The organism is Streptomyces sp. NPDC034670 (assembly GCF_055574875.1).
Window position 1 is genome coordinate 1 of record NZ_JBVITR010000013.1, and the last position, 57671, is coordinate 57671.

42 protein-coding genes and 2 pseudogenes (1 of these 44 running past the window's edge) are annotated in these 57671 nt (G+C 71.3%); 24 read left to right on the forward strand and 20 right to left on the reverse strand.

Features of this window, described 5'->3' with window-relative positions:
• The 4 genes and pseudogenes from ACZ56B_RS12095 to ACZ56B_RS12110 form a co-directional block, all read right to left on the reverse strand.
• Positions 1-479, reverse strand: a pseudogene (locus tag ACZ56B_RS12095) (hypothetical protein); the annotation flags it as partial.
• A gap of 3 nt (positions 480-482) precedes the next feature.
• Complete coding sequence (locus ACZ56B_RS12100) at positions 483-2042, reverse strand: ABC transporter substrate-binding protein (RefSeq protein ID WP_468788928.1); 1560 nt, start codon at positions 2040-2042, stop codon at positions 483-485.
• Positions 2043-2133: 91 nt separating this feature from the next.
• A complete protein-coding gene (locus tag ACZ56B_RS12105; protein ID WP_468788930.1) occupies positions 2134-2715 on the reverse strand; it encodes a GNAT family N-acetyltransferase in 582 nt (193 codons plus the stop codon).
• Between the two features lie 467 nt (positions 2716-3182).
• Positions 3183-3725, reverse strand: coding sequence for a hypothetical protein (locus ACZ56B_RS12110; protein WP_468788932.1), 543 nt, complete (start codon positions 3723-3725; stop codon positions 3183-3185).
• A gap of 202 nt (positions 3726-3927) precedes the next feature.
• On the opposite strand from ACZ56B_RS12110, the gene ACZ56B_RS12115 reads away from it, so the two are divergent.
• Positions 3928-4530 carry an HD domain-containing protein gene (locus ACZ56B_RS12115; protein ID WP_468788934.1) on the forward strand — a complete coding sequence of 201 codons (603 nt, stop codon included), beginning with the start codon at positions 3928-3930 and terminating at the stop codon, positions 4528-4530.
• A 144-nt stretch (positions 4531-4674) separates the two neighbouring features.
• Here ACZ56B_RS12115 and ACZ56B_RS12120 read toward each other — a convergent pair whose 3' ends face one another.
• Positions 4675-5115, reverse strand: a complete 441-nt coding sequence (locus tag ACZ56B_RS12120; protein ID WP_468788936.1) for a hypothetical protein — start codon at positions 5113-5115, stop codon at positions 4675-4677.
• A 204-nt stretch (positions 5116-5319) separates the two neighbouring features.
• Here ACZ56B_RS12120 and ACZ56B_RS12125 point away from each other — a divergent pair, with 204 nt between their 5' ends.
• Entirely contained in the window at positions 5320-5652 is a 333-nt protein-coding gene (locus tag ACZ56B_RS12125; protein WP_468788938.1) for a hypothetical protein, read from the forward strand.
• Positions 5649-5870 carry a hypothetical protein gene (locus ACZ56B_RS12130; RefSeq protein WP_468788939.1) on the forward strand — a complete coding sequence of 74 codons (222 nt, stop codon included), beginning with the start codon at positions 5649-5651 and terminating at the stop codon, positions 5868-5870. Before ACZ56B_RS12125 ends, ACZ56B_RS12130 begins: the two co-directional genes overlap by 4 nt.
• Positions 5871-5973: 103 nt before the next feature.
• On the opposite strand, the gene ACZ56B_RS12135 is transcribed toward ACZ56B_RS12130, so the two are convergent.
• Positions 5974-6381 (reverse strand): hypothetical protein, encoded by a 408-nt coding sequence (locus ACZ56B_RS12135; protein WP_468788940.1) that lies wholly within the window; start codon positions 6379-6381, stop codon positions 5974-5976.
• 494 nt (positions 6382-6875) lie between these two features.
• Here ACZ56B_RS12135 and betT point away from each other — a divergent pair, with 494 nt between their 5' ends.
• From betT to ACZ56B_RS12165, 6 genes are all read left to right on the forward strand, one after another.
• Positions 6876-9152: a choline BCCT transporter BetT gene (gene betT, locus ACZ56B_RS12140; RefSeq protein WP_468788942.1), complete on the forward strand. Its 2277-nt coding sequence runs from the start codon at positions 6876-6878 to the stop codon at positions 9150-9152.
• Positions 9153-9609: 457 nt separating this feature from the next.
• Complete coding sequence (locus ACZ56B_RS12145; protein WP_468788944.1) at positions 9610-10224, forward strand: hypothetical protein; 615 nt, start codon at positions 9610-9612, stop codon at positions 10222-10224.
• Positions 10225-10760: 536 nt separating this feature from the next.
• Positions 10761-11183: a hypothetical protein gene (locus tag ACZ56B_RS12150; RefSeq protein ID WP_468788946.1), complete on the forward strand. Its 423-nt coding sequence runs from the start codon at positions 10761-10763 to the stop codon at positions 11181-11183.
• Positions 11173-11838: a hypothetical protein gene (locus ACZ56B_RS12155; protein WP_468788948.1), complete on the forward strand. Its 666-nt coding sequence runs from the start codon at positions 11173-11175 to the stop codon at positions 11836-11838. Before ACZ56B_RS12150 ends, ACZ56B_RS12155 begins: the two co-directional genes overlap by 11 nt.
• A 2-nt stretch (positions 11839-11840) precedes the next feature.
• Positions 11841-16547 (forward strand): putative T7SS-secreted protein, encoded by a 4707-nt coding sequence (locus ACZ56B_RS12160; RefSeq protein ID WP_468788950.1) that lies wholly within the window; start codon positions 11841-11843, stop codon positions 16545-16547.
• Between the two features lie 11 nt (positions 16548-16558).
• Entirely contained in the window at positions 16559-17044 is a 486-nt protein-coding gene (locus ACZ56B_RS12165) for a hypothetical protein (RefSeq protein ID WP_468788952.1), read from the forward strand.
• A 357-nt stretch (positions 17045-17401) separates the two neighbouring features.
• Here ACZ56B_RS12165 and ACZ56B_RS12170 read toward each other — a convergent pair whose 3' ends face one another.
• The 3 genes from ACZ56B_RS12170 to ACZ56B_RS12180 all read right to left on the reverse strand — a co-directional run bounded on the left by ACZ56B_RS12170 (position 17402) and on the right by ACZ56B_RS12180 (position 19932).
• On the reverse strand, positions 17402-17800 hold the full coding sequence (locus ACZ56B_RS12170) for a hypothetical protein (protein ID WP_468788953.1): 399 nt from the start codon (positions 17798-17800) through the stop codon (positions 17402-17404).
• A gap of 441 nt (positions 17801-18241) precedes the next feature.
• Positions 18242-19291 (reverse strand): alpha/beta hydrolase, encoded by a 1050-nt coding sequence (locus ACZ56B_RS12175; RefSeq protein ID WP_468788955.1) that lies wholly within the window; start codon positions 19289-19291, stop codon positions 18242-18244.
• Positions 19288-19932 carry a hypothetical protein gene (locus ACZ56B_RS12180; protein WP_468788957.1) on the reverse strand — a complete coding sequence of 215 codons (645 nt, stop codon included), beginning with the start codon at positions 19930-19932 and terminating at the stop codon, positions 19288-19290. The genes ACZ56B_RS12175 and ACZ56B_RS12180 overlap by 4 nt, the downstream gene beginning before the upstream one ends.
• A 50-nt stretch (positions 19933-19982) precedes the next feature.
• Here ACZ56B_RS12180 and ACZ56B_RS12185 point away from each other — a divergent pair, with 50 nt between their 5' ends.
• From ACZ56B_RS12185 to ACZ56B_RS12225, 9 genes and pseudogenes are all read left to right on the forward strand, one after another.
• Positions 19983-20504: a hypothetical protein gene (locus ACZ56B_RS12185; protein ID WP_468789098.1), complete on the forward strand. Its 522-nt coding sequence runs from the start codon at positions 19983-19985 to the stop codon at positions 20502-20504.
• On the forward strand, positions 20474-21901 hold the full coding sequence (locus ACZ56B_RS12190) for a hypothetical protein (RefSeq protein WP_468788959.1): 1428 nt from the start codon (positions 20474-20476) through the stop codon (positions 21899-21901). Before ACZ56B_RS12185 ends, ACZ56B_RS12190 begins: the two co-directional genes overlap by 31 nt.
• Positions 21898-23322, forward strand: coding sequence for a vWA domain-containing protein (locus ACZ56B_RS12195; RefSeq protein WP_468788961.1), 1425 nt, complete (start codon positions 21898-21900; stop codon positions 23320-23322). Before ACZ56B_RS12190 ends, ACZ56B_RS12195 begins: the two co-directional genes overlap by 4 nt.
• 144 nt (positions 23323-23466) lie before the next feature.
• Positions 23467-24588, forward strand: a complete 1122-nt coding sequence (locus ACZ56B_RS12200) for an ATP-binding protein (protein WP_468788963.1) — start codon at positions 23467-23469, stop codon at positions 24586-24588.
• A gap of 14 nt (positions 24589-24602) precedes the next feature.
• Positions 24603-27545, forward strand: a complete 2943-nt coding sequence (locus ACZ56B_RS12205; protein ID WP_468789099.1) for a DUF5682 family protein — start codon at positions 24603-24605, stop codon at positions 27543-27545.
• Positions 27546-28310: 765 nt separating this feature from the next.
• Positions 28311-28775, forward strand: a complete 465-nt coding sequence (locus ACZ56B_RS12210) for a hypothetical protein (protein ID WP_468788965.1) — start codon at positions 28311-28313, stop codon at positions 28773-28775.
• Between the two features lie 8 nt (positions 28776-28783).
• Positions 28784-30600: pseudogene (locus ACZ56B_RS12215) on the forward strand (alpha/beta hydrolase).
• The gene (locus tag ACZ56B_RS12220; RefSeq protein WP_468788967.1) at positions 30597-31196 is read left to right on the forward strand and encodes a hypothetical protein; all 600 of its coding nucleotides are present in this window, start codon (positions 30597-30599) and stop codon (positions 31194-31196) included. Before ACZ56B_RS12215 ends, ACZ56B_RS12220 begins: the two are co-directional and overlap by 4 nt.
• A 278-nt stretch (positions 31197-31474) precedes the next feature.
• Positions 31475-33232 carry an NlpC/P60 family protein gene (locus ACZ56B_RS12225; RefSeq protein ID WP_468788969.1) on the forward strand — a complete coding sequence of 586 codons (1758 nt, stop codon included), beginning with the start codon at positions 31475-31477 and terminating at the stop codon, positions 33230-33232.
• 182 nt (positions 33233-33414) lie between these two features.
• Here the strand turns inward: ACZ56B_RS12225 and ACZ56B_RS12230 are convergent, their stop codons facing one another.
• From ACZ56B_RS12230 to brxD, 3 genes are all read right to left on the reverse strand, one after another.
• Positions 33415-35016, reverse strand: a complete 1602-nt coding sequence (locus tag ACZ56B_RS12230) for a competence protein CoiA family protein (RefSeq protein WP_468788971.1) — start codon at positions 35014-35016, stop codon at positions 33415-33417.
• Positions 35017-35090: 74 nt separating this feature from the next.
• On the reverse strand, positions 35091-37298 hold the full coding sequence (locus ACZ56B_RS12235) for a DEAD/DEAH box helicase (protein ID WP_468788973.1): 2208 nt from the start codon (positions 37296-37298) through the stop codon (positions 35091-35093).
• Positions 37298-38647 carry a BREX system ATP-binding protein BrxD gene (gene brxD, locus ACZ56B_RS12240; RefSeq protein WP_468788975.1) on the reverse strand — a complete coding sequence of 450 codons (1350 nt, stop codon included), beginning with the start codon at positions 38645-38647 and terminating at the stop codon, positions 37298-37300. Before brxD ends, ACZ56B_RS12235 begins: the two co-directional genes overlap by 1 nt.
• A gap of 196 nt (positions 38648-38843) precedes the next feature.
• Between brxD and ACZ56B_RS12245 the strand changes: the two genes are divergently transcribed.
• The 3 genes from ACZ56B_RS12245 to ACZ56B_RS12255 all read left to right on the forward strand — a co-directional run bounded on the left by ACZ56B_RS12245 (position 38844) and on the right by ACZ56B_RS12255 (position 42586).
• A complete protein-coding gene (locus tag ACZ56B_RS12245; protein WP_468788976.1) occupies positions 38844-39572 on the forward strand; it encodes a DUF4839 domain-containing protein in 729 nt (242 codons plus the stop codon).
• A 147-nt stretch (positions 39573-39719) separates the two neighbouring features.
• Positions 39720-41537 carry a GmrSD restriction endonuclease domain-containing protein gene (locus ACZ56B_RS12250; protein WP_468788978.1) on the forward strand — a complete coding sequence of 606 codons (1818 nt, stop codon included), beginning with the start codon at positions 39720-39722 and terminating at the stop codon, positions 41535-41537.
• Positions 41534-42586: a CBS domain-containing protein gene (locus tag ACZ56B_RS12255; protein WP_468788980.1), complete on the forward strand. Its 1053-nt coding sequence runs from the start codon at positions 41534-41536 to the stop codon at positions 42584-42586. Before ACZ56B_RS12250 ends, ACZ56B_RS12255 begins: the two co-directional genes overlap by 4 nt.
• A gap of 240 nt (positions 42587-42826) precedes the next feature.
• On the opposite strand, the gene pglZ is transcribed toward ACZ56B_RS12255, so the two are convergent.
• The 4 genes from pglZ to ACZ56B_RS12275 all read right to left on the reverse strand — a co-directional run bounded on the left by pglZ (position 42827) and on the right by ACZ56B_RS12275 (position 52553).
• Complete coding sequence (pglZ, locus tag ACZ56B_RS12260; protein WP_468788982.1) at positions 42827-45748, reverse strand: BREX-2 system phosphatase PglZ; 2922 nt, start codon at positions 45746-45748, stop codon at positions 42827-42829.
• Positions 45745-49629: a BREX-2 system ATPase PglY gene (gene pglY / locus ACZ56B_RS12265; RefSeq protein ID WP_468788984.1), complete on the reverse strand. Its 3885-nt coding sequence runs from the start codon at positions 49627-49629 to the stop codon at positions 45745-45747. Before pglY ends, pglZ begins: the two co-directional genes overlap by 4 nt.
• 381 nt (positions 49630-50010) lie before the next feature.
• A complete protein-coding gene (locus ACZ56B_RS12270) occupies positions 50011-52146 on the reverse strand; it encodes a tetratricopeptide repeat protein (RefSeq protein WP_468788986.1) in 2136 nt (711 codons plus the stop codon).
• Positions 52143-52553, reverse strand: a complete 411-nt coding sequence (locus ACZ56B_RS12275) for a hypothetical protein (RefSeq protein ID WP_468788988.1) — start codon at positions 52551-52553, stop codon at positions 52143-52145. The genes ACZ56B_RS12270 and ACZ56B_RS12275 overlap by 4 nt, the downstream gene beginning before the upstream one ends.
• Before the next feature lie 229 nt (positions 52554-52782).
• On the opposite strand from ACZ56B_RS12275, the gene ACZ56B_RS12280 reads away from it, so the two are divergent.
• Together ACZ56B_RS12280 and ACZ56B_RS12285 are read left to right on the forward strand one after the other, a co-directional pair.
• Positions 52783-53052, forward strand: a complete 270-nt coding sequence (locus ACZ56B_RS12280) for a hypothetical protein (RefSeq protein ID WP_039986430.1) — start codon at positions 52783-52785, stop codon at positions 53050-53052.
• Complete coding sequence (locus ACZ56B_RS12285; protein WP_468788990.1) at positions 53045-53683, forward strand: DUF6879 family protein; 639 nt, start codon at positions 53045-53047, stop codon at positions 53681-53683. Before ACZ56B_RS12280 ends, ACZ56B_RS12285 begins: the two co-directional genes overlap by 8 nt.
• A 71-nt stretch (positions 53684-53754) precedes the next feature.
• Here the strand turns inward: ACZ56B_RS12285 and ACZ56B_RS12290 are convergent, their stop codons facing one another.
• The 3 genes from ACZ56B_RS12290 to ACZ56B_RS12300 all read right to left on the reverse strand — a co-directional run bounded on the left by ACZ56B_RS12290 (position 53755) and on the right by ACZ56B_RS12300 (position 55904).
• Entirely contained in the window at positions 53755-54630 is an 876-nt protein-coding gene (locus ACZ56B_RS12290; protein WP_468788992.1) for a hypothetical protein, read from the reverse strand.
• Between the two features lie 243 nt (positions 54631-54873).
• Positions 54874-55077, reverse strand: coding sequence for a DUF397 domain-containing protein (locus ACZ56B_RS12295; protein WP_468788994.1), 204 nt, complete (start codon positions 55075-55077; stop codon positions 54874-54876).
• The gene (locus ACZ56B_RS12300) at positions 55074-55904 is read right to left on the reverse strand and encodes a helix-turn-helix domain-containing protein (RefSeq protein ID WP_468788996.1); all 831 of its coding nucleotides are present in this window, start codon (positions 55902-55904) and stop codon (positions 55074-55076) included. Before ACZ56B_RS12300 ends, ACZ56B_RS12295 begins: the two co-directional genes overlap by 4 nt.
• Before the next feature lie 190 nt (positions 55905-56094).
• On the opposite strand from ACZ56B_RS12300, the gene ACZ56B_RS12305 reads away from it, so the two are divergent.
• Entirely contained in the window at positions 56095-56658 is a 564-nt protein-coding gene (locus ACZ56B_RS12305) for an ATP-binding protein (RefSeq protein WP_468788998.1), read from the forward strand.
• Here ACZ56B_RS12305 and pglX read toward each other — a convergent pair.
• On the reverse strand, positions 56585-57671 hold the end of the coding sequence (gene pglX / locus ACZ56B_RS12310; protein ID WP_468789000.1) for a BREX-2 system adenine-specific DNA-methyltransferase PglX. The gene runs 2525 nt beyond the window's last position; the window shows 1087 of its 3612 coding nt (coding positions 2526-3612); its start codon lies off the right edge, out of view — the gene reads right to left on this strand; the stop codon is at positions 56585-56587. The genes ACZ56B_RS12305 and pglX overlap by 74 nt on opposite strands.

Here is a 57671-nt window from a genome sequence, read left to right on the forward strand (position 1 = left end):
CCCCCCCCCCCCCCCCCCCCCCCCCCCCCCCCCCCCCCCCCCCCCCCCCCCCCCCCCCCCCCCCCCCCCCCCCCCCCCCCCCCCCCCCGCCGCGGCCCGAGGCGGAGCGTCCGGGCGCAGACGAGCGCGGCGGTGACGGCGGCGACCAGGAGCGCCGCCGTCATCAGCAGCAGGGAGACGCCCAGGGCGCGCAGCACCTCGGGCATGACCTCGCCGCCGGAGATCCACGACCGCCCGGCGTCCCCGCGCCACAGCCCGCCCAGCCACTGTCCGAGCAGGGACAACGGGCCTGCGTCCAGCCCCAGTTCCGCGCGGATGTCCGCCAGCACCTCGGGCGAGGGGTCGCGCTCGGCCGACCGCGCCTTGAGCACGGTCAGCGCCGGGTCGGTGTGCGAGAGCCGGGGCAGCAGGCCGATGCCGCACACGAGGGCGACCGCGAGCACGGTGCGCCACAGGAGGACGGCCGGGTTCCGGCGCACGGGTCAGCGCCGCGTTCCCGTGCCGACGAGGGTGCGCTCGTAGGGATCGAGCAGCACGCCCCGCACCGAGGCGCCGGTACCGGTGATGATCCGCTGGTGCACCAGCGGCACCACGGCGTCGCTGCCGAGGACGGCGGCCTCGGCGGCCATGACCGCGTCCTGCCGCTTGCCGGGGTCGGAGATCCGCTCGGCCTCGGCGACCGCCCGGTCGACGTCCTCGTCGCACAGCTGGGCGATGTTGTAGCCGCCGTCGCAGGTGTGGTCGCCGGCGAGCACGGAGACGGGGTCCCCGGTGTCCAGGAGGGTGTTGCGGGCCAGCACGAACGCGTCGAACTTCCCGGCCAGCGCGTCGGACTCGATCCGGGCGTACTCGCGCACCTCGAGCCTCACCGCGAACCCGGCCTTCTCCAGCTGCTGCTTCACCACCTGGGCGACCTCGGGGAGTTCGGGCCGGTTGTCGTAGGTGGCGAGGGTGAGCGAAGTGCCCTTCGGGCGGCCGGCCCGCGCCCGGCCGACCGGGTCGGTCCGCTTGCCCTCGGCCCAGGTCACGGCGGGCCCGTAGAGGCCGGCGCCCGGGTCGGCGTACCCCTCGTACACCCCCTCGGCGAGCGCGGAGGTGTCGACGGCCGCGCGGGCGGCGGCGCGCAGGGCCGGGTCCTCGAAGGGGCCGGAGGCGGTGTTGAGCAGGAGGCTGGTGGTGCGGGTGGTGGCGGTGTCGTGCCGGGTCTTCGGGTCGAGGGCGGCCGCCTGGGCGACGGGCACCGCCTCGGCGATGTCGACCTCGCCGGTGCGCAGCGCGTTGGCGCGGGCGGTGCCGTCGGCGACGAACCGGGCGTCCACGCTGGAGGCCTGGGCACGGCCGCCCCAGTAGTCGTCGAAGCGGTCGAGGGCGGCGGACGAGGCCCCGTCGACCCCGGTGAGCTCGAAGGGCCCGGTGGCGGTGCCGACGGGGTCGACGCGGCCGTCCGCGCCGTAGGCCTTGGCGGAGAACACGGCGAGGTTCGGGCTGGACAGCCGCAGCGGCAGCACGGGGTCGGGCTCGGCGGTGCGGAGGGTGACCTCGCGGTCGGCGCCGGCCTCGGCGGTCAGGTCGACGCCGGAGAGGGCGGCGGGTTCGGGCTCGGCCTCGGTGGCACGGGTGAGCGCGTCGGCGACGGCGGACGCCGTGACGTCCGTGCCGTCCTGGAACCGGGCCTCGCGCAGCGTGAACACCCAGGTTCTCGCGTCCTTCTGACGCCACGACCGGGCGAGCGCGGGCGCGGCGTTGCCGTTGGCGTCCAGGGCGGTCAGGCCTTCGGTGACGCCGAGCCGGCTGAGGAGCGTGGCGTCGGCACCGTACGGCGAGAGGCGCTCGGCGGGCGGGAAGGCGAGCGCGACCCGCAGCCGGGACCCGTTCCCGCCGTCGCCGTCCTTCCCGGACGCACCGTCCCCGGAGGCGAAGCAGCCGGCGAGGAGCGGTATCAGCAGCGCGGCGGCGGCGAGGCGGGGCCGGTGCGGAGGGCGTGCGAGGCGTGGAAGGCGTGCGAGGCGTGGGGGACGGTGGCTGTGGGGTCGGGAGCTCATGGTCCTCGTTCCGTCGGAGCAGGGCAGGACAAGACAGGACAGGGCGGGGCGCGACGGCCGGGCGACAGCCTATATGAAAACGATTTTCAGGTCACGGCCGGTTTCCGCGCCCCGGCGCTGCCGCGCGCGCCGCCTCCCGCACCCCTCCCCAGGGCACCTCGAAGTGCACGATGCCCTGCCCGCCGGGGTCCTCGCGCTCGTCGTGCACGACCTTCCCGACGGACCGCCAGAACGCCTCCGCCCCGGGCACGGTGGGGTCGGTGTGCAGATAGACGGACCGGTACCCGCCGTCGGCGGCGGCGAAGTCGAGCAGCGCCCCGACGAGCCGCCGGGCGATGCCGCGCCGACGGTGCCCGGGCCGCACGTAGATCCGCCGCAGCTGCGCGGTCTCCCCCGACGGGAACCGCTCGGCGACGTCCCGCGGGTTCGGCGGGTGCGCGGGCCCCCGCGAGTCCAGGGCCCCGGTCCCCACGACGCTCCCGTCCCGCTCGTCGACGGCGACGAGCAGCGTGTGCCGGGGCGAGACCAGGTAGGCGGCGGCCGGATCGATGATGTCGCCGTGCCAGCGGGGCACGTAGCCACTGGCGAAGTCGCGGTAGACGGTGTCGAGCATCACGGCCCGAGCGCCGTCGAGGTCTTCCGGGGTCGCCGACTTGATGCTGTAGGAATGCACCTGCACAGGATATGCAAGAAGGATCCAGGGCCGGCCGCCCCCTCGTCTCACCCCTCCTCCGCCTCCTCCCTCCTCCGCGGCCGACGGACGAAGGCGGAGAAAGCCGTCCACGGCCGACGGGTGAGGAAGGGGAAGGACCTCGCGCACGCCGGAGACGGACCCCCGGACCCGGCAACCGCCATCGCGTCGCGGTGTCCCGGCTTGGAACGGAGACGAAGACGGAGGCGAAGACAGGGGCGGGGGCGGGAAGACCTACGGCGGCCCCCTTCGGCATGGGCGGAGTTGACGAACCAGTCACCGGAACCCGGGTCCGAGTCCGGGTCCGGGTCCGGGTCCGGGTCCGGGTCCGGGTCCGGGTCCAAGGACTGCCGAGCACCCCGGACGTCCGGCGGCGCGCCACCGCCGCACCGACTGGACGTGCCACCACCGCACCACCGCACCACCTCACCACCGCACCACCGCACCGGCTATTCGACACCCGCCGCGTCGAGCAGCCGGACCACCTCCTTGCGCCCGTACCCGAGCAGACGGGCCCGGTGAGCCGCCGTCAGCACCAGGTGCGCGACGATCGCCGCCGCGTACCCGTCCTTGGTGTCGGCGTCGGACCATTCCCCGGTCTTCTCGACCCCCAGGCTGTTCATCACCAGTCCGTGCTCGCGGCGGATCTCCGCGACGGTGCCCGCGACCGCGTCCAGGAGCGTCTTCCCCGGCCGCTCGCACTCCAGGACGAAACACCCCCGGTCGACCGGCACACAGCCTTCCGGTGGACGCGCCCGCAGGCCCGCGTACCGCTCGTCCTCGCATCCGGCGGCCCGGAACTCGTCGTGCACCAGCGAGAACCGGTGGAAGCCGGGCGGCACCGGAGGCGGCGGAGGCGTGTACTCCCACCCCGCGTCCTCGTACAGCAGCCTCTTCGCCTCCTCCGCGTCGGCGTGCGTCACGGTGAAGCCGTTGGCCTCGTTGCGCCCGGTCGTCGTGCCGTCGGGGTTGCGGTGGAAATGCAGACCCATGCGTCCTCCCCTGCCGTGATGGGAACGGGCCGAAAGGCCCCGTCGACGGATCGAACGGGCGGCGTCTCCGGCGCGTGCCCGTCCCCCGGTTCTTCACCCGATCGTGTGTTCCCCCTGCGGAACACGCCGCGGCGCCCGCCCCGGCGGACAACCGTGCGGGTGGGCCGCCGGCGCCCGGAACGGCGGTTGTTACCCTCCCCGGGTGAGGATTCCGGGACCCGAAGAGATCCGTGCGCTGCACGAGAAGTACGCGCCCACCGCCGAGGCGTTCGCGCTCGTCCACACGCACTGCGAGATCGTCTGGAGCATCGCCGAGCAGCTCCTCGCCGCGCCGCGCCTCGGTCACCTCGACGCCGGACTGGTCCGCGCCGGCTGCCTCCTCCACGACATCGGCGTCTACCGCCTCTACGGGTCCGACGGGCGGCTGGACCACGAGAACTACATCCGGCACGGGCTGCTCGGCCAGGAGATCCTCGAGCAGGAGGGCTTCCCCGAGACCGTGTGCCGGTTCTGCTCCCACCACACCGGAGTGGGGCTCACCCGGCACGACATCACGAGCCAGAACCTCCCGCTGCCTCCCGGCGACTACCTGGCGGTGACGGCGGAGGAGCGGCTGGTGATGTACGCGGACAAGTTCCACTCCAAGTCCCGGCCGGCGGCCTTCCTCTCCCCCGACGAGTACGCCGCCCACGTCCGCCGCTTCGGCGAGGAGAAGGTGACCGCCTTCCAGTCCCTGCGCGCCGAGTTCGGCGACCCCGACCTCACCCGTCCGGTGCCGGACGGGGGTGTGTCCGCCCGCCGGTGACTCCCGGTGACCGTCGCGCGGCGCCGGCCGCGCCGGGGTCAGGGCCCCTGCCCCGCCGTCACGGCCGGAGACGACCGGTGCCTCGACGGCGCGGACCCGCACGCACGGGCACGGACGGGCGGGAGGCACCCGAGCGGCCGCGGTTCACGCATAGGGATCGGGGATCACCTCGGCCGCCGACTCGACGACCTCGTCCACCCGCAGGATCGCGCAGCGAACGGACCCGGACTGCGCGATCAGCACATCGGGAAAGTGGGCCTCGTAGAAGCGGAGGTACCCGATGGTGCCCGCGGTCGTCGTACGCGCGCCGAGCCACAGCACGATCCGGCGCAGGTCATCGAACTCGTCGGGATGCGCCTCCTGCCGCACGGTCAGCGCCCACCCCCAGTCGTCGGAGCGCAGTTCCCCGACCAGAACGCCCCCGATCCGCCGCGCCGGTCCCCGGGCGTCCCACAGGGGGTACTCGTATCCGTCGTCCTGCCGGCCGCCCTCCTCCCCCAAGTGCCAGCGCAGCAGGGCGAGGTCCTGGGGCGGGAGCGAGTCCGGCAGGTCGAGCGTGAGCTGGAGTTCGTAGACGTCGGCCATGACCGGAAGGCTATGGGCCCTGTCCCGGTCGTTCTCCGGCGGGCGCCCGGTGTCCCGGTGAGCCGGCCGGCGCCTCCTCGTTCCCCGTTGCTTCCACCACCGGTGGCCACCCTGCGGTGCACCGGCCGGGCACGCCGCAGGACGACCACCGGCAAACACTGCGAAGTGCCCAGCTCGTCACGCTTGTTGACCTACGGTGACGTCATGACGACGAAGCCCCTTCCCCACCTGACTCCGACCGGCACCTGTTGGTGCGGCTGCGCCAAGAAGGTCGGCCCGGGATCCTTCTTCGCTCCCGGTCACGACAAGGTGGCGGAGGCGGCCCTGCTCGCGGTCGAGTACGGCTCCTCGGTCGCCCAGCTGCTGCACGGACACGGGTACGGTCCCGGGCACTCGGTGAGCGCACGCGCCGTTTCCGAGGGCGTGTGGCAGCAGTGCCCGGCCTGCGACTACGTCGGCGCACCGGCGAGCATCACCAACCACACGAGGCGAACCCACACCACCACCGCCGAGCGGGCCCGAGGAGCGGCACGATGACCGGGCCGACCTCCAGCCAGCGCGCCGATCTCGAGAAGGCGGTGCGTGCGTACGGCGGCTACTGGGACACCGAACGCGGCCTGCGCGCACTGCGCGACACGGGGCACGAGCCGCAGGAGAAGAACACCCGCCACATCCTCCGCGATCTCGCGAGCGAGGGGCTCTTGGTGAAGGTGGAGGACCGGCCCGTCCGCTATCGCGCAGCGCAGACGGACTGAAGCGGTGTCGACGGCGTGTCCGCCCCAGCTCCCTCCTCGCGGTGCCACACAGGCCCGGGGAGCGAGGACCCGCCTGCCTCTGGTGTGAACGGAACGGCACACCTCAGCCGACCCTCTTCCACTCCCGGCACCCGTGGGCCTTGGAGTGCTCCCCGCTGTTGAGCGTCACGCGCCCCGGTCCGTCGAGGTTGTCGTTGGTGATGGCGGAGAGCCACGTCGACGAAATACTGAGCTCGACCACCGCCGAGTGGTGCGCCGACGCCGTACGGCACGGACGCGTCCCCGGCCGGGACTTCCACGTCCGGCTGGCCGCCGAGGTGGACAACGGACGGCGGCTGTGCGTGGAGGTCTCCGGCACCCGCGCCGAACGCCGGCCCGCCGTCACCGCCTCCACGGGCCTCGAAGCGGAGTCCGAGTCCGGCCGCGGCCTCCTCCTCGCCACCGCCCTGGCCGACGACCGGTCGTGTTCGAGCTCCTCGAGAAAGCGGTCACGGTTCACGAGCCAGGTCACCGAGGGATCCTCCCGTGCCCGACCTCGAGCGCGGCCTGAACCGCCCCGGCCCGGGAAGCCGGACGCGCGGGTGCCGCATGTCGCCGGATGCGGCAGAAGCGAGGGCTCGGCTCGGCGACCCTCCGGAAGAGTGACGGCTCCACGGCCGCCCGCGAGGCCTGGAGCACCGGTTGCCCCTCCCCCGCGACGACGACCGGTCGGTACGGCCATACCCAACTCAAAGGTGATATCAGGCACATTCCGCTCACCGGACACGGCATCGCCGATCACCGTCCGAGCATCACGAAAGCCCAGGTCACAGGCATTGCCCGAGGGTCCCGCCACCCCGGAGTGACTCACGGGGATCACTTCGTTAGGAGTACTAACATCACCAGATGGGCCCCACGGCAGGGTGCCCCCTGTGCACGGCCTCCCCCGTTCCTTCGGATCGAGGCCGCGGACGTCCGCCCGCGGCGGCGTCCGCCCGAACCCGTCGTCGACAGGAGGAGGACTGCGTGACCGAAGCCGTAGACACGCCCCGCCCCGGGAACGAGCCGCCGAAGCCCCCGATCGAACGCCGCCACCTCGGCGGCACCGAACGGCGACGCCACGGCCAGGAGGCCGAGAACCGTCCTCCCGTCTCCAGCCGGGAGCTCAGCAAGGCCCCCGCGGAACTCATCGAGGAGCCCGGCCCCCGGGTCAATTGGCGTGTCTTCATCATCGCCTCGGCCGTCGTCGTCGCCTTCTCCCTGTGGGCCATGTTCGCGCCCGGGCACGCCGCCGGCACCATGCGGGGCATGGTGGCCTGGATCGCGGAGAACCTCGGCTGGTTCTACGTCCTGACCGTCACCGTGGTGATCGTGTTCGTCCTCTGGGTCGCGCTGTCCAAGGAGGGCTCCGTCCGGCTCGGCCCCGACCACTCCCGGCCGCAGTACAAGCTCTTCACCTGGGTGGCCATGCTGTTCGCCGCCGGGGTGGGCATCGATATGCTCTTCTACTCCGTCACCGGGCCCATCAGCCAGTACATGGCCCCGCCGGCGGGCGAGGGCCGGACGGGCGCGGCCGCCCAGGACGCCGTGGTCTGGACCATGTTCCACTACGGTGTGGCCGGCTGGGCCATGTACTCGCTGCTCGGCATGGCCATGGGCTACTTCGCCTACCGCTGGGGCATGCCGCTGTCCATCCGGGCCGCCCTGTACCCGCTGCTCGGCAAGCGCGTCCGCGGCGGGCTCGGCGACACCATCGACATCGTCACCCTGGTCGGCACCGTCTTCGGCGTCGCCACCTCCATGGGCATCGGCGTCGTGCTGCTGAACGTCGGCTTCGCCTGGCTGTTCGGCCTCCCGCAGGGCCTGGCCCTGCAGATCGCGCTGGTGGCCGTGGCCGTGGTCATGACCATCGCCGCCTGCACCTCGGGCGTGGACAAGGGGATCCGGCTGATCTCCGAGCTGAACGTCTGGAGCGCGGCGGCCATGCTGCTCTACATCCTGGTGACCGGGGAGTCGGCGTTCCTGCTCAACGCGCTGGTGGAGAACATCGGCCGGTTCGTCTTCTCGCTGCCGGAGCGGACCCTGCAGACCTTCGCCTATGAGGAGGGGGGCTCCGCGTGGATGTCCGGCTGGACCCTGTTCTTCTGGGCGTTCTGGCTGGCCTGGGGCCCGTTCGTGGGCCTGTTCCTCGCCCGCATCTCCCGCGGCCGCACCCTGCGCGAGTTCGTCATCGCCGCCGTCACCGCCCCGGTGCTCTGCGACTTCCTGATCGTGAGCGTCTTCGGCAACAGCGCCATGCACCAGGTCCTGAACGGGAACACGGAGTTCGCCCGGCAGGCCGTGGACAGCCCGGAGGAGGGCTGGTTCGCGCTGCTGGAGATGTTCCCCGGCGCCGGCTTCCTGATCGGCCTCGGCACCCTGTCCGGACTGCTGTTCTACCTCACCAGCGCCAACTCCGGCGCCATGGTGATGTCCAACTTCTCCTCCTCGATCCCCAAGCCGACGCAGGACGGGGCGAAGTGGCTGCGCGTCTTCTGGGCGGTGCTCACCGCGGTGCTGACCATCGCGATGCTGGTGGCCGGCGGGGTCACCACCATGGAGTACGCGACGCTCATCTTCGCCCTGCCGGTGACGGTCATCGCCTGGCTGGTGATGGCCTCCTTCTCCAAGGTCCTGCGCATGGAGCGGGCCGAGCGGGAGGGCCGGGTCCTGCGCCGGCAGTCGGCGGCCGCGCACGGCGGTCACGCACCCGAGCGCACCTGGCGCCAGCGGCTGGAGCGGATGCGCTCCTACCCCTCGGAGAAGCAGGCGGCCCAGTTCATGGAGCGCACCGTGCGGCCGGCGCTGGCCGACGTGGTCCGCGAGTTCGGGAAGCAGGGCTACCAGGCCACGCTGGACCCGGCCCCGAACGAGCACACCGGCGTCGTCGGCCACACGCTGGCGGTCGTGATCCCCGAGCACCGCGCCTTCCACTACCAGGTGCAGGCCGTCGAGGCCCCGGTGCCGATGTTCGGGGGCCGCATGTCCCGCCAGACGGACGTCTACTACCGGGTCGAGGTGTTCACCCAGACCGGCTCCGAGGGCTACGACCTCATGGGCCTGTCCCCCCAGCAGGTGATCGACGACGTCCTGGACCGCTACGAGGCGCACCTGGGCTTCCTCGCCTACTCCACCGAGCACGCCTGCGCCTCGGTGCTCACGCCGCCGGTCGCGACCGTCACGGGCGCGGTTCCGGCGGTGGGATCCGCGGAGCCGCGCAGCGACGCCGGTGCGGACACGGTGGGCGGCGGGCCGAGGACGTAGGCGCCGTTCCACGGACGTCCGCGACTTCGCGGACGGGGATCTCGACCTGATCGTCGACCTCGCCGGCTCCGGCACCACCACCGCTTCAGCCGTGGACGCCGTCGGGCACGGCGGCCGGTCCCAGCGGGCGACAGCCCCGTCGGCGTCCCTCGCCGGTGGCCGGGGCCACGGAGCCGGGCGACCTTCCGCCGCCCTCCCCGTACCACGAGCCGCCCACGCTCAGCGGCGGCCTCGGGCCTGCCGACTGGTCCGCCCCGCTCGATCCGGACTGAGTACGGACACCCAGTCGGAACGAGTGGGGGCGCGGATGTCGCGCAGGGCTCTCCGTCCCCTAGTGTCCACAGCGACGCCCCGGCAGAAGCAGCCGGCGGCTGCGTGGCCGCTCCCGGACAGGACGGCCCGACGGTGCCGAATGCCGCTCCGCCACCGCCCCGCTCGACGAGGATCTTGGACTTCCATGTTGCACGGACCACGCCCCGTACCGGCCCCGCACCACCGGAGCGGCTCCTACCTGCCCCTGCCCCTGGCTCTCGTCCTGACCGCACTTCTCCTCAGCGGATGCGGCACGACCGGAAACGACGGCACCGGCTCCCCCGGCAGCACCGCCGGCCCTTCCCAGGAGGCCCGCGCGGGCCTTCCCGACGCGGGCACGGCGACGACCGAGGAGGCGGTCGCCGCCGTGAAGGAGGTGTCCGGCGAGCTGCGCCGGTTCACCGGCGTTCCCGGCAGGGCGTCCGAGCCCGGCCCCGGCGTCAAGGAGTGCGAGGGCAAGGATCCGGACACGTACTTCACCGTCCACCACCCCTGGAACTTCGCGCCGGCGAGGCCCGGCGACATCGACGTGGCGATGGAGAACCTGAAGAAGAGGCTGGACACGGGTGACTGGGTGACCAAGCGGCTGTACCGCGACAACAGTCCCCACAAGGCGCTCAACCTGATCGCCGACAACGACGCGAAGAAGGTCAGCGTCTGGATCGTCCAGTACTCCGAGGACACGACACCGAGTCTCGGGATCAACGTCACGTCCGGCTGCTACCGGGTGCCCGAGGGCGAGACGGTCGACCACTTCTGACGCCGCGGGACGACGACGGGCCCTCGAAGGCGGGCCGTCCGGCGGCGCGTGTGCCGTCCAGCGGAGTGGACGACCCGCCACCGGGGCCGGCCACCGGCCCCGGCCGGACGGAAGAGGCTCGCCGACCCGACGACGCCTCGGAGGCCGCGAACCGCGAGCACGACGCCGACGGCCCAACCTGATCCGCCCGGTTCGCCGGGGCACCTCGCACCGGGCCGCACACCCGCCGTCGTTCGGACCGCGCACGGACAGGACGGGAACACGGCAGCGCGGACCGCACATCCGGCACACTCCCCGCACCGGGATCACCGGCCCGGCGGGTTCCGTCCCCTGGGGCGAGGTGCCGTAGCCGCCTGCGTCCGCGTCCGTGCGCAGGTCGTCGAGCAGGCTCTTGGTGCCTTTGTCCAGCACCGTCTGCCGGTTCGCCACACCGGTGGAGACGCCCGGACGAGCCCCACGAGAACCACCACCCCTCCCCACGCGTCGTGATCCACGGTGCCACCAGTCACCCATGACGCCACGACGAGGGAGGGCCCGTGGAGCAGCCCAGGACGGCGCTCGCCGAGCGCATAGCCGAGCAGCGGGCGGGGGTCGGGGATCCCCGGGCGCTGGTCGGTGAGATGCGGCGGTCGGTGCTTCTGGTCCCGTCCGTCGACGGCCGCCTGTGGAGCGCGCACTCGGGTGGGGTGCGGTGGGTGTGCGCCTTCACGGACGAGACGGCGCTGGCCCGTTTCGCCCTCCACCACGGGCCGGGCGACCGGCCGATGGACTACGCCGCGCTGCTGGGCGCCCGCATCGTGGACGAGATCGTGCCGGGCCTGGGCGAGCCCGCCGGGCTGGCGATGGACATCGCCAGCGAGGACGGGTCGATGTTCTTCCCGCCGGTCACCGGGATCGTCCCCGACGGTGTCGCCGTCGACGCCGACGCGGAGGAGGAGGGACACGGCCGTGGGCGGTGACGGGACGGACCTGAACTTCGACAAGGCGTCGGTCGCGAAGTTCACCAAGGGCGTGGGCGCCACCATCGACGGGCTGGGCGACCTGGGCGGCGCCACCGGCTCGGTGATGGGCAAGGGGTTCTCCCAGTTGTCGATGACCGGGATGGAGGCCGGGCACCACGGCCTGTCCGTCGACTTCGAGGACTTCTGCGAGCGCTGGGAGTGGGGCGTGCGCGCCCTGGTGAACGACGCCAGCCAGATCGCGAACCGTCTCGGACTGGCGGCGGGCACGCTGTGGGAGCACGACCAGTACGTCGCGGGATCGCTGAAGGTGGGGGTCAACGCCCTGATGGGCGGCAACCCGCACGCCTCCGAGGAGGAGATCGCCCGGCAGGACTGGGGCGAGGTGTTCACGCCGGACTCCCTGGACCCGGACTGGAGCGCCGAGTCGTTCGAGCGGGCCGGGCAGGAGATCGAGCAGAACTGGAAGGACACCGGCCGGACGCTGCTCACGGAGGGGCAGGGCGGCCGGCAGTCGGAGATGCTCAACGAGAGGTTGGGCATCGACGAGGGCGAGTGGAACCGGGCGCTGGACGAGACGTTCGGCCCGTCGCCCGAGGAACGCGCCCGGCAGGCGCAGCAGCAGGGCGGTCAGGGCGACGGCGGGGGCAACTGAGCGTGGGCATCGGCGACTTCATCAAGGACATCACGCCGGACTCGGTGGAGGAGGCGGTCGAGGGCGGTGTCGAATGGCTCGGCGACCGGGTCGAGGGCGCGGGGAACTGGACCGCGGACCGGCTGGACGACGTCGGCTGGGAGTCCGGCGCGGACTGGGTGCGCGAGCAGTCGCGTTCGGTCGCGAACCGGATGGGCGCCGAGGTCGACGAGATGGACCTGGGGCAGACCGAGGACAGGACCAAGCTGGTCCACGGCAGCCCGGAGAAGATCCGTTCCACCGCCGGGAGACTCCGCGCCTTCCAGGAGGCGTTCGACGACGCCGGCGAGGGCCTGAAGGGCCTGGACTCCTCTCAGCTCAAGGGTGAGGCCGCCGAGGCGTTGCGGAAGGCGGTGAGCACCCAGCCGCCGAAGTGGTTCACCGGCGCCGACGCCTGCGGGAAGGCGGCCGCCGCGCTGGAGTCGTTCGCCTCCACTGTGAGCTGGGCGCAGGGGCAGGCGCAGACGGCGATCGACAAGTGGAAGGAGGGCGTGAAGGCGTCCGAGGACGCCGCCGACGCCCACCGCAAGAAGGTCGACGCCTACAACAAGGCCGTCGACCGCTACAACGCCCAGCCCGCCGACCGGCGTGACCCGTCCACGCTGCCGCCCTGTCCAGCGCCGACGTTCGACGACCCGGGCGAGAAGCTGATGCGGGAGGCGCAGGAGATCCTCGCCGAGGCCCGCAAGCAGCGGAACACCGCCGCGGAGACCGCCCGCAGCGCGGTTCGCGCGGCGCGGGACCTGGCTCCTCAGAAGCCGTCGTACGCGCAGCAGGTGGGCGACGGTCTGCAGGAGCTGCAGATCATGGGCGACCACGTCGGCGGCGGCATCATCAAGGGCACGGCGGGGCTGCTCAACTTCGTGCGGGGGATCAACCCGCTGGACCCCTACAACCTCACCCACCCGGCCGAGTACGCCACGAACCTCAACAGCCTGGCCTCCGGCCTGCTGCTGGCCGCCAACGACCCCGTCGGCACCGGCAAGCAGATGGTCAGCGACTTCATGAAGGACCCCTACGAGGGGTTCGGCCGGCTCCTCCCCGATCTGGCGCTGACCGCGGCCACCGGCGGAGGCGGCGCCGCGGTCAAGGGCGTGCGCATCGCCGCGGACGCCGCCGACGCCGCACGCGTCCGCAACCTGGTCGACAACGCCCCCGACGGCACCCACAACCGCCCCGACGGCCACCGCACCACCGACGGCACCGACCCCGTCGACCTCGCCTCCGGCCGCATGTTCCTGCCCCAGACGGACGTGGAGATCCCCGGCATCCTGCCGCTGGTCTTCACCCGCCGCACCGAGTCCGGCTGCACGGCGGGCCGCTTCCTGGGGCCGTCCTGGACCTCCACCGTCGACGAGCGCCTGGTGATCGACCCGGTCGGCGTCGTCCACGTCACCGCCGACGGCCTGCTGATCACCTATCCGCACCCCGCCCCCGGCGCCCCCACCCGTCCCGAGTCCGGCACCGCCCGCGCCCCGCTGGCCCGTGACGGGAACGGCGACTACACGGTCACCGACCCCGACACCGGTCTGGTCCGCCACTTCGCCGCCCCGCCCGGCGGCGAACCCGGCGGCGACGGAACCGCCTGGCTGATGTCCGTCACCGAGCGCAACGGCCATACCGTCACCGTCGACCGCACCGACGACGGCCTGCCGACGGCCCTGACCCACTCGGCCGGCCACCGGGTGAGGCTGACCACCACCGAGGGCCGGATCACCGCCCTCTCCCTGGCCGGCGCGGGCGAGGACGGCGCCGACCTGCCGCTGATGGCGTACGGCTACCAGGACGGCGACCTCACCACCGTCACCAAGCCCTCCGGCGCCACCACCACCTTCGTCTACGACAACCGCCGCCGCGTCACCGCCTGGATCGACTCGGGCGGCAGCCGCTACGACTACGCCTACGACGACCGCGACCGCGTCGTCGCGGAGGGCGGTGAGGCCGGCCACGTCCAGATCACCCTCACCTACACCGAACCCGACCCCGAGACCGGCCACCGCACCACCACCCTCACCACCGCCGACGGCCGCACCACCCGCCACCGGATCGACCACCGCTGCCGGGTGATCGCCACCACCGACCCGCTCGGCCACACCACCCGCTACACCTACGACACCCACGGCAACCTGCTCACCCGTACCGACCCGCTGGGCCGCACCACCGCCCACACCTACGACGAGAACGGCCGGCTGGTCCGCGTGATCCGTCCGGACGGTTCCGAATCCCGCGTCACACGCGGTCCGCTCGGGCTGCCGGCGGAGATCACGGGGCCGGACGGAGCCCGCACGACCTACACGTACGACGAGCACGGAAACCGCACCGCGGTCACCGACCCGGCCGGGAACACGACCCGGTCGACCTACGACGACGTCGGCCGTCTCACCTCCGTCACCGACGCCCTCGGCGCCACCACACAGACGGTTTGCGATGCCGCCGGAGTGTTGACCGAGGTCATCGACCCGGTCGGCGGCACCACCTGCCTGGAACGCGACGCCCTCGGCAGGATCACGCGCATCACCGACCCGGTGGGCGCGGTCACCTGCTTCGAGTGGGACGCGGACGGCAACCTCGTCCTCCGAGTGGAGCCGGGCGGGGCCACCGAGTCGTGGACCTACGACGGCGAGGGGAACTGCCTGACCCGCACCGACCCGGCCGGAGGGGTGACCCGATTCGAGTACACCCATTTCGACCTTCTCACCGCCCGCACCCAACCGGACGGCTCCCGTTACGAGTTCGAGTACGACAACGACCTGCGCCTGACCCGTGTCACCAACCCGCAGGGCCTCCGGTGGAGCTACGCGTACGACGCGGCGGGACGGCCGGTCTCGGAGACGGATTTCGACGGCCGCACCATCGGCTATCACCTCGACGGAGCAGGGCAGTTGACGGCCCGGATCGACACGCTCGGTGGTGTCGTCTCCTTCGAGTACGACGAGCTCGGCCGGGTGACCCGCAAGAACGCCGACGACAGGACCACCACCTACGTGTACGACCCGGCCGGGCGTCTCCTGCGGGCAGCCGGCCCGGACGGCGACCTGATCCGTCAGTACGACCGACGCGGCCTGCTCAAGACCGAACTCGTCGACGGCCGCGCCACCACCTATCGTTACGACGCCGTGGGTCGCCGGGTGCGCCGCACCACCCCCACAGGCCATGTCACCACCTATGCCTACGACACGGCCGGCCGCCCCGGCCACCTGACCACCGGCGGTCACCGGGTCGCCTTCACCCATGACGCGGCGGGCCGTGAACTGTCCCGTGTCTTCGGCGACTCCCTCACCCTCGCCTCCGCCTGGGACGAAGCGGGACGCTTGTCCGCCCAGCACCTGACCTCCGACGGCCGCACCCTCGGCGGTCGCGGCTACGCCTACCGCGCCGACGGTCGCCTCACCGCGGTCTCGGACTTGCTGTCGGGCACCCGGACCTTCGACCTCGACCCGGCCGGCCGTGTCACCGCCGTGACCGCCGAGGGCTGGAGCGAGCGTTACGCCTACGACACCGCCGGCAACCAGACCTCCGCCTCCTGGCCCGCGTCCCATCCGGGTCACGAGGCGACCGGCCCTCGCACCTACCGCGGCACCGCCCTCACCCGTGCCGGAGGTGTGCGCTACGAGCACGACCCCCTCGGCCGCGTCACCCTGCGACAGAAGACCCGCCTGTCCCGCAAACCCGACACCTGGCGCTACTCGTGGGACGCCGAGGACCGCCTCACCTCCGTCATCACCCCCGACGGCACCCGCTGGCGCCACCGCTACGATCCGCTCGGCCGTCGCACCGCCAAGCAGCGTCTCGGCTCCGACGGCGAAACGGTCGTCGAGGAGGTCCGCTTCGCCTGGGACGGCGCCACCTTGTGCGAACAGACCACGGTGTCGCAAGACGTCCCCCACCCCGTCGCCCTCACCTGGGACCACCGAGGTCTGGTCCCCCTCGCCCAGACCGAACGCATCCTTACTCCGGGTGCCGGCCAGGAGGAGATCGACCGGCGTTTCTTCGCCATCGTCACCGACCTCATCGGTGCTCCCACCGAGCTCGTCGACGAGACCGGTGACATCGCCTGGCGCACCCGCACCACCCTGTGGGGCACCACCGCCTGGGCCCGCACCAGCACCGCCTACACTCCGTTGCGTTTCCCCGGCCAGTACTACGATCCCGAAACCGGCCTCCACTACAACTACTTCCGCCACTACGACCCGGAAACCGGCCGCTACACCGCCCCCGACCCCCTCGGCCTCGCAGCAGCGCCCAACCCGATCACCTACGTCGACGATCCGTACACGTTCTGCGATCCTTTGGGGCTGTCCCCCTATCCGGGTGACCACAAGCTGAAGGGCGGGGAACAATACGTCTACCGGGCGGTCAAGGAAGATGAGCTGCAGCAACTACTCGAAGGACGGCGGTTCAAGAACCCTCCCGGAATTGAGTCGAAGTACTTTTCGTCGACCCCCGAGGGCGCAGCACTCTACGCCAGGAGCGCCTATGGAACATTTCCCCAGGAAGGGCCCTACTGGCTGGTTCGGGGAATCATCCGGTCAGATCACATCCCTGCCGAGAGTCGCATTTCCCATTTGGCCGACGGAGGCGGTGGAATTGACGCGTTCGCACTGTGGGAGGACGCCATGGGAGAGATCGGCCGCGTCAGAGTCATGCCCTGGATGCCGAATCCCCAGTAGAAAGTGGTCACATGGATCTCTATGTTGCGTCGAGAAGTCGTCCGACCCTCGACCTCTGGTCCTCGACGTTGCCGAGACCAAAGGATGTCGCAATCGAATTCTTCGATGAAAACGAACGGTCCGCGCAGGCCGATGTGCTCGTCATGTCGGGGGTGTGGGCTTTTGACAGGTACGGCGGAAAGCCTGAAAGGGAAACAGCACAACTCCTCCCCAACACAAGGGGGGACGGTCTGCCACATTGGATCGTCGTCCCACCATTCCTTCCGGTTGCCGAACGGAACGGGAAGGTCGTCGTACGCGAGGACTTCACCTCTGTCAGTCCCGCCTATCACGCCATCCTCGAGTCTCTGCGATGCATCCGGAGGGAGTTCGGTGACGCGGTTTCCGTCACACTGCATCTCCCCCTACTGGGAATGGATGATCCCGATGACAGGCCGACAGCGGAGTCGGTCGGGCGCGCCATTTCTCAGTTCTTGACCGAGCGCGGCATGTCCTGAATGCACGGATCCGGCAGGGCGTTCACCCAGTTCCACGAGGCGCTGCGCCTCCCGGACCACTTCGACGGGGGCCGGAACGCACCAAAGGACTGACCGAACGATCTCCACCGGCGCAACGTCGAACACTTCCTCGTCACCATCGAGGACCTTCACGTCGCACTCCCCGAGAGCCCGGAAGAACGTGAAATCCTTTCTCGTGCCGTGGACGATGCCGCGATGTTCCGGTCAGGGAAACCCGACGCGCGTTCCAGGCGAACAGACGACTGACCCAGAGAGCACTCGTACGCCCCGAGGCGCCGTGACGCAGCCGCCGGCCCTGCTCCGGTGACGCCGGGCACCCGACCGTCCCCGTGCCGGTCAGAGGCCCGCCCGCGTCAGCAGCACCGGCAACGCCTCCGGTTTCACCGTCTGCACCGACCGCACCTGTCCGAGTCCCAGTTCGTCCCGGCCCACGGGGTCGCGGTGCAGTGCCTTCGTCGCCTCGGGGAGCAGGGTCACCGCGACCAGGTACGGGATGTCGGGGGCGTCCGGGTCGCTGCGGGGCTCCTCGTCGACCTCGGCCACCGCGGCGACCGCCGGCTCCGGGTGGGTGAAGAAGAACCACAGACGGTCGCCCCGTCTCATGCGGTTGCGGCGCCCGAGCCAGAGGTCGAGCTCGGGCTCCTCCTCCGCCAGCCGGCGTATCGCCTCCTTGTCGGACGGCTCCCCGTCCAGCGTGTCCCTGTTCGGATTGAGGATGTAGAACCAGTCCGCCACGACTCCCCCTCGGCCGGCGCACGCGACCACCACCGGACCCGCACGCACACCACGCACCGCTCACACAGCGATCGTCACGCCCCATGGTGCCAAGTCGCTCCGGTATCCGCAGCCACCCGTTCCCGACAACCCGCGCTTTCACGTCCGGTAGAATGCCCCCCTTCCTGCGCCCTGTCCGAGCGTGTGGACTCCTTCCCTACTTCTCTTCCGCGGTTTCCGGTTGGCCGTCGCGGCCGTTGTCCGGTGCCGACTCGCCGGAGAGTTCCTCCATCGGCGCGACCCGCCCGAACCCCGGCAGGACCGAGGCCGACCGCGAGCTGTCCGGCACCGCGTCGGTGGAGGTCGCCCACGCCGAGCGCACGCCGCCGGCCCACCGATCCGGCGCACCGCCGTCCCGGCGCATCGGCCGTCCCGGCGGTGCCCGCGAGGACGTGAGTGACCTCAAGGGGCCCGCAGGGCGCCGAGCAGCAGCGGCAGGGAGGCGTGCAGTTCGCGTTCCCAGTACGGCCAGGCGTGGGTGCCCGGGCCGTAGAAGTGGGTGGTGACGTGCCGCGCGCCCACGCGCCTCAGTTCGGCGGCGAGGGCGTGGTTCTGCCGGTTGAAGTCGGCCTCGAGGGCGCTGGTGCGGCCCGGCGGGTCCAGGGGGCCGGTGGTGCCGTCGCCGCACGACAGGTACACGGGGGTCGACTTGAGCCGCCGCGCCAGGTGGAAGGGGTCGTGGGCCTGCCAGACGCGGCGCTGTGCGACCGGGTCGCCCCAGACCCGCAGCGGGTCGTCGCCCTGGCCCGCGAAGAAGCCCATGAGGCGGTCGACCGACTCGTCGTTCAGGAGCGGGTGGGCGGAGCCGGAGTAGGCGGCGGCCGCCTTGAACATGCCGGGGTGCCGGGCCGCGTAGAGGAGGGCGCCCTGGCCCCCCATCGACAGTCCGGCCACGACGCGGTCGCGGCCCGCGCCCCAGTCGCGCTCAAGGAGCCTGCGCAGTTCCACGGTGTGGAAGGTCTCCCACGCGGGATCGCCGCCCCGGCCGTGGTTCCACCAGTCGCTGTACCAGCCGTTCCAGCCGGCCTCGGGCATGACGACGAGCACGTCGCGCAGGCCGTCGGTCTCCGCGACGTCCGTCATCGCGGTCCACGAGGTGTAGTCCCCGCAGCAGCCGTGCAGGAGCCAGAGGGTCGGCCAGTGCCGGCGCCGGTCGTGGGGGTCCCAGCCGTCGGGGGTGAGGAGCCGGACCGTGACCGTCCGGCCGCCCAGGGCGGCCGAGCGGACCGACAGGTCGACTTGTCGGTCCGCGACCTCGGTGACCGCGACGACCTCGGCGCCGCGCGGTCCCGGTTTCGGGGGACGGGAGGTGTCGGTCTGCTGTTCGGCGGCGGTGGCCACGGGCGGGGCGGCGGCGAACGCCGGCGTGGTCGGCGCGAGGGTGAGGAGCAGGACGGCGAGGAGGAGGGGGACACGGGATCGGAGGCGGGTCGGGGCGGCGGTCGCGGTCACGGGCACGGCGGCTCCCTGCGGTGCGGTTCGTCGGTGCGTGGACGTGCGTGGACGTGCGTGGACGTGCCCGGCGGCGGAGCCGGGGCCGCCTGTGCCGGCAACGCGCCGAACGCGACGAGGACGCCGAGGACGGCACCCGCGCCGCACACTCTCTTCTTCACTCTGCACCGCCTGCGGGAAGGGACGTGAAGGTGTGTCAGGGGGTTGTCGGAGGAGCCCTTCCCACGAGGAGGGGCCACGATGCGCGCAGGTCCGGCCGGCAGCCGGCGCGCGTACGCGTGCACCGGGTGGAGGGCGGCCAGTTTGCTCGTCGAGTACGCGGTGCGGCCGGCGGCCGCGGTGTGCGGCTCGGGGAAGGCGCCCGTGCGGGCGAGGACGTCGGGGGACTTCCGGACGGGTCCGGGGACCATGCCCATGGTGTGCCTGAAGTCGCCGAAGTGCGTGTCGCTGACGGTGATCACGATCCGGGCGGGAGCGGTGAGGCGGTCCTGGATCAGGCGGACGAACAGGTGGTGGGCGAGCACGTTGACGGTGAAGGCGGCCTTGAACCCACCGGGCCCCTCGGTGAGCGCGTCGCTCCCCTCCCGCGCGGCCCCCGGGCGGCGTCGCGGCAGCGGTCGGCCCGCGCTGTCAGTGGTCACCGATAGCTTCGATCATGTTCCGCCGAGGTGGCGTGAACGCCCCCTTTCGCATGCATGGGAGATGTGCGTTGTCGGTCTGGGAGAGGTCGAGCACGGCGCGGGTGGTGCCGTCCGCGCGACCGCGGAAACTGGCCAAGGTGCCCTTCGTGGAGCTGGCGGACGGGCGGCTGCAGGGCGTGGTGTCCAGCGGGTCGGACATCGGGCGCGTGTACGTGTCGTCGGTCGAGGCGGGGACGTACGCGTTCGCGTGCAGCACCAACAACAACCGTCCCTGCGGCGGGGCGCGCGGGTGGTTCTGCAACCACATACGCGCCCTCGTCGGCGAGGCCGTGCTGCAGTACGGCCTCGAGCGCGTGGCCCGGTACCTGAAGGTCGAGGTCACCGCCGAGGAGCCGGACGCGGACTCCGTCACCGGCGCCATGACCGCCGCCCGCCCGCCGCAGGGCGACCGCTCGGCCGCGGCGCAGGTGTTCAGCCGGTTCCTGCGGCACCTGGCCTACCTCGAACTGGAGCCGGCCACCGCCCCGCTGCCCGAGATGCAGTGGTTCCCGACGACGAGGGCGGTGGCCTGATGCGCGCCGATCTGCTGACCGACGCCGTCGACGGGCTCGACGAGGCGCTCACGGCCGTCGACGGCTTCGACGAGGCCCTCGTCGGCGGGCTGCTGCGTCCGCAGCCCGGTCAGGCCGGCGCGCTGGCCGGGCTCGCCGACGCCGTCGCCGCGTCGCCGCTGGCCTCGCGGGTCGCCGAGGCGGCCGAGAAGGCGGCCGCCGGGGCCGCCGGGGAGGACCACTTCGTCGCGCTCGCCGCCGCCCGCACCGCCCTGCTCGGCTCCGTGCACGACGCGCTGACCGCCCGGGTCGAGGAGGCCGTCGGCCGGCCCCGGGCCGAGGAGGGCGGCGCCGCGCCGGGCGGCGGCGAGGAGCACGCGGCGAACCTGCGCGCCGCCGCCCGCGGCTGGCTGTGCGATCTCGCGCGGGCCGGCTGGCGGGGCATCGACCACGAACTCGTCGGCGGGGCCGCGCCCGTGGTCTCCGCGCTGCTGCCCGACCCGGCGGTGCGCCGTCTCGCCACGCTGCTGGACGGCTTCGCCGCCGAGCTCGCCGCCTCCTGTCCGGGGGCGACCCTGGAGCGGGTTCCGGTGCGCCGGTGGGCCGATCTGTGGTCGCGGGCGCTGCTGCTGACGCTGCCCGGTGCGGACGCCGCGCCCGCCGTCGCCGGGGCGAGCGGCCGGCTGCTGCCGCTCGGCGTCGACGTCCAGGAGCACGCCACCGCCGTGCAGGCCCAGGTGCACGCGGTGTTCGAACCCGCGGACGGCGGTGCGCCCCGGCTCGTGCGGGCCTCGGTCTCCGCGCCGAAGCCCGACACGGTCGTCGGGGCGGGGCTGTGGCAGCTGCTCCGGCCGCACATGTCGCTGCTGGGTGCCGTGGGCGAGGGCCGTGCCGTGGAGCTCGACGCCATGCCCCTGACCGCCGAGGGCGACCTGCTGTGGGACGACGCCCGGGCCCGGACGGGCGAGCCCGCCGAGGTCTTCACCACCGCCCGGGTGGCGCTGCCGGCCGCGGCCGCCTTCCCGACGGCGCCCCTGGACCGGCACCCGGCCCGGATCGCGGTGCCCGTCCTGCTCGAGGGGTACGCGGTGGAGAAGGGCGACGACGGCACGGTCGCCTTCGAGGTCGCCGGGCGGCGTCTCGCCGTCGACACCGACCGCGTGCCGGCCGCCGGTCCGCTCACCCCCCAGGCCGTCGCCTCGTCCAAGGCGTGCGTGGCGCTGCTGCGCTGGGACGCCGGGGAGTTCCTGCTGCAGCCGCTCGCCGTGGAGCGGACGGTGCGCAAGCAGGCCGTGGCCGTCCACGCCGGGGCCTGGGCCGGGGGCACCACCGACAAGGCCGGCGTGCGGGCCGAGAAGGCGGCCACCGACGCCGTCAAGGTGCTGCGCGAGCGGGCGGGAAGGCTGCTGCGGAAATGACCGAGCAGACCGCGGGGCGGGTCCCCGCGCCCGATCCGGACGACAACCGGCGGCAGGTCCTCTACTGGCGCCTGCTGGCCCGTCTCTTCGACCCCGAGGAGCAGGCCTCCCTGGAGTCGGCGAGTCTCGCCGTGGTCGAGGACATCGGCCTGCCGGCCGCGCTGCTCGACCCGGGGGCGTCCGTCGACTCCGTGGTGCAGCGGCACCCGGAGCTGGCCGCCGAGTTCGACGGGCTGATGACGCCCGGGCCGGAGGCGGACGGCACGCGTGACCGGGCCGCCGAGGTGCGGCGCGCGGCGCTCGCGTCGAAGGTGCTGCTGAACGTCTTCGCCTCCCACCCCGGCACCGTCACCGCCGAGCAGCTGGCCCGCTGGCAGTCCGACGCGGGCTGGCTGGAGCGGGCGCTGGGCTGCCGGCCCGGTGAACTGCGCGGCGGCCGGGGCGGCATGAACCGGGCGGGTGCCGGCGGGGGCGTCGGCCCGACCGGGACCGGCGTCGGCGGGCCCGTGCCCGACCTCGGTCGCCTGATCCCCGAGATCGGCCCGGAGCTCGGCTCGATCGAGGCCGGTCTGGTCCAGCGCATGCACCTGCGCGAGGTGCTGGCCGATCCGCGGCTGGCGGCCCGGCTGACACCGAGCATGTCCCTGATCGAGCAGTTGCTGCGCGACAAGAACAACCTCTCCGGCGTGGCCCTGGCCAACGCCAAGGCGCTGATCCGCCGTTACGTCGACGAGGTCACCGAGGTGCTGCGCACCCAGGTGGAGAAGGCCACGGTCGGCGAACTCGACCGGTCCGTGCCGCCCAAGCGGGTCTTCCGCAACCTCGACCTCGACCGCACCATCTGGAAGAACCTCACCAACTGGGACCCGGAGGAGGAGCGGCTGTACGTCGACCGCCTCTACTACCGGCACACCAGCCGCAGGACGACGCCGCAGCGGCTGATCGTGGTGGTGGACCAGTCGGGTTCCATGGTCGACTCGATGGTCAACTGCACCATCCTGGCGTCCATCTTCGCCGGGCTGCCGAAGGTGGACGTCCACCTGATCGCCTACGACACGCAGGCGCTGGACCTGACGCCCTGGGCGCACGACCCGTTCGAGACGCTGCTGCGCACCAAGCTCGGCGGCGGCACCGACGGCACCGTCGCCATGGCGCTCGCCCAGCCGAAGATCGCCGAGCCGCGCAACACGGTCGTGGTGTGGATCTCCGACTTCTACGAGTGGAGGACCCACGAGCTGTTCGAGAGCATGGCCGCCGTCCACCGCTCGGGGGCGAAGTTCATCCCGGTGGGGTCGGTGACCAGCTCCGGCCGCGGCAGCGTGAACCCGTGGTTCCGGGAGAAGTTCAAGGACCTCGGCACACCGGTGATCTCCGGTCACATCAAGAAGCTCGTGCACGAACTCAAGACGTTCCTCACCTGAGCGCGTCCCGCCCTGACCGGCTCCCGTCCGATCGGCTCACCTCCGAGCAGCCCTCACCCGATCGCGTCCCCTCCGATCGCGTCCCATCACCTCACGCACACGCTCCGTCCGTTGTGCGGTCCCGTACGGAAAGGCCTTCCCTCCATGTCCGACCTGCTGCGTGCCCCCGCCGAGATCAAGTACGCCGAGGAGCTCGACTGGCTGGAGTCGATCGACGACAGCCCCAAGCCGTTCTCGTGGCGCCTGTCGCCGAAGATGGTCCGCCTGTTCATCCTCGGCTCCGAGCGCGCCGACGGCCTGGACCGGGAGGTCCCGCAGAAGTGGTTCGGCGACCGCAGCTTCGTGGAGCGCTCGATCGTCACCCTCGCCTCCGACCGCGGCCTGCTGCTCATCGGCGACCCCGGCACGGGCAAGAGCTGGCTGGCCGAGCTGCTGTCCGCGGCGATCTGCCGCAACTCCACGCTGGTGGTGCAGGGCACGGCCGGCACCACCGAGGACCACATCAAGTACTCCTGGAACGTGTCCATGGTCATCGCCAAGGGCCAGTCGCGGGAGTCGATGATCCCCTCACCGATCATGACCGCGATGGAGGCCGGCGCCATCGGCCGCTTCGAGGAGCTGACCCGCTCCACCAGCGACGTCCAGGACGCGTTGATCTCCATCCTCTCCGAGAAGTACATCTCCGTCCCCGAGCTGGAGAGCGGCGGCAGCGACAACATCGTGTTCGCCAAGCCGGGCTTCTCCATCATCGCCACGGCCAACAGCCGCGACCGGGGCGTCAACGACCTGTCCTCCGCGCTCAAGCGCCGCTTCAACTTCGTCCGCATCCCGGTGGTGACGAACAAGAAGAGCGAGGCGGAGATCGTCCGCTTCCGCACCGAGGAGCTGCTGCGCCGGCACGCCATCGACCTGGAGGTGCCGCCGACCCTGCTGGACGTGCTGCTGCAGAGCTTCGCCGACCTGCGGGCGTCCGCCGCGGCGGCCGGCAGCGACGACGAGAAGCTGGAGTCCGCGCTGTCCACGGCCGAGCAGATCGGCGTGCTGGAGGACGCCGTGCTGCACAGCAACTTCTTCGGCGAGCGCACCCTCACCGCCCGCGCCCTCGCCTCCTCGCTCGTCGGCTCCCTCACCCGCCGCGAGCCGGAGGACCTGGCCATCCTCAACAAGTACCTGCACGGCGTCGTCGAGCCGCGCAGCAAGGAGGAGGGCGGCTCCTGGCCCGAGTTCCTCGAGGGCGGCCGCGACGCGATCGCCACCCTGTCGTGAACGGCGCGCACACGATGAACGGAACCGGCGAGACCCGGGACGGCGCCTTCGCCGCGCTGCGCGGGCAACTGCAGGAGGCGGCGGCCGCGTTCGCGGGCGGGCCCGACGCCCTGGAGGACATCCTGCTCGGCATGGTCGACGACGTCGACCGCGCGGTGCGCGAACCCCTGGAGATCTTCCCCGTCTGCCACCACTCCCCCGCCTCGGCGCTCGCCATGGCCCGGCGCCTGCGCGAGAAGCAGCCCAAGGTCGTCTACCTGGAGCTGTGCGAGGACATGGCGCCGCTGCTGACCGAGCTGCGCACCTGCCGGCTGCCGGTGGCGGTGCAGGCGTTCGCCGGGGACGTCGACGGCTTCCCCCAGGAGTGGGCGCCGCTGTCGGTCGTCGCGCCGGTCACCGAGGCGTCCGCCGAGTACCAGGCCATCGCCTACGCGCTCGACACCCCGGGCGTCGAACTGGTCCTGGTCGACCGGTCCTCGGACCACGTCTTCCAGTGGGACACCCGGGGCGGGCACGCCCCGCAGCCCACGGCCCGGGACGGCGGGGGCGAACCGCCCGAGGCGGAGGCCGCCCTGCACGGCGAGGCCGTCGGCGTGGAGATCGGCGACCTGCGGCCGCGCTTCGCCGAACTGGAGGAGCACCTGCTGCGCCACGGCAGGGTGCGGCACTGGTCGGAGTGGTGGCACCAGTACGTCGAGGTGCCCCTCGGCGACAGCGACCACGCCACCTACCGCCAGGTCATGTTCCTCATCGGCAGCCTGTTCCGGCGCCTCGCCCCCGGTGACGGCGCCCGGGTCCGGGTGGACGAGGACCGCGAGCGGTACATGTGGACCCGGATGCGCGAGCACCTGGCGGCGACCGGCACCGACCCGGAGGACTGCCTGTACGTCTGCGGCGCCTTCCACGCGGCCAGCCGCGTGGAGGAGTTCGGCGTGCACGGCGCCGACACGTTCGAGATCTCCCCGCGCACCGGCACCACCTGGCAGTACGGGCTGATCCCGTCCAGCCACGCGGCGATCGAGGCGCAGTTCGGCCTCGCTGCGGGTTCGGTGTCGATCGCCGCGACGGAGTGGACGAAGGCGCTCAGGCGCACCCGGGTCCAGCCGTACCGGCTGGCGGGCCAGGCGGGGGCGGAGAAGGCCGCGGCGAGGAAGGCCCGGGGCGCGCGGGCGGCGGTCCCCGCCCAGGAGCCGCCGGCCGCGGACCGGCTGTCCGGGTTCCTGCGTCGGCCTCCCGTCCTCGACGCCCTGGACGAGGCCGAGCTGCTCGGCTGGTCGGTGGACATCGTGCGCGCGGCCCGGCGCAACGGCTACCTGGCCTCCACCGCCGACGCCATCGCGGTCTTCGAGACGTCGATCCTGCTCGCCGGGATGCGGGACCGGGCCAAGCCCACGCCGTACGACTTCCAGGACGCGGCGGTCACCTGCATCGAGAAGGACACCGTGCCCGGGCGGCGGGACGTGCGGCGCCTGGTCGAGATCATGATGGGCGGCGACCGGATCGGCCGGGTGGGCTACGAGGCGCTGCCGCCGCTCGCCCGCGACGTGTACGACCGGCTCGCCCCGCTGGAGCTGAAGCTCCAGCAGCGCGGTGTGCAGCGGGCCCTGCTGGACATGGCCTCCCGGCCGGAGCTGCGGGCGTGCTCGGACGTGCTGTGGATGCTGCGGCGGCTGATGCCGCACGGCGCGGCCCGGCCGATCATGGGCGAGCGGCGGCTCGGCGAGCGGTCGATCCAGGAGTCGTGGGACCTGGCGCTCGGCACCCACCAGCGGGCCCTCATCGAGCTGGGCTACGAGGGGGTCAGCCTCGAACAGGTCCTGGAGCAGCGGCTGCGGCGCGAGGCGTACGGGCCGCAGGCGACCGCGGCGACCGTGCTGGCGGCGGTCGAGGACGCGGTTCTGTACCTGGGCAGCCGGCGCCTCGCCGACGAACTCGGCACGCACGCGCTGAAGGTGCTCGCCGCCGAGCGCAGCGTCGACGGCGCGCCGGAGGTGCTGCGGCGGGTCCGCGCGCTGCTGGCGTACTACCGCACCAGCGAGCCGGCGCTGCCCTCGTGGATCGAGTCCTTCGCCAAGACCGGCTACGCCCACTACTGCACCCTGCTGCCGACGGCGTTCCGGGACGAGGACGCGACGGCGGGGCAGGTCGCCGCGATGCTCGGCTTCCTGTTCTCCATGGAGGGCCTCGCCCTGTCCCTGGGGTGCGACCGGACGCAGCTGGAGCTCGCGGTCGCCCAGTCGCACCCCGACGACCCGTCGAGGACGGCGCTGCTGTGGGCGGCGCAGGTGCAGCTCGGCACCCTGTCCCGGGCCGAGCTGCGGGCCCGGTGCGCGGCGCTGCTGGACAACCCCCTGGTGGTGCCCGCCTACCCGCGCTACCTCAGCGGTTTCGTGCACGCGCTGGAGCCCGTGCCGGGGCTCGCGGACGTGGTGGTGGAGGCGGTGTCGAACGCCTTCGGGCGCCTGCCGGACGCGGTGCTGCTGCCCTGGCTCCCGCTCCTGATCACCACCCTGCGCTCGGGCGCCGCGGACCTCGCCCCGCTGCTGGTCCGCGAGGCGGGGCGGATCTTCCCGGGCCGGCTGGAGGCGCTGGACGCGTGGGTGCCGCCGTGGCGGATGCCGCAGCGGGCGGACCCGTTCGCGGCCCGCCGGGCGGAGCCCGCCGCCCCCGACCGCCGGGGCGCCGCGCTGCTGGCCGCCCATCCCGCGGCCTGCGACGCGGTGGCGGAGCTGCTGGGCTGCACCGAGGGATGGGCCCCGGCCGGCACCGGCGCCATGGCCCGCCGGGGCACCGCGCTGCTGGCCGCGCATCCGGCGGCGTGCGACGCGGTGGCGGGACTACTGGGCTGCGACGGCGGGTGGGCCGCGGCGGTCGGCGCTCCCCCGCGGGGCGCCGCGCTCACCGCGCGTCACCCGGCCACGTCGAGGGCCCTGGAGTCACTGCTCGCGCGCGCATGACGGCGTCGGCCGGGTCCTGGTGCCCCGGGACCCGGCCCCGCTCCCTCATCGGCACACCGCCGGCAAGGAAGGACGCTGCCGGTTCTCCGGACAGCCCCGGACAGTTCCTCGGCACAGCAGGCCGTCGAGGACCCCGAGTTACCCGCAGTCCGCGCCTGAGGACCGCCCTGCATGCCTCTGTGATGTCACGGTCCTCTCGAAGCGCGGAAGGGCGAACAGGCGCAGAATGCGAGATCTGCAGCAGACATCCGGCTCGTCTCCTTTTGCATGCGAACACTCCTCCGTCCCGTGCAGCGGAACATGCCCCACCGTCTTCAGCCCTGATCCGGTCGGCGGCCACGGCCGCATCCGGCGCGGACGCCGTGCCGGAGGGCCCGTGCGAGGAGAGCGTGCCCGACAGTCTGCGCGGTTGGGCCACGCCGTCCCACCGCGGGCGGGTGTGGCGGACTTCCGGATGGAGGCCGTGCGGTGGCAGATCGGCACCGCACGGCCGACCCTCCAGGCCGACACGTTGCGGCCCCGGTCGCGAACCTCCCCGCTGGTCCGCAAGGGGGTTGACGCCGCCTCCCCACGCACCGGGCATCGTCGTTCGATCTGGTCGAGGCGCGGTTCCGTCTGAGTACAGATACTCAGGTGCCGTGATGACCGATACGGATGGGGCCCATGGTGAAGGAGCGTTACCGTTCCTCCGGACCACCGCAGCGTCGCGGTCGTACGTTCACATCCGCTCGGCGGCGCATCACGGGAAACGGGGAGGGGCCAGGCATGGCATGGGAGGAGTGGGAGCAGCTCAAGGCCGCAGCGGTCGAGCGGCAGTCCACGCAGACGCAGCTCAACCAGTTGCCGGCCGACCAGGGCGGCAGCGGCACGAGGGGTGTTTATGGTCCTCCTTCCGGCAGGTTGAGGTCGGACAAGGCGGTGTGGTCCAAGGCAGGGGAAGCCGTCGGTGGCCTGCGGGACAACACCGGCAGAGCACTGGCGGAGCTGAAGGCGGGCCAAACGGGGCTCGGCAAGGGGCCCGGGTGCCTGACCGCGGCAGCGCAGCAGGGCGTGTACGACTCGTGGGAGCGCCGGGTGAAGGACATCAGCGAGCTCTGTGACGGGCTCGCCGGCGTGCTGGAGAAGACGGGTAACGACCAACTGAGGACCGATGAGGCTGTCAAGGCCGAGATCGCCAGACTCAAGGTCGGCTCCGGGGGCACGTCCACTGCCGACGGCAGGAGTCGGTGATCCACCGCATGGACATCAAGACACTCAAGGCCCTCAAGCCGTCCGAGTACGCGGAGGCGGCGGACGGATACCGGGCGGTGAGCGACATGGCCGATGCGGCCAGGGACCGCATCGACAAGCAGATCACCAAGACGATGCAGAAGGCCAATGAGGGTGAGGCCGCGGACGCAGCGCAGAAGCAGTTGAAGAAGCTTTCGGAGAACTTCCATTACACCGGGGTCGAGTGCGGCCTGGTCAGCGGGGCGCTCAACGGCTTCTCGTCCGAGATCTCGGCCCCCAGACGCCACCTGGTGGAGGCACTGGAGGATGCAGCGGCCCTGGGATACCCCGTCAGTGCGAACGGTGACGTCACCTATCCCGCCGGCGGTAAGAACGAGCTGACCGGAGACGAACTTCCCGGCGGCACAGCCGTGGGCGACAACGGCATGCTGGGCCCCGGCAACAGGAGGCTGCACGGACCTGACAGCGACGGGTTGTACGCACCGGGCACCGGGATCGGTGTCCTCGACCCGCACCACGGGAATCCACACCACGCGAAGGCCCAGGACATCGCCGACCGCATCGCCCACGCCCTGCGCGAGGCCGGGGAAATCGACGAACGGTACAGCAGGGCGCTGAACAAGCTCAAGGCAGCGCCGGGACTGACCGTCAGCGCGAAGACGTGGGCGAACGTGGCGTCCGATGCCGATGCCGTCAGCTCGGCCGCGAGTGAGTACATCCGGGACAGCATCCCGCTGGACAAGTCGCCTGCCGACCGCAAGGAGTGGTGGGACAGCCTCGGCAACGAGGAGCGCGACGAGTACAGGAGAGCCTTCCCTGAACTCATCGGAAACCTGGACGGTATTCCGATCGCGGTGCGCGATGAGGCGAACCGCGAGAATCTGGGAATGCTCATCGCGCAGATGGAGGTCCGGAGCGACGATGACTCCCGGACCAAGCTGACAGGGTTGAGGGGTATCCAGAAGAAGCTCGGCGAGGGCAGCGAGCCGCCAATGTACCTGATTGGAATCGGTGACGAAGGGAACGGCCGCGCGATCGTCAGCTACGGGAACCCCGACACTGCGAAAAATGTATCCGCTTATGTTCCTGGGCTCGGCACGAAGCTCGACAAAGAATTCGCAGAAGGCACCCTCGCCCGCGGATTGGACACTGCGAAGGGCGCCCAGAAGTACGATTCGTCCAGCGCGGCAATCGTATGGCTTGGGTACGACGCCCCCCAGAGCGTCGACGTCATGTCCATGAGCGACGCGGAGAAGGGCGCACCCGCCTACAACAGTTTCATGAGCGGACTGGGGGCCACCAATGAACACGAGAACCCGCACCTGACGGCGATCGGCACTCTTACGGTTCTCTTACCGTCGGCACGGCAGCCCAACAGGAGGGTGGCATCCCCGGGGCTGACGACATCATTCTTCTGGGCAGTCCCGGTGTCGGTGCGGACAGGGCCGAAGATCTCGGCGTCGGTAAAGATCATGTATTTGTAGGCTCCGCGGAGAACGATCCCGTCACCATGCTCCCTTCAAGGCATCAGGCTGCCGCCGGAGCCCTGTTCTTCGGCGGCGGGCCGCTGAGTTCCTACATCGCTGGAGACATCGCCGACCAAGGGGATGACGACCTGTGGTTCGGAAAGGACCCCGCAAGTGAGGCGTTCGGAGCCAGACGTTTTCAGGTCGATGACGGGCCAAGGCCCTTCATCGACGGTGAGGGGCCCACTCCCGCTCACTCCAACTACTTCACACCTACAAAGGATCGCGTTTCCGCTGACAACATCGCCCTGATCGTTTCCGGAAACTCGCAGGAGATCAAGGTAGACCAACCGCGATGAAGGAAAAACTTAAGCATCTTTCCGTGGTCGCTGCGGTCAGCACCGTGCTGTCCGGGTGCGGAACACTGGGCAAGGAAGGTGAAGCCTCAAGTGGGAGGAGTGACGTGGAAATGAACATGCAGGAGGCCGCGGAGCATGCCGATGCCATGCTTGATGCAGTTTTCGAAAGCATCGAACCCGAAGTGCAATGGACTCATGACGAGACGACCACCACGAGCTGTGACCTCATCCGCCGCCGCACAGTGATGACAATCATTTCCACGGAGCGGCGCGGAAGTTTCCTGGGACTGGTGGAGCGATTTTGGGAAAAAAGCGGCTATGAAATCACGGCAGTGAACAAGAGCCTCAAATTCCCCGCGGTCTATGCAGAGGATTCCGACGGATTCACCATCAGCCTGAGCATTGGCGATCAGGGTCAGGCGTTCTTCGAGGCGGCGACTCCTTGCGTGGAAGAATCCACGGTCGCCGATCCCACAAGCAGTCCGAAGGGCGTCAATTACGCAGGGAAAAAAATCCCCCGACCGAACGTTCACTCCGATTTTTGGTCGTCAACCACGCCGATCCCCTCTGCCCCGCCCACGGAATCGGCGGACTGACGATGCCCCAGAACAGCCGTCATCGTAGCCCTACGGAAGCGTTCGCCGGCATAGACCGTCAGGGCCCCCGCGAGTTCACATAGCTTTTCTCGCGCCTTCGGGTCTGCCGATCGGTCCACCGGTGGGGTGCCGCCGCGACGGACCGGTCCGAACCTGCCCCATGGTCACGGTGGTTGCCTCAGGGGGACGATCCTCACGGGGCCGACACCGGTCCGGGCCGGCCGGAGTTCTCCCCGCAAACGCCGTGCCCGGGCGCGGAACACGCGATCATGTGCCGCATGATCAATGCTTCCCGACGCAGCCTGCTGACCGCCTTCGCCGCCTCCGCCGCCTCCGTCCCGCTGGCCGGGGCGGTCGCCGCCCCGGCGCGCGCCGCCTCGTCCGCTCCCGTGTCCGTGCAGCCCCTCGCGGCCGCGACCGGACTGGCCGCGGCCCGGTCCTCCGTGACGCTGTCCCCGCTGGACGCCTCCTACTTCGCCCCGGTGGCGCTCGACGCCTCGCTCACCACGACCGTGCTGCCGGGCACCCCGGCCCGTACCGAGGTCACCTCGGGCGGCAGACGCGTCGCGCTGCTGACCCACGGCGCGCGGACCGTCGTGCTGCCGGGGCCGCGGCGCACGTTCACCGAGGACAAGCGGCTCTTCGAGGACGACTTCCGGCGCACCCTGCCGGACCTGTCGCTGCCGGTCGCGCAACGGCAGTACTGGGGCTCCTCCCCCGGCGGCGGCGTCTGGTCCACCCTCGGGCCCGCCGCCACCGACTACTCGGTGGTGCCGGGCGCCGGCATCATCGACCTGACCACCGATTACGCCAGCCGCCACGCCAGTCTGCGCGACGGCGAGATCACCGACGTCGACGTGTGCTCCGTGGCGAGGTTCGACAAGGTTCCCACCGGCGAGGCGTGCTCGTACGCGCTGTCCTTCGGCTACCAGGACACCCACAACAACTACCGGGCCCGGCTGTCCTTCCTCACCACGGGCGCGGTCCAGCTGCGCGTCGAGAAGGAGGTCGCCGACACCGTCACCCAGCTGACCCCGGCGCTGACCCTCGCCACGGGGGTGCCCGCGCACACCGACTGGACGATCCGGGTGCGGCGCGAGGGCTCCCGCATCCGGGTCAAGGCGTGGCGGTCGGAGTCGGCCGAACCGTCCGCCTGGGCCGTCGACGTCAGCGACTCCACCTTCGCCGAGGGCCGGGTGGGACTGCGCGCCCTGGCCAACCGGGGGTGCACCAACCTGCCGGTCAGGCTCTCCGTCAGCCGCTTCCAGGTGACCGCCGCGACCTGGAAGGTCCCGCCGAGCGTCACGCACGGCGACTGGGTGCGGGTGCTGCCCGAGCCGTTCGACGGCACCTGGACCGGGGAACTGGACCGGGTCATACGCGGCTGGGCCGGCTCCACGGCCCCGGACGTGCTCGCACACGCCGCGATGTTCCTCGGCGGGGCTCCGGCGGTGACGGCCGGGGCGGGACCGGCCCGGGGCAGGCAGGTGCTGGGAGAGGCCGGGTACGGCCACCTGAACCCCCAGGGCCAGCGTTACGAGGGCGCCGACTTCCACGAGTACATGGGCATCGGCTGGACCTTCGACGACGGCGCCCACACCGGGCCGTCCAGCAAGCAGGTCGGCAACCTCGACTGCTCGGGGTACACGCGCATGGTGTACGGCTACCACATGGGCGTTCCGCTGGCGGCGGGCGAGGACACCTCCCGGCAGCGGCTGCCCCGCAAGTCCCGGGACATGGCGGAGTACGCGCCCGGCGTGCGCATCGACCGGACCGACGGCACCGCGCCGCCCGCCGCCGCGCTGCTCCAGCCCGGTGACCTGGTGCTGTTCAACGCCGACTCCGGTGACGACCAGCAGACGGCCACCGTCGACCACGTCGGCATCTACCTGGGCGAGGACGCGGCCGGCAAGCGCCGTTTCCTCTCCAGCCGCAAGACCGTCAACGGACCCACCATGGCCGACCTCGGCGGCGCCTCGCTGCTGGACGGCACGGGCACCTACGCCAGGACGCTGCACACCGTGCACCGCGTCTGACGTCTCACCGTGCGGTCCGGTCCCGCCACCGAGGGGGCGGCCCAAGACTGATCGTCGGCGGGCCGGTGGTCCCGGATCCGTCGGACCTCGTGCCCGGGGACGGCGTCCCCGAGGAACCGGCCGCCCGATGACCGGGAGAGGGCTTCTGGGGGCCGGTGCGCATGCCCCGGCCCCCAGGGGCCTCACCGTCGAGCGTACGGCGGGACACCCTCCGCGCCGACCACGAACCGTTTCCCGCCCGGGCGCATGTGACCGCGCACGTCCCGTTCCCATGCGGCCTGCGCCTCGCCGGGTGCGGGTACCGGCCGGTCCAGATGGTCCAGCACCCGGGCGTACAGCGGGTGCACGCGATGGCCGCGGGCGGCGACGAGAGCCGACAGGAGAGGTCGGTCGGAGCACGTCGCACGGTCGACCTCGACGAGTACCGCCACCTTGTCGTCCGGGTGCAGCCCGGGAAGCCGGGCATCCAGGCGCGTGCCCAGTTCCGTCCAGGTGAGCGGACGAGCCGTCCGGGCGGCGGTGCCCAGGGCCCATCGCACCAGGTCGGCGTAAGCGCGTATCTCGTTGAGTGTGGGCCGTGCCACCAGCCGCATCGCGTGGGAGCGCCAGGAAGCCACCCGTCGTCGCAGAACGGGGTCCAGGGGACGCCATCTCGTCTTCTCGCAGGCCTCGATGTCACGAAGGACACCGTGGAGTTGGTCGAGGTGGAGTTCGTCCCCGACGCGATCGAGGTGATCGAGGAGGAGAACAAGGCGTTCGGTCGCCCGTCTGTCCTCCTCCGCCTGGATCCGCTGAAGCAGCGGTACCGGGGGTCGCGGTCGCTCCCCCGGTCCGGCACTCCCTGCGGGGATCTGCTCGTCCTGCTGCTGAGGCTTCGCCGGCGGAGGGGGCTCAGGCGCACAGGACTGCCGGTCCGCCTTCGCGGCCGGAAGGACGGTGGCGCGGGAGGCGCCCCGGGGAGAGGAGGGAACCGGCTCGACACGACGCACCCGGTGGAGGGTTGCGGGGTCGGCCTGCGGGACGGGATGTGCGGGCGGTCTCGTTTCCCGGCTGCGAGGGACGAGCCCGTCCGGAGTGGATGTGAGCGCGGGTGGCTGCATGCCGTGTTCGGTCATGCGGCACTCGGAGAGCGGGACCCACTCGACGGGAGTCTCCGGGAACTGCACGCCGACTTCCACGACACGCGTGACACCGAGTGGGCGGCACTGGATGCGCAGGGCGTGGCCCCGGCGGTCCACCTGCCAGTTGGCCAGCATGCTGTCCGGGCCGAACACCCAGTGGACGTCCACCCACTGGGTCAGAAGTTCCGCGTCGGTTCGTTCCCACTCGGCCTTGGACCTCCTGGCCAACTGCACGCGCATCAGGTGCCGGAGCGGGCTGCCGTCGCGGGTGAAGGAGACATCGACGACCTCACGCAGGCCCTGCCCCCGCTGTTGGTAGCGGACCTGGACGTTCTTGAACCTCTGGTTCTTCAACCAGTCCGCCAAGGCCCTGCCGATGTAGAGGTGGTCGGCGCTGGCCTCGTTCGTCGAGGCCCGTCGACATCGGCCCGAGACGACGTGCGCGAAGTGACACTTCTTGTCACGGTACTTGCGGGCCGACAGTTTCTTGCCGCAGCCGCCGAGCAGTGTGCCGCAGTAGAACTCCCGGGCCGGGTATTCGCGTATGAACCGGTCGTAAGCCGCTGCGTCCATGGGCAGGTACACCGGGCGGTCGGCACCCGGGGACCCCGCGACGGCTGTCTGGACCTTGCGCGTGTCCTCTTCCTCAACGGCTGTGGGCATGGTCGGGCTCCGGGGATGACGAGGCGTGCGGACGAGGGGAGGACGGCCCCGCACACTCCGGCGCGAAGCCCGCTTCAGGCGAGGTCGTTTAAGACCTGCAGGCGTACGGGCTCGGCCAGAACCGCGCGGGCGCTCTCGAAGTCGGCCAGGCGTGCCGCGACCGTGGCGACGGCGAGGCGTTCCGGGAGGGCGGTGGAGAACTTCAGCCCGCGCACGGCCCGACGGTCCACGTCGGGCAGGACCAGGCTCTCGCCGACGCTCTCGCGGGCCGCGCGCCAGTCGGCCGGGGTGAGGTCCTCGCGCAGGCGCAGCCAGCAGTCGGTGGGGCGTTGCAGGGGGTCGGCGACCGCTGGGAGGGTGGCGGCGAGGGTGGCGTTGGCGCGGTAGCCGGCCCAGGTCCACCAGCGGACGTCGCTGCCGACGCGGGTGACCAGGGTGCCGCCCGGGCGCACGGTGCCGGGGGCGTCGGTCTCACGCTGCTCGGCCAGGCACGCCTCGGCACGGCGGGTGAGGGAGACGGGCGGGTCCGCGCCCAGCAGCACCTCGCGCATGGCACGGGTGAGGGCGTACGAGAGGCCCGCGATGCCGCCGTTCATCCATTTGGCGACGCCGCCGCCGTCGACGGGTTCGACGAAGACGCGTTTGCGCGTCCAGTCGATGTAGGTGACCTGCCAGCTCCGCCCTCCGAGCAGCAGGCGCCGCGGGCCGGGCCGTTCCTCGGTGAGCACGCTCGGATCGGTGCGGCCGATCTCGGTGCGCCCGGACAGCACGGTGAACTGCGGCGGCGCGGTGAAGGACGCGGTGAGTTCGATGAAGTGCCGCTTGCCGAAGCGGCGTTCCGCCTCGGGGCCGACGAACAGCATGCCGCCGTCGTTGTCGAGGTAGCCCTCCTCGGTGAGGAAGCTCAGGATCGGGGCGGCGGACCGGTCGAAGGGGGCGAGGCCGTTCCACTGCCGGTCCCACAACTGGTCGCCGAGCTTGTGCTGTTGGAGGGTGACGGCGAGGAGTTGCTGGGCCACGAGGTGACGCGGCTCGGGCGGTGGGAGGACCGGTTCGACCCAGCCGCGGGACCACAGCAACAGCAACCCGGCCGCTTGGAGCAGCGTGTCCTTGCGGGTGGTGAGGAACAGGCAGTTGCGTAGGGTGCCGGGACGCCGGCCGGTGCGGCCGATGCGCTGCAGGAAGGAGGCGACGGAGGCCGGGGAGTCGATCTGGATGACGCGGTCCAGGTCGCCGACGTCGATGCCGAGTTCGAGGGTGGAGGTGGAGACGATGACGCAGTCGCGCGCCTCGGCGAAGGCCTGCTCGGAACGGGTGCGCTCATCGACGGAGAGGGAGGCGTGGGACAGGAAGACGGTCACCTCTCGGGCCCGGAGCGCGGCGCCCAGTTCCTCGACCTGGCGGCGCGAGTCGCAGAAGACGAGGCGTTTCTCTCCCCGGTGCAGGGCGGCGATGAGCTTGGCGGCGTTGTCGAGGGAGCCCACGTAGTCGAGTTCCACCTCACCGGCGGGCCTGGAGGAGGGAGCTTCGGCGGCTTGCTCCCCGTGTCCGGCCGCATCGGTGGCGGGCAGGTGGACGTCCGGCGCGACAACCTGTCCGGTGCGGCTCCCGGCACCGGCCCCTTGCAGCCAGCGCAGCAGGTGCTCGGGGTTGCCGACGGTCGCCGAGAGGCCGACGCGCTGGATGGGCCGGCCGGTGACTCGCTCCAGCCGTTCGAGCACGGCGAGCAGGTGCCAGCCCCGGTCGTCGCCCGCGAAGGCGTGCACCTCGTCGACGACGACGGCCCGTACGTTCCCCAGCAGCCGCGCGTGGTCGGTCTTGACGCCGATCAGCATCGCTTCGAGCGACTCGGGCGTGGTCAGCAGGATGTCCGGCGCCTCGGTGCGGATGCGCTGCCGCTGCGACTCCTTGGTGTCGCCGTGCCAGAGGGCCGCGCGCCGCCCCAGCCACTGGGCGTAGGTGTCGACGCGGCCGACCAGGTTGTTGAGGAGTGCCTTGAGGGGACACAGGTACAGCACCGAGGTGCCGGCCCACCGCTGTTCGGCCATCGCCGACAGCAGCGGGAAGCAGGCCGCCTCGGTCTTGCCGCCGGCCGTCGGGGCCAGCAGGACGGCGTCCTCACCGTCCATGAGCGGGGTGATCGCCGCCCGCTGCAGGGGGCGCAGGTCGGGCCAGCCGAGGGTGTTGACGATGTGGTGCAGGACGACGGGGTCGAGCCGGTCGAGTACGTCGGTCTCTCCCCCCGCCGGCCCCGCCCCGGCCGGGCTGTCGGCGTCCCCCATCACAGCTCCAGGTCGATGTCGTCGGCGGACGCGGTACCGCCGGTGACCGTGACGGCCAGGTTGCGTTCCACGTCGGTGAGCTCACTGCTCGCAACCGTCAGCTTGTAATGTTGTCGCGGGTCGAAGTCGTCGAACTGGTCCACGCGGTCGAGGACGTCCCCGACGAGCTTCTTCAGGAACAGCCGGGGCGCCACCCCGACCTTTCCGCCCAGCGCTCCGCCGACGGCCCGCGCGAGGTCCGCGACGTAGGCGTCGTCGACGACCGTCCGCACGCGCTCGGGCGATGTGGCGGCGTCCGCGTACAGGTCCCGGATGGTGACGCCAAGGCCGACGAGCGACTCCTGGGTGAAGCCGGGCAGCCGGATCTGCACCGCGCGGGGGTTGTCGAAGCGCGGGTCGGTGGTGAAGTCGGTGGCGAGCCGCTGGGTGAGCGGGGCGAGGCGCTGGACGCCCTGCTGGCCGTCGTAGAAGGCGGGTGTGCCGGTGATCACGAGGTACAGGCCGGGGAAGCGGCCGGAGTGCACCTCGTCGATGAGCTGCCGCAGCGCGTTGAGCGCCTTGTCGCGGGCGTCGGAGCGGACCCGCTGGAGTGTCTCCACCTCGTCGAGGACGACGAAGAGCCCGGTGTGCCCGGAGTCGCGCAGCACGGTGAGCAGGCCCTGCAGGAAGCCGAGCGCCCCGAAGTGGTCGAGGTCGCCGCGCACCCCGGCGGACCTGCGGGCGGAGGCGGCGACGTGCGGCTGGCCGCCGAGCCACGCCAGCACGGCCGCGGCGGTCGCCTCGTCGCCGTCGGCGAGGGCGGCCCGGTAGCCGCGCAGGGCGGTGGCGAAGGACGGGGCGTGCCGGGACACCTCGGCGAGCCGCGCGACGAGCAGTTTCTCCACCTCGCCGGGCAGCTCCTCCTCGGTCGCGCCGGCCGCGAGGGCGTCCTCCTCCAGGGCGTAGAACCAGGCGTCGACGACCGGGCGCAGGGCGCTGGGCGGGAAGCTGGAGGTGGTGAGGCGCTCGGTGAGCCGCCGGTAGACCGTCTCCAGCTTGTGCAGCGGCGTCTCGTTCTCGGAGATCTGGATCTCGGCCACGGCGAAGTTGCGGCGCTTGGCCCGCTCCCCCAGCCAGCGGGTGAAGAAGGTCTTGCCGGACCCGTACTCACCGCGCACGGCCTTGAACACGGACCCGCCGGACGCGACGGCGTCCAGTTCCGCGTCGAGGGCCGCCTCGAACCGGTCGAGCCCGGTGGCGAGCAGGTCGAGCCCGCTCTCGGGCACGGCCCCGCGGCGCAGGGCGTCGACGACGGTACGGCGGCGGGCCGCGCTGACCTGTACGGGGCGCTTGGATCCGGTGGTGCTCACGGGGAACAGTGTTCCATCTCCTCATACGCCAGCACCCGGGCGAAGGGCCACGATGTCCGGTTCGTGGGCAAGTGCCCTTTGATTCGAGCTTCCGTGCTCGACACCGACGGTGAGGCGACGTTGTCGGGGTTCCCGCCGCCGTCCCTTATGCTCGCGAGGCCGTTGGTGTGAACAGTGCATTTGGGGGGCGCGGCACATGGCCGACGAGATCAAGTACGAGTGCAGGACCGTGCAGACCGTGCGCGGCACCGACGGCTTGGTGATCTCGAAGATGCAGAAGGACGGCTGGGAGTTCGTCGAACAGTCCCAGGGCACGTTTCGCTCCACCCTCACCTTCCGTCGACCGAAGAAGCCGCTGCCGTGGCCCCTGATCGGCGCGGCAGCCGCCGTTCTCGTGATCTTGGCCGTCGTCATCGGCACTGCCTCTGCACTCAGCGACGGAGACGAGAAGAAGAACGAGTCAGCCAAGTCGGCAGCCGCTGCGAGCGAGAAGCCTTCTGCTACGCCGACTCCGACCGCGGCCGAGCCGTCTGCCGTCGAGATGATCACGCCTGAGAACAACTCGGAGTTCGCGGCGCTACTGAAGACGGCGGACACCTGCGACGACGCGAACGCGGACTTCGCGACCAAGTATGAGGGCCAGACGATCGCGTTCAACGGCTCGATCGTCGACATGGCACCCCACGGTGACTACGACACCCGCTACGACTTCCTCCTGGGCCCTGGCGACAAGGGACCGAACACGACGGTCGGCCCGGCCTTCAAGTACGAGGACGTCAACGTCGTCGAACTGAAACTGGCCGGCAAGGAGGTCCCCGCCACCGTCGGCACAGGCGACAAGTTCCGCTTCGTCGCCGAGGTGGGCGACTTCAACGCGGTCCAGTGCCTCCTCCACCTCGACCCGCTCTCGACGGAAACCCGGTAGCAACCCTCCTCCAGGGACATCAAGGACCTCCTCCGTCGCCTGGTGCTCACGGGTTGTCCCGTTTATCTTCGAACCGGCTTGACCGTCACCACAGTGCACTGCTGGAATCACTCTCCGTACAGGCAACAGGGCGGGGAGTGGAGTCACATGGCAGCCCTCGACAACGTGAAGCTCAAGGACGTTCTGGCGGATGTCGCCTCGGGCTCCTTACAACTGCCGGACTTCCAGCGGAACTGGAAGTGGGACGACGACCGGATCCGGGCGATCATCGCGACGGTCACGCTGGACTACCCGCTCGGCGTCGTGATGACGCTGCAGACCGGCGGCGCCACCCGCTTCCGCTCCCGGACCCTCACCGGCGCTCGGCCGGAGGGGAACCCGGAGGCCGATCTCCTGCTGCTGGACGGGCAGCAGCGCCTCACCTCCCTCTTCCAGGCGCTGTGGCTGGACGCCCCGGTGGAGACGGCGGACGTCCGGGGCAAGCCCATCCAGCGCTGGTACTACGTGAACATCGCGAAGGCCGTCGGGCCGTCCGCGGACCGCGACGAGGCCGTCGTGTCCGTCCCGGCGGACAAGGTGCTCCGCACGGACTTCAACCGCACCGTGGTGCTGGATCTGAGAACCACCGAGGCCGAGTGCGCGGCCGGTCTCTTCCCTCTCCACTTCGTCTTCGACGCCCAGCGCGTCAACGAGTGGAAGAAGGCGTACATCAAGGCGGACGAGGACCGGAACTGGGACCTGTGGGGCCAGTTCGACGAGGCGGTCCTTCAGCAGGTCCGCGCCTTCCAGGTGCCGATGATCCGGCTGGCCGCCTCCACCTCCATGGACGCCGTCTGCGCGGTGTTCGAGCGGGTCAACACGGGCGGTGTGCCCCTGAACGTCTTCGAACTGCTCACCGCGACGTACGCCGGGGACCGCGACTACGTGGAGCGGACCGGAGATTACTACCAGCTTCCCGAGGTGTGGCGGGAGATCAAGCAGGCACTGGCGGGCAAGTACCCGGTCTTCGGCCGCGTCGAGAACGGTCTCGAGAACGGGTTGAGCAGCATCGACTTCCTGCAGGCCATCGCGTTGGTCCGCACCTGGGAGCGGAAGCAGGAGGGTCTCGGGGCCACGGTGTCCTGCAAGCGCCGCGACCTGCTGGACCTCCCCCTGGCCGACTTCGTCCGCCTGGCGCCCAAGCTCGCCGACGCCTTCGCCTGGGTGGGTGACTTCCTGGAGCGGCAGTGCATCGTCCGCCCGGCCGACCTGCCGTACAAGACGCAGCTCGTCCCCCTCGCGGCCGTCCGCGCCATCCTCGACACGGGGACGGACGGCCTGGGGCCGGAGGAGAAGATCGAGCAGTGGTACTGGTGCGGGGTCCTCGGGGAGATGTACGGCGGTTCCACGGAGACGCGCTTCACCAAGGACGTCGAACAGCTCGTCCCCTGGATCGCGCAGGACGAGAAGGCGCCCGAGACGGTCACGGAGGCGTTCTTCTTCGCCGACCGCCTCGACACCCTCACCACCCGCAACAGCGCCGCCTACAAGGGCATCTACGCCCTGCTGATCAAGCAGGGGGCGGTCGACTGGCACTACACGGGTGCTCCGCTCAGTCCCGGCCGGCTGGACGAGTACAGCGTGGACGTGCGGCAGATCTTCCCCAGGACGTGGTTCCGGCGGGGCAACAGCAACGGTCTGCCCACGAGTTCGATCGTGAACAAGACTCCTTTGTCCTACCGTGCCGCGATGGACATGACGGGGGCGCCCTCGTCGTACCTGTCCACGATGATCGCCGCGTCCGACATGCGTCCCGAGTGGTTCGACGACGTCCTGACCACGCACCTGATCGATCCGGACGCGCTGCGCGAGAACGACTACGAGCGCTTCTACCGCGACCGCTCCAAGCAGTTGCAGGACCTCGTGCACTCCGCCATGGGCAAGAGGACGATGCTCCGTGACCTGCCGGAGGGCGACGCCCGATGACGACCAGGCCGCACGAGCGGGACGTGACCTCGCTCAAGGGCAGGACCGTGTCCGTGCAGGAGATCCTGGACCTGTTCCAGGTCAGGGTCCGCGACCACCGGACGGTGCACCGGATCTCGCAGGCCCTGACGGACGCCGGGCTGACCACGCTGCCGGACTTCGCCGTCTGCGGTCTGCGCAGCACCGTCGACGTCGTGCCGCTGGCGGCCGTTCCCGCACAGCGCACGCCCGCCGAACCGGAGGGTGAGGCCGACGAGGCGGACGAGGCCCTGCCCTCGCACGCGCTGCCGCAGCGTCTGCTGCTCGGCGACATCCCGTCGGCGCGGCGCGGCCTGGTGTCCGTGGGACCCGGCACGCCCCTGTCCCAGACGACCTTCCTGATGCGTACGAAGGGCCTCTCCCAGGTACCGGTGACCACCGGCATGGCGCAGGTCCACGGAGTCGTCACCTGGGGGTCCGTGGCCAAGATGTACGAGGCGGGGAAGGAAGCCACGCTCGACAACGCCATGGAGAAGGACTCGCTGCCCGTCGCCGACGCCCGCCAGGAGTTCTTCACCGCCCTCCCGGTCATCCGCGAGCACGGCTACCTGCTCGTCCGCGGCGACGACGGCTGCCTGTCGGGCATCGTCACCGCCGCGGACGTCACGGAGCGCTTCGAGGGGGCGGCGCGCCCCTTCTTCATCGTGGGCGAGATCGAGTCGCTGCTGCGCCGCTGCCTGGGTGCGGCGCTGGACGCGGAGGCCATCAAGGCGGTCCAGACGAACAAGAAGCCCGAGCAGCGCACCGGCCAGGTGTCGGACCTGATGTTCGGCGACTACCTGAGGCTCCTGGACGGCGACCAGACGAAGCAGTCCTTCGCGGAGCGGGCCGACCGCAACTGGGAGGCGCTGAAGTGGCCCAACATGCCCCGGGAGCAGTTCGTCGGCCTGCTGAAGCGGGTGAAGGACATCCGCAACCGGATCGCCCACTTCGACGAGAAGCCGCTCCCGCCGGAGATGATCGACGAACTGACGACCTTCGCCAAGGTACTGCGGGCGTTCGCGTCATGAGGTAGCGAACGGGGCAGCTCCTCAGCGGGCACGCGATCTCCGCCCACACCGCTTCGTGCGGGTGTCTCGCAGCGCCCGGCGCCGTTCTTGTCCGGCACCCGAAGGCAGAGGGACGCGAAGCTGGTCTCTCGTCAGAAGCAGTGGGCGGCGTTCACCGCCTATGGGGGAGAGAGCACCGTCCGGCGAACGGACCGCTCGGGGTGCCTCAGGACAAGGTCCGAGGCACCCCGAGTCGTGTCGTCAGCCCGCCCCGAGGGCGAACTGCTCGCGCAGCAGCGCCTCGTGGAGGCGTAGTGTGCGGCCGTCCGGCAGGGTCTCCAGGACCTGTACGCCGTCGTAGTTGAGGAGTTGCCGCAGGACGGCGGCGAAGCCGTCGCCCCGGGTGACGGGCATGCCGGCGCGCTGGGCGAGCGCGGTCACGGGCAGGGTGCCGCCCGCGTCCAGCAGGGCGGCGAGTGCCTTGTGGACCTGCTCCTGCTGCGGCTTGCGGGCCAGGCCACCGAGCTGTGCCTGATACGTCTCCGAGTCGAGCAGCGCCGTCACCAGCGTCTCGGTGCGGGAGACGACGGCCGGGGTGAGCAGGGCGTCGTCTCCCCCGGCCGTCAGCGCGACGTCGAAGAGCGTGTCGTGCGTCCGGGCGACCTCTGCCTGCTCCTTCCTGACCTTGCCCGTCGGCTTCTTGGGAGCGGGAGCCGTTGCGGTCAGCGGCCGAGCGGCGTGCTCGTCCTGCAGCGGTGCCTTTCCGGTTTCCTCCGGAGCCCACCAGGCCGGTCGCTGGTCGCCCAGTTCCCGCCATCCCTTGGGCGGCTCCGCGCCGAACGGCAGGAAGGCGAGCACCGGAATGGTGACCTCGGCGAGCGATGCCCCACCGTGGTAGCCGGCCTTGAGGGCGGTGTAGCGGGAGTCGGCGTCCCACAGGGCGACGATGGAGGCCCCGGGTTCGGGCCAGACCACGCGCGGCCCGGACAGGGCGATCTCGCGTTCCGCGAGCGGGCCGCCGCCGGGCAGGCGGTGGCGGGCGGAGGCGGGATCGGCGGCGGTGTCGACTTTCGTGCCGTGCCGGTCCACGACGTGGCCGTGATCACTGGTGAGGACGACCGCCATGCCCTGGGTGGCCGCCACCCGCAGCAGGTCACGCAGACCGGGCACGTCGTCGATCCGCCAGGCGCCGTCGCCGAGCTTCTGCTCCTTGGCGAGCCGGTCGTCGATGGCGTTGAGGACGACGGCGACGTGGGTCCTGCCGTCGGCCAGCGCCTCCGTGAGCACCGGGCCGAAGGTGTCGCCCGCGGTCTCGGTGCGCAGGTCGTCCTTGTGGAACACGGCGGCAGGGACCCCGCCCCACAGCTTCAGCGCGGGGAAGAGCCGCTTCTCGTCGGCCTGTGTGCCCTTCATCAGGGTGCCCGCGAAGAGGGAGGTGCGGGACACGGCCGTCACGGTGGGCAGGGCGGCGGCCATCGCCCGTCGGCGCGGGGCGTCGCCCTCGGGCAGCGGGTCGAACTCGGCCCAGGAACGACGCAGTTCCTCCCCCAGTTCGTTCGCGATGGCCGCGCTCATGCCGTCGAGCACGAGCAGCAGCGCCCGCCGCTCCTCCCCGCGCCGCACGACCGGGCCGACGACGCGGTCGAGGAAGGTCTCGACGGTGAGCATGGAACCGGGCTGGGTGCCGGCCTCCGTCCAGGCCGCCAGGGAGCGCGCGAAGGACGCGTCGATCTGCCGACGCCGGTCCCTGACGCGGGTGCCGAGGGTGTCATAGGCAGCCTTGAGGACGGGGTCCGGGTCGCCACCGGCCTCGATGTGCTCCAGAGCGAGGTCCACCCAGCCTGTCTCGGCGACGTGCCGCTGTATGGCGTCGGCGACGGTAGGGGCGTCGGCGGACGGGTCGGTGGCCAGCCAGCGGGCGAGGCGCTGGCCCATGCGGGCACGTTCGATGCGGGCGGCCTCTTCCGACTCGGTGGCGAGCCGGTGATCCTCCAGGCGGCGGACGGCGTCCGCCACCGCGGCCGTGTCGCCTGACGCGAGGGCCTGACCGACGGCGGTGAACCGGGCCTCGAGTCCACCGCGCAGGACGGGGCTCGCCGCCACGGCCTCCTCCGCGCCGAACTGGCGAGCCAGGGCGGAGGCCCGGTCGAGCACGATGCCGGTGGTGCGGCGTGCCTCGCGGGCCTGGTCGGCGTCGGTGCCGCCGGTGCGGTGCCCGGCCGCCAGCAGCGTGGTCACGTACTCCTCGGCGGCCCGTCCGAAGACGGTCACCAGGACGTCGAGCTGGTCGCCGGTCGCCGGGGGCTGGTCCCCGAAGTAGCGTTCGGCACGCCCCCGGGCCCGGTAGGTCTCGGGGGCGGGCTCGGCGTGCTGCCACAGCGCCGCGCAGACGAGACCGAAGGCGGCGGCGTCCGCGCCGCGCTCGGCGTCGACGAGGGCGAGCAGGGCGCGTCCGGCGAGGCCCGCCTGGTCCTCCTCGCCGAGGAAGGCGGACAGTCCGGCGCGTTCGGGGCCACGCAGGGCGAGGAGCCGTTCGGGGGCTCCGGGCCGGGTCGACCAGTGCAGCAGGGCCTGGGCGTCGAGCCGGTCGTCGCCGGGGCGGCGCGTGCCGCCCTCGGTGTCGTAGCGGCCCAGCCGCAGGCGGCGCTGGGCGAGCGCGGTGAGGGCGTACTGGCGGGACAGCCAGCCGCCGGGCACGGCCGACCAGCCGCCGGGCGGGGTGGCGTCGAGCAGGGCCTCGGCGGCCCAGTTGACGTCCTTGAGCCGTGGGTCTATCTGCCGGGCGCCGAACGCCTCGCGGACGACGTCCCAGCTGTCGACCGTGTCGATGCGCAGCTTGTGGACGCGGGCGAGGATCGCCGGGTCGAGTTCATTCTGTTCCCGGTCGGTGAGGACGACCAGCACGGCGGGCCCGGGACGGCGGCCCGCCAGGTGGTCGAGGACGAGTTCGTGGACGGCGAGCGGCGACGGCGCCACCGCGACGCCGGCCGTACGGCCCTCCCCCCACACGGGCTCGGCGGGCCCGTCCCACTGCGGTGCGGACCGCAGCAGCACGACCCGGCGCCTGCCCTCGCCGCCCCCCGTGAGGGAGGCGGCGAGGGAGGACTGCGAGGACAGGTACTGAGTGACGGTCGCGGTGTTCAGCCGGACCGCTCCGGGAACGGCGACAGTGATGTCCGTCATTCGACGACCCGCCAGGTGATCTCGATGGTGGCCTCGGGGTGACGGGCGGCTAGATCGGACAGCTCCGCCTGGAGGTCGGTGACGGCCCGGGCTGCAGTCGTGCGGCGGCCACCGGACTTCCGTGCTGTGCCGCCGCTCCCCGGAGAGGGCGTCTCCTGCGGGGTGTAGGGGATGCGCGGGTCGCTGGTCGGCGTGTCCAGGGACTGGCCGTCGGCCGTGGAGGGCTGGGGTGCGACGGGCGCGGGCGGCGGGGTGGCGGCGGCCTGGGTGCGCTTGATCAGGGCGACGACCTCGCGCTGGGTACGGACGAGGGCGTCGCGCAGGTCGGCGGTGCGCTGGTCGTCGCGGGCCACGTTGCGCAGCGAGTCGAGCAGCGCCTCGCCCTCGGGACCGAGTCCGGCGGCGAGTTCCAGGGTGCTCCAGGGGGCGGAGGCGACGGCCTCCGCGACGGCGCGGGCCTTCTTGATGGAGGTGCCGTACCGGTCGGCGCTGGTCTCGCCCAGGTCGAAGGAGGCGAGGGCCTCCACCGTCTTCTTCGCCCCGGCCGCGCCCTTGCCGGCCTCCGCCGTGAGCGCTTCCAGCAGTTCCAGGGAGCGGCGGGCAAGGGCCAGCCGTCCGGTGTCTGCGGTCTGGTCGAGGCCGAGGAAGGAGGCGTGGGCCTCCAACTGGTGCACCAGATCGGCCGCGTGGTCCCGGTGGTCGCGGGCGGCCTCGATGATCTGGCGGGCGAACTGGTTGACCATCCGGCCGCGCCGCAGCGCGGGCGGCTTCGCACCGAAGATGGTCTCGAAGCGCTGGCGTGCGGTGTCCCAGTCGGACTCGGCGGGCAGCGGCTGGCTGCGCAGCGCGTCGTGGTCCTTGATCGCGGACAGTTCGGGCGCGGGGTCGAGGACGGTGCCGCCGCGCACCCACACCCGGTCGTCCATCTCGGCGAAGGAGGCGACGACGAGCCGGGCGAGGAAGTCGGGCAGGCCGCGCGGGTCGGGCCGGTCGGTCCAGTCGGTGAGCGTGATCAGCGACAGGTCCCCGGTGACGCCCTGCGAGCGGGCGAGCTGCCGGAAGTGGTCGGCCCAGTAGCGGGACAGCTCGAAGTACGCCTCCTTCTGCTGTCCGAGGCGCAGAGGTCCGGCGATCCGCTGCATGAGCTTGCGGTCGGCGGCCGGGACCTCCACCCGCCCGTCACGGGCCTCGGCGGCGGCCCGTACGTGGGTGAACACCTTCTTGGTGTCGGCGGGCTTGACGGCGGTGCCGGTGGCGTCGGGGTCGAGGTCGGGGTGGGCCGGGTACTGGTGGGCGAGCAGCTTGCCCGCGACGTGCCGGATGCCGTCGTGCAGGCTCTGCCCGAAGGACAGGGTGAGTCCGTCGACGTCGGGCAGCGCGACGAGGTGGTCGTCGAAGTCGGGCACCACGTCGGCGGCCTGCTTCTGGGCGAGGCCGTACGCCTGCTTGAAGGCGCCCTTGACCTGCTTGAGCAGCGCCTCGCGCTGGGTTTCGAGCAGGCCCTTGGCGCGGCTGCGGTTGTCGGCGTTGAGGTGGCCGGCGTACTGGGTGTCGAAGCGGTGTTCGTCGGCGAGGGCCTTGTCGATGACGACGAGGCGCCGGAAGTCGGCGAAGCGCTGCGCGGACAGGTGCGCGGGCAGCCAGGCGACGGTGCGGGACCGTTCGCCCTGCTGGCGCTCGCGCAGCCGCTGGATGCGGTTGACGTCCTCGACCGGGCCCCACTCGCCCTCGTCGAAGGGGAGGTCTATGGCGATGCGCCAGCGGCCGTCCTCCTGCGGCATCAGGTCGTGGTCGGGCAGCTCGTCCTCGTCGGCGACGTTGCCGAAGACGATTTCGGCGGTGCGGGCGGTGCCGCGCCAGGTGAAGTGGAGCTGGTCGCTCAACTGGCCGTGTTCGACGCCCAGTTCCTCGGAGAGCAGGCGGCGGGCGAGGGCGACCCGGTTGCCGGGGTTGTCGTTGACCTGGGCGTTGGCGATGACGGAGTCCACGTCGACGCCGGAGAGTTCGAGGCGGACGCCGGGGTTGGCGTCGGTGCCGGTCTCCTTGATCTCGGGGAACCTGGCGGCCCACTCGGCGACCTTGTTCTTGATGATGCCGACCTCGGCGCCCGGGATGGGGGCGAGGACCGACCCGTGGTTGAGCGCGCCGAGCCGCCGGATGGTCAGCTCGGACAGCGCGGGCACGCTGGGGGCGAGCGCGGACAGCAGCAGCGTGCACACGAGCCGGTTGTCGCCGAGGAACATCCGGCAGCCGTTGAGCTTCTTCGGGTCGGTGAGGGACTCGGGCCGGTTGCGGTACTGCTCGACGTCGTCCTCGGTGATGTCGTACGAGCTGAGCAGGTAGGGCCGCAGCTTGGTCTTGTAGAGCTTGTCGGCGGCCTCGAAGACGACCTTGAGGCTGTCGGTGAACGGCTTGTCGCCGCCCTCGGCGATCACCGGGTAGAGGTCGCCGACGGGGACGAGCTGGCCGAGGCGGATCTCGTCGCGGTGGTCGGCGAGGAGCTGGCCCATCAGCTTCAGGCCGGTGCGGGAGCGCTGCAGCGCGGACGAGATGTGGACGAGGGTGTCCATGAACGCCGGCGAGAACGGGTACGTCAGCCGGAACGACTCCGCGTCCGCGCCGGTGGTGCCCTTCTCCGAGCCGAGCAGGGTGTCCCAGACCTGGGGTCCGACCCGCTTGGTCTGCTCGAAGGCGGCGTCGACCAGCTTGGCCGCCTCGTCGTCCTTGGGCTTGAGGAGGCGGGCGTGGGCGATCTGCGGGAGGTTGCGGTCCTCCAGGGTGATCTTGTCGAACCGGCCGGAGGCCAGGTTCAGGGTGTCCTGGATGGACGACTCGGCCGCGCCGGACACCTCCTCGCCGACCAGTTCGCGCAGGTCGCGCTGGCGGGCGATGAACGACACGACGGGGATGGCGCGGCGGGCGTCGCCGCCCTCCACGAAGTTCGTGATCTTGCTGGCCTCGCGGGCCACGAACTTCTGGTCGTGGATGAGGGTGGCCAGCCACAGGATCAGCTCGTCCATGAACAGGATCAGGCCGTCGTAGCCGAGCGACTTGGCGTGCTCGGCGATGACGGAGAGGCCCGCGTCCAGGGAGATGAAGCCGTGCTCGTCCTCGGCGGCGTTCTTGGCGAAGCCGGGGAGGAGGTTGGTGCCGGCGTCGTTGACGAGCTTGGCTCGCAGCTCGGCCGGGGTGGAGGGGTTGGTGAGGTTGAGGTGGACGCCCGCCTCGTGGTTCTCCTCGGCGGCGAGCGCGGTGTCGAGGAGCTGCGGGGTCCAGGCGAAGCCCTCGCCCCACTCGTCCTCCTCGCCGTCGTCCGCGCCGGTGGTGCCCAGGCCGCGGATGACGGCCTCGTCGCCCATGTGGGCGCGCATGGCGCGGATGTCGGCGAAGAGGGAGTCGGTCCGGTACACCTGCGGGGTCGGGGCCTCGGGGTGCAGCTTCTTGACGTGGTGCACGTACCCGCCGAGCACCCGCTGCTCCAGGGCCTTCGCGCCGAGCATGTGGTAGGGCACGAGCAGGAACTTCTTGCCGTCCGTGGTCAGCCACTCGTGCTTGGTCAGCACCGGGTCGAACTCGGTGCGGGCGCGGGCGGCCGGATCGCCGCTGAGCAGTGCGTAGAGCACGGCCATGAAGTGCGACTTACCGGAACCGAACGAGCCGTGGAGGTAGGCCGCCTTGGAGCGGTGCCCGTCCAGCGCGGACTTGATGAGGGCCAGCGCCTCGTCGAAGTTCTCCAGCAGCCGCTCGGTGACGACGTAGTCCTTGAGCGCGTGCTGGGCGCCCTCGGGCGTCGTCGCCTCGGCGAGGGACAGCACGAAGTCCGAGGTGGAGATGGATTCCTTGATGTCGATGACATCGCGGAGGAGGGGCGGCTGGGCCATTGCGGGTTCTCGCTCTCCCTGACGGTGGTCGCTGCTGCTGCTCGTACTCGGTGCCGCGCGGGGTCCGCCGCCGAGGCTCGGGGCCGTTCCGGGGGGTAGGGCCGGGGCGCTCAGGGGTACGGACGGCCGGTGCGGCGGACCGGTCGTCCTGGCCGGCGGCACGGACGGGTCCGGTCGTGCGGTGAGCGGACGGACACCACGCTCACGGCGTCGGACGGGTCAGGTCGGGTGGGTTCGCGGCGTCTGCACTCTTCGCCCCCCTCGCACTGAACGTCACCCGTACGGCCTGCGCACAGCACCCTACATCGGCGCTCCCCTCCGCCTCGTGCCGAATGCGCAACCGCACCGCGCGCGGACCGCTCCGGTCCCGGCCGTGGCGCGCTACGGCCGCCATCGCCCCGAACGGTAGGCGTCCAGCAGGTTCCGGCTCGCGACCGTGAAGGGGTGCTCGGGGCCCAGGCCGCGGTCCCGCCGCTCTACGACGTCGGTCATCAGCGCGATCCCCTCCTCCCTGTGTCCGAGCGCGGCTCGGGTCCGGGAGAGGAGCTGTCGGGCGGCCAGCACGATCGGGTACTCGGGCCCGAACCGCCGCTCATACGCCTCGGCGACCCGCCGGATCTCCCGGTCGGCCTCGTCGAAGCGGCCCAGGAGGTACAGCGCCCACGCGTGGTTGTGCCGGGCGCCGAGGGTCACGGTGTGGTCGGGGCCCAGGACGCGTTCGCACTCCGACGGCAGCGAGAGCAGTGCGCCGCCCTCCTCGGTGACCACCTCGGCGGCGGGCAGCATCTCCAGCAGGCCGGCGCGGGCCCGCAGGGTCAGCGGATGCGCGGCGCCCAGCGCGGAGCGCCGCCCGGCGACGGTGTCACGGAGCAGTGCGACGGCTTCCTCCCGTCTGCCGAGGTTCGCCAGCACGAGCTGGAGGCCGTAGCCGCTGTCCGTGGTGTCGGGGTCGTCGGCGCCGAACAGGCGCTCCTGGGTGTCCCGGACCGTGCGGAGCACCGCTTCGGCCTCGGCGTACCGGCCCAGCCGGAACAGTGCCCGCCCTGCCCTGGAGCGGGCGGCGAGGACCGCACGGTGGTCCGCGTCGAGGTGCCGCTGCGCGAGACCGGCGGCGTTGCGGGCGGTCTCCCGGGCGGAGACGTAGTCACCGGTCCGGTGCAGGGCTACGGCCAGCCGCGTCGTGACGGCCAGGGCGTCGGCGGCGGACGACTCGCCGACGTGCCCGAGCAGGGCCAGCGCGTGCGGAACGAGCAGCCGCAGCCGGGGGTCGTGCGGACCGGCGTCGGGTACGGCGGGCACGGCCGCGTCGAGCAGCCGGACGGCTGTCGTGTCGAGGGCGGGCGCAAGGTCCGCGGGGGTCGCCGCCGAGACGCTGTCGAGCAGGATGCCGTGACTCTGTACGCAGCGTGTGCCCTCGGCGTCGACGAGTTCGGACAGTGACTGGTCGAGGAGCGCTCTGAGAGCTGTCTCGGTCCGGGCACGAGGCAGTACGGCGCCGATGTCGGCGTGGTTGAGCAGGGCCAGCGGCAGCGGCTCCGCGGCGAACCGGGCGAGCAGTCTGAGCAGGGCCGCCGCTTCGGGCAGTCCTCGCGCTTCGAACGCGTCAAGGGTGAGCTGCCAGGTCAGGCCGACCAGATGGCGTGGATCGGCTTCGGACAGGGCGTCGGCTCCCCGGTCTATGAGCTGGACCCGTTCGTCCGAGTCGAGCTGGTCGCCGTAGGCGTCCATCGTCCAGGGGTCGATGACCTGCCGGGAGAGGAAGCCGCCCGCCAGGGTGAGGGCGAGGGGCAGCCGCCCGAGCCGGTCCGCGACCCGCGCCGCCTGCTCGGTCGTGCCGCTGTGCGGTGCAAGATCGCGCAGCACGAGCGCCGCGTCCTCCCTGGGCAGGACACCGATGTACTGCAGCTCGGCGCCCGGCCACCACCGGGCCGCCGCGCGCCGTGTGGTCACCAGGACAGTGCCGCGCGGGCTGGTGCGCAGCCAGTCACCGTCCCGCAGGATCTCCGGCTCGTCGGTGTTGTCCAGGACCAGCAGCCAGGGTTCGGCGGAGCGGTCGAGATACCCCCAGACGAGGTCGGCGGCGGGTCTCAGACCGTTGCGTGCGGCGAGCAGTTCACCGTCGTCCGCACCTCGGTCGGCGGCGACGGCGAGCATGCCGGCGCGCAGGCTCGCGCGGTCGGAGGCGTTGACCCACAGGCCCACCCGGCCCGCTTCCGCGGTGACCTCCTGGAACAGGGCGCAGGCGACCGCCGTCTTGCCCGAGCCGCCCATCCCGTACAGCACATAGACCTGGCCGCCGCGCTCCGTCCGCACGCTCGTCCGCAGGCGTTCCATCACCTCGCTGCGGTCGCGGAGCGCGACGGGGAGCCGGCCGACCGCCGGGCGTCGCACGGAGTCCGGCCCACCATTGTCCGGCCCGGCGTCGCCGTAGTGGTGGTGCTCGCTGATGTGCTGGTCGCCGTGCGACTGGTAGACGCGTCCGTGGTCCTCGGCGTGACCGTCCGTCCCGCCCGTCATCGCTCTGTGATGTGCTGATCACGTCCCGCTTGGTAGACCCGGGCCTGACCGGATGCGGTGGCGTGCTGGGTGATCCGCCGGGCGGCCGAGCCGTCGGGGTCGAGCTGGTCCAGCAGTGCGCGCAGTTCCTGTACGGCGGCGGGCCGGGCGACGAGCAGCCGCCGTACCATCCCCTGCCATTGAAGCCGTAGTTCGTCCAGGGTCTCCTGGTCATCCACGGCCGCGGCGGCGAGCACGTCCTCGCGGCCGGCCTCCAACTCGGCGGCGACGGTGTCGGCGCGCTCCGGTTGCGTCCGGCGCCAGAGCTGCGTGATCCCGTCACGCACGTGGTGCCAGGCATCGGTCGCCATCAGCGCGACCAAGGTGGTTCCCGCACTCTGCGCGAGCAGGGCCACTTCAGCGTCCACAGACACCCCTCCGCTCACCCTATTTTCCGACAGCATCAGATGGAAAATGTCACCTGTCAGATTTTTGCGCGATCTCCAGCGCGATCAATATCATTCCACCCCTGAGCGGCAGGGAACAAGGAGGAATCAATCCTCGCCAATACCCCTGGAGACCAGTTCTGACACGTGGTCAGTCAGGCTTCTCGCGCGGTACGGTGACCCCTCCCGACCGACCGAGGGGGCGAGGGGAATGGCCAGGCCGTGGGAAGCGGATCCCGACACGAGTTTCAAGCGACGCCTGGGAAAAACGCCCCAGGAACTGGGAAACACCACCGGAACTCCTGACTGTCCGGACATCTGGGAACTCGCCAACGGCGACGTCGCCGTCATCGGCCGGGACCTCACCCAGTCGCTCGGCAGGAACCTTCCCGACGGGGTCTCCATCGGGTCGGACGAGCGCCTCGTGGTCATCCCCAGGAACATGCTCATCGCGGCGAAGCCGGACATCCCCAGTGTTTGACTCCTTCCCCGACGGCGTCTCCGAACGCCTGGACCGCCCCACGTACCACGCGGAACTCGGCCGGATCTACTCCAGCGGGATCGGCTTCCTCAACAAGCTCGAGCGCGGCCAGCACTTCCAGGAGCGCGGCTTCCCGAGCTGGGAGGCCTTCGCCGGCGGCGACTGGGAGCGGGCTCTGTCCCTGGCCGACGAGAGGCACGAGGACTACGCCCGGGAAATCCGGCGGGCGTCGGACCTGGGCGTCACGCACCGCCGTCTCCGGGTGGTGGAGTTCCCGGTCACGCCGTATGTGCAGTGGGAGTTGCACGTGCTGCGCGTGCGGGTGGACGTGGGCGACGCGATCAAGGTCATCGACGCTCGGGACATCGCCGGCATCGAGCAGCGTCACCTGGTTCCGGAAGTGGTGATTCTCGGCGATGTGGTCATGTACGAGGTCGTGTACGACGAGGACGGAAACGCGGCGGGCGCCCATCGCTATACGGACAGCTCACTGATCCGGGAAACGAACGCCGGATTCGATGCGCTGTACGAGCGTGGTGAGGGGTTCTACGATTTCTTCGACCGGGAGATCGTCCCCTTGGCCCCGCCGCGGGGAACCGGAGCCGCAACGGGTCGTGGCGGGGGGCGGTGATCAGCGGGACGGGGTGATGAGCAAGCCCGCAGGCCGACAGATCCCCGTCCCGGCGACGGGCACGCGCGGCGTCAGTCCCTGGGTTGCTCCAGCTTGACGGCAGTGGTGTCCGCGTCGTGCAGTTCAGCGTCCGCCGGGGCGAACGTCTCGTGTTCTTCCACGACTTCGCCGTCCACGACGTCTCCCTCCGATGCTCGGTGCGACGGGTCCGCCAGGGGCAGGCCGGCGAGGTGCTTCTTGAGCCTTTTGGCCATCGGAAGGTACGTCGAGAGAGTGAGCCCGCCGGACACGACGGCCCCGATGACGGGGATGGCTTTGGAGACACCCTTGGCGAAGGACTGCTTGGTCATCTGGACGCCGAGGTAAGCCGCGGACTTCTTCACGATCGGGTAGATGACACCCTTGGTGAGCGCCTTCTGGGGCAGCTTCTTCGCGACCTGCTTCGACATCATCCCGGCGACCTTGCCCACGGCGGCGTTCGCCGACTGGGTACCGAACATCACGCCGAGGAACAGCGTGAGCACCCCCATCGTCGCGTCATCGACGCCCTCCCCCTCCTCTGCGAACAGATCGGGCCAGCTATAGAGGTAGGCGAGCTTCTGCGCGATGCGCAGCATGTGGCCGACGTACTGGGCCAGGTCGGCGGGCACCGTGGCGGGCAGGGCGAAGATGCCGGGCATCCCGGCTGCGGCCGAGAGGGCGCTGACTTTGGCGGTTTCGTAGCGGATGGAGTCGTTGGCGACCTTGTCGAGGAGCTCGACGGTGATGCCCGCAGCAGCGGGAGTCTCCTCTATCGCTCGTCGGATCTCTTCCTCGGAGCAGTGACGAGCGAGCGCACTGCGGAGGTACGCCTCCCTGTTGATCCGCACACCGGGGAGCTTCGCCGCCGCCATCAGCACCGCGAAGAAACGCGACTCGGGGTTCTCGACCTCTTTACCCTGCTTCATGGCAGGAACCTACAGTACCTCCGAGCTGCGAGGATCAGCACGGATCAGCTTCGTTGAGACCTCGTTATGAGAGTGGCGGTGGCGTGAGGATCGGCTTCCTGTGCGATGCGGATCGCCGCCCGGGAAGGCGACCGCGGGCGAGCAAGGCGCCGGGTCTGCTGAAGGTGTGCCGTAGGGGCGGGATACGCAGGGCCCTCGGCAAGCACACGCCCGCCGAGGGCTCTGCGATCGGTGCCACCTCTGTCAGCGTGTCGCGAACTCTACGAAGGCGGCCCATGCCGTGGGTTCTATGGCGAGTGCGGCGCGGGTTGCGTCCTTCGAGTCACGGACGTGGACGGTGGTGGGGCGGACGGCGACCTCGATGCATTCGCCGCCCGAACCCGTGCTGTAACTGCTCTTGAACCAGGCCGAATCAGGTACCGGCTTTATGAGCTGTTGGGCTTTCATCTCTCTCCAAGCAACTTCTCGACGACGGCCAGCGACTCGCGCGGAGTGAGCGCCTGGGCCCGGAGGATGCCGTACTGCTCCTCGATCTCCCGTACCAGCCTCCGCTCCGTGTAGAGACGACTGTCCTTGTACGCCTCCACGTAGGCGATCCTCTGCCCTTCATGCGTCTCGATCAAGGTGAAAGGACCTTCCAGCCCAGCATGCTCGTCCCGCTCGATCGGCATCACCTGGATTTCTACGTTGCGCCGGTGTCCGTACAGCAGGATCTGCTCCAACTGGCCCTGCATCACGGCCCGTCCGCCGAGCGGTCGTCGCAGAACGAACTCCTCGATGACAAAGCTGATGGTGGGCATCGAGGGCTGGGAGAAAAGCTCCTGGCGTGCCAGGCGAGCCGCGACCCGCTGGTTGATGGTCTCCTCGTCCAGCAGCGGACGCCACATGGAGAACACCGCTCGCGCGTAATCTTCCGTCTGCAACAGCCCTGGTACTGCTTTCGTCGCGTACACGTGCAGGGCTGCCGCCTTGGCCTCCAGCCTGGCCGCGTCCCGAAAGAACGCCGGATACTGAGCCCGAGCCACCTCCTGCTTGCTCGCGCTCAACACCCCACCGGCCTGCAGGACTTCATCCGCCTGGCCGATGAACTTCGGCGGCGGGATACGTCTCCCCTGCTCGAACGACGCGATCGTCGAGGCCGAGTACCCAGTCAGCGACCCGAGCCTCGCGCGGTCCAGGCCCGCCCGCTCCCGGAACAGCTTCAACTGCCGCCCGAACACGCACAGCATGCCCGTCCCGACCTCGTACTCCGGCTGCTGAACCTCGTCGTCCACGCCGCAGCTCCTCTCGTACAACCGCCCAGCCAGCCAACTTCGGGGCCCGGAACCGGTCACGCCCAACACCACGTACAAGCACACCGCCGGCGCGTACAGCCCGCCCCGTCAGCGCATCGCTCCTGGTCAACGCTACGCAGAGTCCGACACCGTTGACCCTATGAAGTCAGCAACTCCCCCGAATGGGCATATGCAGCAGGACCCCGCGCTCGAACGCGAGTTCAGCATGCGCTTCACGTCAACGCCGCGTGGTGCCCGCCTCGCTCGCAGACTCGTCTCGCACCGCCTGAACGACTGGGGTCACCCATACGCGACCACGGTCAACGAGACGCTCACCCTCATCACGGCGGAACTCACCGCCAACGCCGTCCGCCACGGCCACGTCCCCGGCCGGGACTTCCACGTCCAGCTCACCCTGGCCGAGGGAACCTTCCGTATCGAGGTGACCGACACCCGCGCTGAGAAACAGCCCCCGGCCGCCAGCCCTTCGGTGACCGACTCGCTGTCCGAGTCCGGCCGGGGCCTGCTTCTGGTCGCCGCCCTCGCGGACGACTGGGGCGTCAGCCCTCGCAAGGCCGCCCCAGGCAAGACCGTGTGGGCGGAACTGCACACGCGGACAAAGGGCCACCCGCTGACGCACCGGGTGGCCCCTGAACCGACGGATGTCGATCTACTCCTGGCTACTTCTTCGCTGCTGCGCGACGACCTCGGGTCGCGGCCGGGGGGCGCCAGTCACGGAGATCGTCGTCCGTGAGCCCGTGCTCGCCCTGCTTCTGCTGGCGGTAACCGGCGAAGAAGTCCGCCGGGGAGCCGCTGTAGAGCATGTCGAACTCGTTGTACCACTGGTACAGCCAGGGCTGGAGTTCCAGCAGGCCGGCGAGGAAGGGCGTGATCTCCTCGGTGGACAGCGCGGTGTTGGTGAAGTACGTCGCCAGCGCCTGCGCCTGCTCCTTGTGGTCCCAGCCAGCCCACCCGTACAGCTCAGGGGTGGCGGCATTGGTCTGCCCGTAGGAGATGAACCGCTCCTTGGGCACGTCCAGCTTGCCGCGCGCCCGCCAGTAGGAGGGGCGGAGGAAGTCGGCCGAGGTGTACTTCGGCGGCACGGGGATGGAGTCCCGGATCTTCCGCTTGGCCGGCTCGTCCGGGGCTGCATCCTCCTTGCGCTGGAGGTCCCACACCTCTTCCCAGTCGGCACGCTTCTTCATACCGGAGGGCTTGTAGCGCAGAGCGGAGAGGAACGGCACGTGCTCGTCGGTGATCAGCTCGGCGACGACCTTGGGGAGATCTTTGCGGGGCGCGTAGAGCTTGGCTACGGAGACGAAGTCCTCGTCGCGGGAGAGGGCGTCGGTGAGCCGGGAGAGGGTGAGGATGGTCGGCTGGCCGTTCTCGTCGAACCAGTGCTCGCGCTTCTCCATGCGGTCCAGCAGCCAGGAGCGCAGGGCCTTCTCCTGAAGGGAGTCCCAGCCCTCGGTGGCCCAGCGGCGCTTGTACTCGGGGCGCTCGACCATGCCGATGGCGCGGTTCGACTCGATGGCGTCGATCCGCCTCTGGACGACCTCGCGGTAGGGGGCGGGCCAGTGGGCGGGGATCTCCGTGATGGGGGTGGAGCTGTGCCGCTTGAACCACTCGTCGCTTGCCTCGCCTGCGGCTACGCGACGGGCGAGCACAATTTCGAAGGCACGCTCACCGAGGGCGAGTTCGGGGATGTTGGGGTCGTCGGGGTCCTTGGAGACGCGGAGGTCTTCGGGATAGAGGTTGTAGAGGGAG

What these genes read in the sequence shown, in the direction of transcription:
- ACZ56B_RS12200 (WP_468788963.1), top strand. Translation starts at nt 23,467, where the DNA reads ATGTCCGACCTGCTGCGTGCCCCCGCCGAGATCAAGTACGCCGAGGAG.
- ACZ56B_RS12100 (WP_468788928.1), bottom strand. Translation starts at nt 2,042, where the DNA reads ATGAGCTCCCGACCCCACAGCCACCGTCCCCCACGCCTCGCACGCCTT.
- ACZ56B_RS12225 (WP_468788969.1), top strand. Translation starts at nt 31,475, where the DNA reads ATGATCAATGCTTCCCGACGCAGCCTGCTGACCGCCTTCGCCGCCTCC.
- ACZ56B_RS12165 (WP_468788952.1), top strand. Translation starts at nt 16,559, where the DNA reads ATGGATCTCTATGTTGCGTCGAGAAGTCGTCCGACCCTCGACCTCTGG.
- ACZ56B_RS12290 (WP_468788992.1), bottom strand. Translation starts at nt 54,630, where the DNA reads ATGAAGCAGGGTAAAGAGGTCGAGAACCCCGAGTCGCGTTTCTTCGCG.
- ACZ56B_RS12185 (WP_468789098.1), top strand. Translation starts at nt 19,983, where the DNA reads ATGCATGGGAGATGTGCGTTGTCGGTCTGGGAGAGGTCGAGCACGGCG.
- ACZ56B_RS12145 (WP_468788944.1), top strand. Translation starts at nt 9,610, where the DNA reads ATGTTGCACGGACCACGCCCCGTACCGGCCCCGCACCACCGGAGCGGC.
- ACZ56B_RS12110 (WP_468788932.1), bottom strand. Translation starts at nt 3,725, where the DNA reads ATGGGTCTGCATTTCCACCGCAACCCCGACGGCACGACGACCGGGCGC.
- ACZ56B_RS12205 (WP_468789099.1), top strand. Translation starts at nt 24,603, where the DNA reads ATGAACGGAACCGGCGAGACCCGGGACGGCGCCTTCGCCGCGCTGCGC.
- ACZ56B_RS12270 (WP_468788986.1), bottom strand. Translation starts at nt 52,146, where the DNA reads ATGACGGGCGGGACGGACGGTCACGCCGAGGACCACGGACGCGTCTAC.
- ACZ56B_RS12245 (WP_468788976.1), top strand. Translation starts at nt 38,844, where the DNA reads ATGGCCGACGAGATCAAGTACGAGTGCAGGACCGTGCAGACCGTGCGC.
- pglZ (WP_468788982.1), bottom strand. Translation starts at nt 45,748, where the DNA reads ATGACGGACATCACTGTCGCCGTTCCCGGAGCGGTCCGGCTGAACACC.
- ACZ56B_RS12125 (WP_468788938.1), top strand. Translation starts at nt 5,320, where the DNA reads ATGACGACGAAGCCCCTTCCCCACCTGACTCCGACCGGCACCTGTTGG.
- ACZ56B_RS12250 (WP_468788978.1), top strand. Translation starts at nt 39,720, where the DNA reads ATGGCAGCCCTCGACAACGTGAAGCTCAAGGACGTTCTGGCGGATGTC.
- ACZ56B_RS12130 (WP_468788939.1), top strand. Translation starts at nt 5,649, where the DNA reads ATGACCGGGCCGACCTCCAGCCAGCGCGCCGATCTCGAGAAGGCGGTG.
- ACZ56B_RS12305 (WP_468788998.1), top strand. Translation starts at nt 56,095, where the DNA reads ATGCAGCAGGACCCCGCGCTCGAACGCGAGTTCAGCATGCGCTTCACG.
- ACZ56B_RS12295 (WP_468788994.1), bottom strand. Translation starts at nt 55,077, where the DNA reads ATGAAAGCCCAACAGCTCATAAAGCCGGTACCTGATTCGGCCTGGTTC.
- pglY (WP_468788984.1), bottom strand. Translation starts at nt 49,629, where the DNA reads ATGGCCCAGCCGCCCCTCCTCCGCGATGTCATCGACATCAAGGAATCC.
- ACZ56B_RS12255 (WP_468788980.1), top strand. Translation starts at nt 41,534, where the DNA reads ATGACGACCAGGCCGCACGAGCGGGACGTGACCTCGCTCAAGGGCAGG.
- ACZ56B_RS12235 (WP_468788973.1), bottom strand. Translation starts at nt 37,298, where the DNA reads ATGGGGGACGCCGACAGCCCGGCCGGGGCGGGGCCGGCGGGGGGAGAG.
- ACZ56B_RS12220 (WP_468788967.1), top strand. Translation starts at nt 30,597, where the DNA reads ATGAAGGAAAAACTTAAGCATCTTTCCGTGGTCGCTGCGGTCAGCACC.
- ACZ56B_RS12230 (WP_468788971.1), bottom strand. Translation starts at nt 35,016, where the DNA reads ATGCCCACAGCCGTTGAGGAAGAGGACACGCGCAAGGTCCAGACAGCC.
- ACZ56B_RS12210 (WP_468788965.1), top strand. Translation starts at nt 28,311, where the DNA reads ATGGCATGGGAGGAGTGGGAGCAGCTCAAGGCCGCAGCGGTCGAGCGG.
- ACZ56B_RS12195 (WP_468788961.1), top strand. Translation starts at nt 21,898, where the DNA reads ATGACCGAGCAGACCGCGGGGCGGGTCCCCGCGCCCGATCCGGACGAC.
- ACZ56B_RS12280 (WP_039986430.1), top strand. Translation starts at nt 52,783, where the DNA reads ATGGCCAGGCCGTGGGAAGCGGATCCCGACACGAGTTTCAAGCGACGC.
- ACZ56B_RS12120 (WP_468788936.1), bottom strand. Translation starts at nt 5,115, where the DNA reads ATGGCCGACGTCTACGAACTCCAGCTCACGCTCGACCTGCCGGACTCG.